General features: G+C 70.1%; 49 protein-coding genes. 32 read left to right on the top strand and 17 right to left on the bottom strand.

Annotated features, from left to right (window positions below; all coding sequences use genetic code 11):
• The first annotated feature begins 1,288 nt into the window (after positions 1-1,288).
• A complete protein-coding gene (locus ACWCP2_RS07130; protein ID WP_450907569.1) occupies positions 1,289-3,301 on the top strand; it encodes an ATP-binding protein in 2,013 nt (670 codons plus the stop codon).
• 194 nt (positions 3,302-3,495) lie between these two features.
• Here the strand turns inward: ACWCP2_RS07130 and ACWCP2_RS07125 are convergent, their stop codons facing one another.
• Together ACWCP2_RS07125 and ACWCP2_RS07120 are read right to left on the bottom strand one after the other, a co-directional pair.
• Positions 3,496-3,936 (bottom strand): SRPBCC family protein, encoded by a 441-nt coding sequence (locus ACWCP2_RS07125; protein ID WP_450907568.1) that lies wholly within the window; start codon positions 3,934-3,936, stop codon positions 3,496-3,498.
• 1,484 nt (positions 3,937-5,420) lie between these two features.
• The gene (locus ACWCP2_RS07120) at positions 5,421-6,314 is read right to left on the bottom strand and encodes a DUF4437 domain-containing protein (protein ID WP_450907567.1); all 894 of its coding nucleotides are present in this window, start codon (positions 6,312-6,314) and stop codon (positions 5,421-5,423) included.
• 79 nt (positions 6,315-6,393) lie between these two features.
• On the opposite strand from ACWCP2_RS07120, the gene ACWCP2_RS07115 reads away from it, so the two are divergent.
• The gene (locus ACWCP2_RS07115) at positions 6,394-6,954 is read left to right on the top strand and encodes a TetR/AcrR family transcriptional regulator (protein ID WP_450907566.1); all 561 of its coding nucleotides are present in this window, start codon (positions 6,394-6,396) and stop codon (positions 6,952-6,954) included.
• 134 nt (positions 6,955-7,088) lie between these two features.
• On the opposite strand, the gene ACWCP2_RS07110 is transcribed toward ACWCP2_RS07115, so the two are convergent.
• The 3 genes from ACWCP2_RS07110 to ACWCP2_RS07100 form a co-directional block, all read right to left on the bottom strand.
• Positions 7,089-8,009, bottom strand: a complete 921-nt coding sequence (locus tag ACWCP2_RS07110) for an alpha/beta hydrolase (protein WP_450907565.1) — start codon at positions 8,007-8,009, stop codon at positions 7,089-7,091.
• 325 nt (positions 8,010-8,334) lie between these two features.
• Positions 8,335-9,006: a TetR/AcrR family transcriptional regulator gene (locus tag ACWCP2_RS07105; RefSeq protein WP_450907564.1), complete on the bottom strand. Its 672-nt coding sequence runs from the start codon at positions 9,004-9,006 to the stop codon at positions 8,335-8,337.
• A gap of 101 nt (positions 9,007-9,107) precedes the next feature.
• On the bottom strand, positions 9,108-10,553 hold the full coding sequence (locus ACWCP2_RS07100; protein WP_450907563.1) for a dihydroorotase: 1,446 nt from the start codon (positions 10,551-10,553) through the stop codon (positions 9,108-9,110).
• Positions 10,554-10,714: 161 nt separating this feature from the next.
• On the opposite strand from ACWCP2_RS07100, the gene ACWCP2_RS07095 reads away from it, so the two are divergent.
• The 3 genes from ACWCP2_RS07095 to ACWCP2_RS07085 are packed head-to-tail and all read left to right on the top strand — an operon-like array spanning position 10,715 to position 14,274.
• A complete protein-coding gene (locus ACWCP2_RS07095; protein ID WP_450907562.1) occupies positions 10,715-11,944 on the top strand; it encodes a CaiB/BaiF CoA transferase family protein in 1,230 nt (409 codons plus the stop codon).
• A gap of 24 nt (positions 11,945-11,968) precedes the next feature.
• Positions 11,969-12,814 (top strand): cyclase family protein, encoded by an 846-nt coding sequence (locus ACWCP2_RS07090; RefSeq protein ID WP_450907561.1) that lies wholly within the window; start codon positions 11,969-11,971, stop codon positions 12,812-12,814.
• Positions 12,811-14,274 (top strand): MmgE/PrpD family protein, encoded by a 1,464-nt coding sequence (locus ACWCP2_RS07085; protein ID WP_450907560.1) that lies wholly within the window; start codon positions 12,811-12,813, stop codon positions 14,272-14,274. The genes ACWCP2_RS07090 and ACWCP2_RS07085 overlap by 4 nt, the downstream gene beginning before the upstream one ends.
• Positions 14,275-14,289: 15 nt before the next feature.
• On the opposite strand, the gene ACWCP2_RS07080 is transcribed toward ACWCP2_RS07085, so the two are convergent.
• The gene (locus ACWCP2_RS07080) at positions 14,290-15,219 is read right to left on the bottom strand and encodes an HpcH/HpaI aldolase/citrate lyase family protein (RefSeq protein ID WP_450907559.1); all 930 of its coding nucleotides are present in this window, start codon (positions 15,217-15,219) and stop codon (positions 14,290-14,292) included.
• Positions 15,220-15,514: 295 nt separating this feature from the next.
• On the opposite strand from ACWCP2_RS07080, the gene ACWCP2_RS07075 reads away from it, so the two are divergent.
• From ACWCP2_RS07075 to ACWCP2_RS07045, 7 genes are all read left to right on the top strand, one after another.
• Entirely contained in the window at positions 15,515-17,125 is a 1,611-nt protein-coding gene (locus ACWCP2_RS07075; protein WP_450907558.1) for a hypothetical protein, read from the top strand.
• A gap of 307 nt (positions 17,126-17,432) precedes the next feature.
• Positions 17,433-18,254 carry a WxL protein peptidoglycan domain-containing protein gene (locus ACWCP2_RS07070; protein ID WP_450907557.1) on the top strand — a complete coding sequence of 274 codons (822 nt, stop codon included), beginning with the start codon at positions 17,433-17,435 and terminating at the stop codon, positions 18,252-18,254.
• Positions 18,251-19,336 carry a hypothetical protein gene (locus tag ACWCP2_RS07065; protein ID WP_450907556.1) on the top strand — a complete coding sequence of 362 codons (1,086 nt, stop codon included), beginning with the start codon at positions 18,251-18,253 and terminating at the stop codon, positions 19,334-19,336. Before ACWCP2_RS07070 ends, ACWCP2_RS07065 begins: the two co-directional genes overlap by 4 nt.
• Positions 19,333-21,144 carry a hypothetical protein gene (locus ACWCP2_RS07060; RefSeq protein ID WP_450907555.1) on the top strand — a complete coding sequence of 604 codons (1,812 nt, stop codon included), beginning with the start codon at positions 19,333-19,335 and terminating at the stop codon, positions 21,142-21,144. The genes ACWCP2_RS07065 and ACWCP2_RS07060 overlap by 4 nt, the downstream gene beginning before the upstream one ends.
• Positions 21,141-21,836: a neocarzinostatin apoprotein domain-containing protein gene (locus ACWCP2_RS07055; RefSeq protein ID WP_450907554.1), complete on the top strand. Its 696-nt coding sequence runs from the start codon at positions 21,141-21,143 to the stop codon at positions 21,834-21,836. Before ACWCP2_RS07060 ends, ACWCP2_RS07055 begins: the two co-directional genes overlap by 4 nt.
• Entirely contained in the window at positions 21,833-22,492 is a 660-nt protein-coding gene (locus tag ACWCP2_RS07050; RefSeq protein ID WP_450907553.1) for a neocarzinostatin apoprotein domain-containing protein, read from the top strand. Before ACWCP2_RS07055 ends, ACWCP2_RS07050 begins: the two co-directional genes overlap by 4 nt.
• Positions 22,493-22,633: 141 nt before the next feature.
• Entirely contained in the window at positions 22,634-22,891 is a 258-nt protein-coding gene (locus ACWCP2_RS07045) for a tryptophan-rich sensory protein (RefSeq protein WP_450907552.1), read from the top strand.
• Positions 22,892-22,941: 50 nt separating this feature from the next.
• Here ACWCP2_RS07045 and ACWCP2_RS07040 read toward each other — a convergent pair whose 3' ends face one another.
• Together ACWCP2_RS07040 and ACWCP2_RS07035 are read right to left on the bottom strand one after the other, a co-directional pair.
• Positions 22,942-23,589, bottom strand: coding sequence for an isochorismatase family protein (locus ACWCP2_RS07040; protein WP_450907551.1), 648 nt, complete (start codon positions 23,587-23,589; stop codon positions 22,942-22,944).
• 1 nt (position 23,590) lies between these two features.
• Positions 23,591-24,784, bottom strand: coding sequence for a CaiB/BaiF CoA transferase family protein (locus ACWCP2_RS07035; RefSeq protein WP_450907550.1), 1,194 nt, complete (start codon positions 24,782-24,784; stop codon positions 23,591-23,593).
• 64 nt (positions 24,785-24,848) lie between these two features.
• Here ACWCP2_RS07035 and ACWCP2_RS07030 point away from each other — a divergent pair, with 64 nt between their 5' ends.
• Both ACWCP2_RS07030 and ACWCP2_RS07025 read left to right on the top strand, forming a co-directional pair.
• Entirely contained in the window at positions 24,849-25,799 is a 951-nt protein-coding gene (locus ACWCP2_RS07030; protein WP_450907549.1) for a hydroxymethylglutaryl-CoA lyase, read from the top strand.
• A 2-nt stretch (positions 25,800-25,801) separates the two neighbouring features.
• Positions 25,802-26,497 (top strand): hypothetical protein, encoded by a 696-nt coding sequence (locus ACWCP2_RS07025; RefSeq protein ID WP_450907548.1) that lies wholly within the window; start codon positions 25,802-25,804, stop codon positions 26,495-26,497.
• Between the two features lie 6 nt (positions 26,498-26,503).
• Here ACWCP2_RS07025 and ACWCP2_RS07020 read toward each other — a convergent pair whose 3' ends face one another.
• Complete coding sequence (locus tag ACWCP2_RS07020; protein WP_450907547.1) at positions 26,504-27,292, bottom strand: IclR family transcriptional regulator; 789 nt, start codon at positions 27,290-27,292, stop codon at positions 26,504-26,506.
• Between the two features lie 196 nt (positions 27,293-27,488).
• On the opposite strand from ACWCP2_RS07020, the gene ACWCP2_RS07015 reads away from it, so the two are divergent.
• The 5 genes from ACWCP2_RS07015 to ACWCP2_RS06995 are packed head-to-tail and all read left to right on the top strand — an operon-like array spanning position 27,489 to position 34,281.
• The gene (locus ACWCP2_RS07015; protein ID WP_450907546.1) at positions 27,489-28,796 is read left to right on the top strand and encodes a flavin reductase; all 1,308 of its coding nucleotides are present in this window, start codon (positions 27,489-27,491) and stop codon (positions 28,794-28,796) included.
• Positions 28,797-28,809: 13 nt separating this feature from the next.
• A complete protein-coding gene (locus tag ACWCP2_RS07010; protein WP_450907545.1) occupies positions 28,810-30,093 on the top strand; it encodes an acyl-CoA dehydrogenase family protein in 1,284 nt (427 codons plus the stop codon).
• Complete coding sequence (locus ACWCP2_RS07005; protein WP_450907544.1) at positions 30,090-31,601, top strand: aldehyde dehydrogenase family protein; 1,512 nt, start codon at positions 30,090-30,092, stop codon at positions 31,599-31,601. The genes ACWCP2_RS07010 and ACWCP2_RS07005 overlap by 4 nt, the downstream gene beginning before the upstream one ends.
• Entirely contained in the window at positions 31,598-32,800 is a 1,203-nt protein-coding gene (locus tag ACWCP2_RS07000; protein WP_450907543.1) for an FAD-dependent oxidoreductase, read from the top strand. Before ACWCP2_RS07005 ends, ACWCP2_RS07000 begins: the two co-directional genes overlap by 4 nt.
• Positions 32,788-34,281: an aldehyde dehydrogenase family protein gene (locus ACWCP2_RS06995; protein ID WP_450907542.1), complete on the top strand. Its 1,494-nt coding sequence runs from the start codon at positions 32,788-32,790 to the stop codon at positions 34,279-34,281. The genes ACWCP2_RS07000 and ACWCP2_RS06995 overlap by 13 nt, the downstream gene beginning before the upstream one ends.
• Before the next feature lie 4 nt (positions 34,282-34,285).
• Here ACWCP2_RS06995 and ACWCP2_RS06990 read toward each other — a convergent pair whose 3' ends face one another.
• Positions 34,286-34,678, bottom strand: a complete 393-nt coding sequence (locus ACWCP2_RS06990; protein WP_450907541.1) for a Dabb family protein — start codon at positions 34,676-34,678, stop codon at positions 34,286-34,288.
• Between ACWCP2_RS06990 and ACWCP2_RS06985 the strand changes: the two genes are divergently transcribed.
• The 13 genes from ACWCP2_RS06985 (at position 34,677) to ACWCP2_RS06925 (ending at position 48,005) form a co-directional block, all read left to right on the top strand.
• Positions 34,677-36,434, top strand: a complete 1,758-nt coding sequence (locus tag ACWCP2_RS06985) for a nitrilase-related carbon-nitrogen hydrolase (RefSeq protein WP_450907540.1) — start codon at positions 34,677-34,679, stop codon at positions 36,432-36,434. The two genes, ACWCP2_RS06990 and ACWCP2_RS06985, sit on opposite strands and share 2 nt — an antisense overlap.
• A gap of 9 nt (positions 36,435-36,443) precedes the next feature.
• Positions 36,444-37,247 carry a hypothetical protein gene (locus tag ACWCP2_RS06980; RefSeq protein ID WP_450907539.1) on the top strand — a complete coding sequence of 268 codons (804 nt, stop codon included), beginning with the start codon at positions 36,444-36,446 and terminating at the stop codon, positions 37,245-37,247.
• Positions 37,244-38,227: an alpha/beta hydrolase family protein gene (locus tag ACWCP2_RS06975; RefSeq protein ID WP_450907538.1), complete on the top strand. Its 984-nt coding sequence runs from the start codon at positions 37,244-37,246 to the stop codon at positions 38,225-38,227. The genes ACWCP2_RS06980 and ACWCP2_RS06975 overlap by 4 nt, the downstream gene beginning before the upstream one ends.
• A 49-nt stretch (positions 38,228-38,276) precedes the next feature.
• A complete protein-coding gene (locus ACWCP2_RS06970; protein WP_450907537.1) occupies positions 38,277-39,467 on the top strand; it encodes an aromatic ring-hydroxylating dioxygenase subunit alpha in 1,191 nt (396 codons plus the stop codon).
• Between the two features lie 4 nt (positions 39,468-39,471).
• The gene (locus ACWCP2_RS06965; RefSeq protein ID WP_450907536.1) at positions 39,472-40,275 is read left to right on the top strand and encodes a hypothetical protein; all 804 of its coding nucleotides are present in this window, start codon (positions 39,472-39,474) and stop codon (positions 40,273-40,275) included.
• Positions 40,272-41,246 (top strand): hypothetical protein, encoded by a 975-nt coding sequence (locus ACWCP2_RS06960; RefSeq protein ID WP_450907535.1) that lies wholly within the window; start codon positions 40,272-40,274, stop codon positions 41,244-41,246. Before ACWCP2_RS06965 ends, ACWCP2_RS06960 begins: the two co-directional genes overlap by 4 nt.
• Entirely contained in the window at positions 41,243-42,079 is an 837-nt protein-coding gene (locus tag ACWCP2_RS06955) for an SDR family oxidoreductase (RefSeq protein ID WP_450907534.1), read from the top strand. The genes ACWCP2_RS06960 and ACWCP2_RS06955 overlap by 4 nt, the downstream gene beginning before the upstream one ends.
• Entirely contained in the window at positions 42,076-42,780 is a 705-nt protein-coding gene (locus ACWCP2_RS06950) for a hypothetical protein (protein WP_450907533.1), read from the top strand. Before ACWCP2_RS06955 ends, ACWCP2_RS06950 begins: the two co-directional genes overlap by 4 nt.
• Positions 42,781-42,793: 13 nt before the next feature.
• A complete protein-coding gene (locus tag ACWCP2_RS06945; RefSeq protein WP_450907532.1) occupies positions 42,794-43,540 on the top strand; it encodes a maleate cis-trans isomerase family protein in 747 nt (248 codons plus the stop codon).
• Between the two features lie 154 nt (positions 43,541-43,694).
• On the top strand, positions 43,695-45,044 hold the full coding sequence (locus tag ACWCP2_RS06940; protein ID WP_450907531.1) for an FG-GAP-like repeat-containing protein: 1,350 nt from the start codon (positions 43,695-43,697) through the stop codon (positions 45,042-45,044).
• Between the two features lie 39 nt (positions 45,045-45,083).
• A complete protein-coding gene (locus ACWCP2_RS06935) occupies positions 45,084-46,484 on the top strand; it encodes an aldehyde dehydrogenase family protein (protein ID WP_450907530.1) in 1,401 nt (466 codons plus the stop codon).
• A 272-nt stretch (positions 46,485-46,756) separates the two neighbouring features.
• Positions 46,757-47,287, top strand: coding sequence for a winged helix-turn-helix transcriptional regulator (locus ACWCP2_RS06930; protein WP_450907529.1), 531 nt, complete (start codon positions 46,757-46,759; stop codon positions 47,285-47,287).
• A gap of 547 nt (positions 47,288-47,834) precedes the next feature.
• Entirely contained in the window at positions 47,835-48,005 is a 171-nt protein-coding gene (locus tag ACWCP2_RS06925; RefSeq protein ID WP_450907528.1) for a hypothetical protein, read from the top strand.
• Positions 48,006-48,137: 132 nt separating this feature from the next.
• On the opposite strand, the gene ACWCP2_RS06920 is transcribed toward ACWCP2_RS06925, so the two are convergent.
• The 7 genes from ACWCP2_RS06920 to ACWCP2_RS06890 form a co-directional block, all read right to left on the bottom strand.
• On the bottom strand, positions 48,138-49,160 hold the full coding sequence (locus ACWCP2_RS06920; RefSeq protein WP_450907527.1) for a poly(ethylene terephthalate) hydrolase family protein: 1,023 nt from the start codon (positions 49,158-49,160) through the stop codon (positions 48,138-48,140).
• 67 nt (positions 49,161-49,227) lie between these two features.
• Positions 49,228-50,622 carry an MFS transporter gene (locus ACWCP2_RS06915; protein ID WP_450907526.1) on the bottom strand — a complete coding sequence of 465 codons (1,395 nt, stop codon included), beginning with the start codon at positions 50,620-50,622 and terminating at the stop codon, positions 49,228-49,230.
• A 40-nt stretch (positions 50,623-50,662) separates the two neighbouring features.
• Positions 50,663-51,601, bottom strand: coding sequence for an alpha/beta hydrolase family protein (locus ACWCP2_RS06910; RefSeq protein WP_450907525.1), 939 nt, complete (start codon positions 51,599-51,601; stop codon positions 50,663-50,665).
• Between the two features lie 126 nt (positions 51,602-51,727).
• Positions 51,728-52,354: a hypothetical protein gene (locus ACWCP2_RS06905; protein ID WP_450907524.1), complete on the bottom strand. Its 627-nt coding sequence runs from the start codon at positions 52,352-52,354 to the stop codon at positions 51,728-51,730.
• Complete coding sequence (locus ACWCP2_RS06900) at positions 52,351-54,147, bottom strand: AMP-dependent synthetase/ligase (protein WP_450907523.1); 1,797 nt, start codon at positions 54,145-54,147, stop codon at positions 52,351-52,353. The genes ACWCP2_RS06905 and ACWCP2_RS06900 overlap by 4 nt, the downstream gene beginning before the upstream one ends.
• Positions 54,148-54,194: 47 nt before the next feature.
• Complete coding sequence (locus ACWCP2_RS06895; RefSeq protein ID WP_450907522.1) at positions 54,195-54,836, bottom strand: acetoacetate decarboxylase family protein; 642 nt, start codon at positions 54,834-54,836, stop codon at positions 54,195-54,197.
• A complete protein-coding gene (locus ACWCP2_RS06890) occupies positions 54,817-56,613 on the bottom strand; it encodes a GMC oxidoreductase (RefSeq protein WP_450907521.1) in 1,797 nt (598 codons plus the stop codon). The genes ACWCP2_RS06895 and ACWCP2_RS06890 overlap by 20 nt, the downstream gene beginning before the upstream one ends.
• Positions 56,614-56,816: the final 203 nt, after the last annotated feature.

Raw genomic sequence — 56,816 nt, 5'->3', positions numbered from 1 at the left:
ACAGGCGGACACGGATGCCGAACCACTGCCACCACGGGGCCTTCCTGCTTCCGAACGGCAGGCCCCCCAACTCAGCTGTCGGCACAGATCAGGACGATACGCGACCCGCAACAACGACTCCGCTCAACCACAGAGCTAGCGAGCCCACTTGCCCGGCGCACCGTTCCCGCATCGCTGGCAGGAATGGCAACAGCAACACGACCGCCACGCCCTACACGCACGACGACCAACCCGCACCGGAAAACGACAGCGACCTTCACCAACCGAACGACACCCCAGCAACACGGTGCCCATCAGGCGCAGGCCTGGGTGGTTGGGGCGGGCGGGTGTGAACAGGCACGTTCATGGCAGCCAGCCGTCCTCGCGATAGGCGCCTAACGGCAGCAGCTTGGTCACCTCATGGCAGCCATGAGCACTATCGCTGGGTTCCATGAGCAGGGATCGCCCACCCGGCCGCGATGACGCCCATCCGGTGCCACCGCCGCACCCATTCACACAGGTCAGACGGCTAGCAGACCCCCGCCACCGCGCATATCCCGTGAGCCAACCCACCACAAAACCCGTGCATCCAGACTGCGCAACCCAAGGTCAGAGCGAGATCGAGGCCGAGCCCGAGGTCAAGACCCAGCCCGAAGTCGAAGTCGAACCCGGGCCGGCCGGACGCTATGGGGCGTTGTGCCGCAAGACCTGCGGGGCAGCCGGCAGGTCCTCCGGACGCACGGCAAGACCCGTCAGGGGCAGAGCATGGCCGCGGATGCAGGACCCGGGCTTCTGGTGGTCGATCTCCCACTCCCGCAACGACGAATCCGTCGCCGTACTCGTCGCGTACAAGGGCTGCCGGCACGAGCGGCACCAGTAGAACCACCGCTCCCGCTCCCTCACCACCCCTCCCCAACCCCGGAAAGGAACCGACCAGGTGCACCGGTGCGATCGTGTTTCTGTGGATGGCCGGGGCGGTCATCTTGGGTGGCCTGTGGATGGTGACCAACTCGCGTGCGAAGGCTCGAGGAATCCGCGACCAGGGACGCGTCTAGCACCCTCTTCGACACCGGATGCCTCTCCGCGGCGGAGCCCCTGGGACCGGGGCATGGCGACGGTTCCGGCCCGCCGTGGCGAGCCGGCCGGCGTTGTCGGCGGCGCGCATGATCAGAACCGAGCCGGCGCCGGGTGCACGATGCGCCGGCGAAGGACGCACGGCAGCGTGGATCGGCCCACGCGCACCCTCGTATTACGGCCCTGTCTGCTCATTTCCGTGCACGGGCCGTGGGGCGCGGCCGAGAATGCTGTGATGATCTCCGAGCTTCCTGAAGCGGCATCGAATTTCATAGGCCGTGCGCCCGAGAGCGCGGCGCTGGTGACCGCGCTCACCCAGCGGCGGCTGACGACCGTGGCCGGCGTCGGCGGTGTGGGAAAGTCGCGTCTCACCCTGGACGTGATCGGCCGCGGTGTGGGCGAGGACGTTCTGATCGCCTGGGCCCACCTGTGGCCGTTGCAGGACAAGAGGCGGCTGGTTGCAGTCATCGCGGATGCGGTGGGATTCTCCGACCACCAGCACCGCGAGCCGCTGGCAGGGCTCTGTGAGTGGATGGCCGAGCGCCGGATACTGCTGGTACTGGACTCGTGTGAGCACCTGACAGGCCCCGTGCGCAGTGTGGTCGGGGACCTTCTGACCGCCTGTTCGGGGCTGCAGGTTGTGGTCACCAGCCGTGAGCCCCTCGGCATCCCGGGTGAGCACGTTCTTCACCTTGAGCCCCTGCCCCAGGCGGAGGCCGTGCAGCTGCTGCGCGAGCGGGCGGTGGCCGTGGGCTCATTCTGGGACGGTGAAGAGGAGCAGGCCGCGGCGGCGGAGATCTGCCGGCTCCTGGACGGTCTGCCGCTGGCCTTGGAGCTCGCCGCCGCCCAACTGGCCCACACGTCCCCTCAGGCTCTCGCCGGTCGGCTGCGGGCCCGGGCTGGTGCAGCCCTGCTGCGCACGCGGGAGCCCGTGCAGCCTGCGCGTCATCGGAGTCTGTGGACGGCCATGGGGTGGAGTCATGAGTTGTGCAGTCCGAAGGAGCGGCTGTTGTGGGCGCGCCTGACCGTGTTTCGTCAGCCCTTCGCCCCAGACTCTGCCCAGGCGGTCTGTGCGGATGGCGTACTCCCGGTCGATGAGGTGGCCGGGCTCCTGGAGGGCCTGGCCCACAAGTCGGTGCTGACGCGGGTCGGGGAGCGGTGGCGGCTGCTGGAGCCACTGCGTGAGTACGGCCTGATGTGGCTCACGGAACTGGGTGAGGGCAACGAGCTCGCGGACCGGCACGCCGCCCATTTCGCCGCGGTGACCGCCCAAGCTGAGGAGGACTGGCTGGGGCCGGGTCAAGTCGACGCCTACGCCAGCGTGGAGGCCGCCCACCTTGAGCTGTGCGCAGCCCTGGACCACCTCCTGGCCTCCTCCCCGGACCGGGCTCTGGGGCTGGCGGGACGGCTGGGGTTCTTCTGGGCGTGCACCGGGCACCTGCAGGAAGCCCGCGACTACCTGGAGCGCTGCCTGGACCGGACACCGCAGCCGGTCGGAGCGGCCCATGCCCAGGCCCTGTGGGCCTTGGGCGTGACCCTGCTGCTCCAGGGCGACCACCACGGTGCACTCGCCCTGGCCGACACGTGCAGTGCGGCGGCCGACCCCGTCCTCGACTCCGAGGGGGCGTTGCGGGCGGCCTATCTGGGTGGGCTGGTTCACCTGATGGACGGTAACCCCCAGCTCGCGCACGACACCGTCCGAAGAGCCCTGGACGCGGCTCCCCATGACCCGTTCTACTCCCAGGGCCGCCTGTTCTGCCGACTGGTGGCAGTCTTCGCGCTCACCGGCAGCGGCGACCTGGGCACAGCCGAAACGAAGGCCGCCTCGCTCCGCGAGAAGTGCGCCCTGATCGGCGAGTACTGGACCCGCTCATACACCGAGTACCAGCTCGCCCTGATCGCACTCCTCCAAGAGCGGGCGGACGTGGCCGCTGAGCGGGCCCAGACGATGCTCCGCTCGAAGCGGAAGATCGGCGACAGCTTCGGCGTCGCCCTCGGCTTGGACCTCCTCGCCGCCGCGACCGCCCGACAAGGGGAAGAGAAGAAGGCGGCGTACGCCTACGCGGCAGGGCTGGTGCACTGGCGCGCTGTCGGCCATCCCCAGCGCGGCACCCCCGAACTCGCCCCCGTCCGCCGGCAGTGCGAGGAGACACTCCGCTCCCGCCTCGGACCGGACGGCCTGGCCGGGATCCTCCAAGAGATCGAAAGGCAGGACCCAGGCGCACTCCTGGCCCGGCTACTCCCGTGACCTTCAGGTAGGAAAGCGACCTTGAGCTGCCTGGGAAGCAGAACCCGAAGTCCGTGCGTTTCCCTCCGACGGCCTGCCCCGATTGGGACGCCAACGACGATGAGGTGCTCGACCGCCGAGCCGAGCAGCTTGGAGCCGTAGCCCGCCAGCACGGCGGAGATGCGGACATCCTGCGTCGTCGCCATCTCGGCCCGTCACCCGTTTCGGGCCTCGGCTTCGGTGGGCAGTCGCTCCGCGACCTTGTCGGCGAGCGTCTCGAACTCCGACCGCAGGAAGGGTTCGGCGAGTCTTGCGAGGCCCTTGAACTTCAGGGAAGCGGTGTAGGTCAGCTGGGTGACGGCAGCCGAGCGCGGCTCGAACCGCATGACATCCCTGGCCTCCACGGTCTTGTTGGCGCCGGCGAAGACGAGCCGGTGTGGCTCCATGGACTCCAGGCGGTACACCAGGTTCGTGGTGCGTCCGCGAAAGCGCGAGGTGTTGTGCCACGTGGCACCGGGCCGAACCGGTCCGTCGTCGATCCGGGCACACCGGACCGTGCCCGGGTCCCAATCCTGGGCATGCCCGAAGTCCGCCAGGTAGGCCACGAGCTCGTCGAGCGGCATGCCGACGAGAATCTTCCGTTCCACCTTGATCATGTTCTTCGCTCCTTCTACCACCGTCTGGACCGTCGAAACTCAGAGCGCTTCAACGCTTCTTCGCTCTCGGGCTCCGTGTCGGATGCGGCCGCCGAGATCACTGTGTGACCGCCTCCCGGCCTTCATTCACGCAGGAGCGTGAAGCTCCGCGTAGACGGAGGCGAAGGCAGAGGCCGCGGCGTCGATCGAGTAGATCGCGCGAACGGTGGCCCGGCACGGTGTGCCATGGTGTTGACCACCGCGGGTTCGAGAGACAACAGCTGCTCCAGCCCCATGGCCAGGGCTTCGGACGACGAGGTGTCCAGGAGGATCCCGTTGACCGACGTAGCAGGCCCTGCCGGTGCTTGCCGAACAGGCCAGCGCCTTCTCCAGGCGCCGCAGTGCTTCCGTGTCCCGTCACGGCGGTGGCCGCACGTCCGGCACGCTGGTCGCTGACGCGCCGGTGCGGGTAGGGAGTCGCGGTGAAGACCAGGCGGGCACTCAGTGTGCGAGCGGCTTCGGCGACCCGCCAGGGATCCGTCGACAGCGTACCTGACGTGGACGAGGTCGGGGCGTCGTCCCAGTCCCTCCAGGATCCTGCGGGCCCACCAGGCGAGTGCGCGGCCGTCGAGCGCGGCTCCCGTACCCGGGGTGGCCATGGTGTGCGGGTCGGTCGGCAGGGTAAGAGTCCGGTTTCCCGGGCCGCGACCGCGTACGACAGACGTGCCTGCCAGAAGTCCGCGCGCGAGGGTGTCGCCCAGGCCGGCGAAGAAGATCCCGAGGCCACCGCCGCTCCCCCCTCCCGGGGTGTCCATCTCACCGAGCGGCATCGACGGGACCACGAGCAGGCCGCCTCCGCGCGGCAGCACGCGCGGCTCGTACAGTTGCCCGCCCCTGGCGGCCGTGAGGAGCCAGCGTTCGTAGGCGTCGAGGGTCGCGTCGGATCGTGGGAGGAGATGGCGATGCGCGGGCTGGTCCGCGAGGTGACGCCACAGGGCGAGCCTGGCCGGCCTCTTGTTCAGGGGTTCCCGTCGGACGAGGGAGGCCCACTGGGTCGGTTCCAGGACACGGAGCCGTCCTGCGCTGGCGAGGTCCATCAGGTGGTCCGACGGATGGCTGTCGTCGGTCACAACTTCGGATGGGGGAATGAGCATTCCGGCACCCCCGCTGCGTTCGGATGCGGGACTTTTGCCGACGCGACCGGGACAGGCAGTCCTCTGACGGAAGTGAGGTCCTCGTGCCGCGGGTCACTGTGATCACTCCAGCGTCCACTCGCACGCCGCCCCGCGGTCCGTGCTGCTGGGAGAGCTCCGGGCGGCGGGAGCGGAGGTGACGTTCGCCTGCGCCGAGGCGTTCCCGACTGTGACTGGGGCCGCTGGGGTGGACTTCACCCCTCTGCCGGTCAGGCGCAACGCGCATACGGGTATCGCGCGGCGCGCGGTGCAAGGTCGGGACGAGGCGGGGCGCTTGGCGGAGTTCCTCGATGCCCCGCACGCGGGGGCCGTTTACTGGTAGGTGGGGTTGTCCCAGGGGCCGATGCTGCGGGAGCGGACCGGTTCGACGAAGCGCGGCGGGACGCTGTGCGGGTGGTCGGGACCCCAGTTGGTGGCTTCGCCCTCCATGACCACACGGGCGTCGGATGTGTACCAGTCCACGAGATCGCTGTCGGAGCGCACGATCCAGGTGCAGCCCTTCTCCGCGTCGGCGGTGAAGTCGCCGTGTCGGATGAGGGCGGGGCGCCAGAAGTAGGTTCCGGGCCACATTTTGCCGTAGTTGTAGTCGAAGGCGCCGTCGAGGCAGTAGGCCTCTTCCGTGCATGGATGGTGGGCGAGGGGTTCCTCGCGCCAGCCCGGCTTGGCCTTGATCAGCCGGCTGTAGAAGCCGGTCTTCTCGTCGCGAGCCAGCATCTTGATGTAGAGGCCCGGGACGGGTGTGCCGCCGAGGTCGAAGCGCATCGGGCTGCCATCACGCACATCGATCCAGGGCATGTCCGAGGTCTGCAGGACAACCAGTTTCTGGTCCGGACGCAGGCCTTCTCGGTCGGTGGTGGCGAGATCGAAGTGCCAGTCGCCGTACTCGCGGAAGAGCAGGATCTCGGTGCCGGCTTCGGCCGTGATGCGGGGAGTGTGGACTCCGGCCGGGGCCATCCAGAAGCCCTCGGGGCCGAGCACGGTGTCCCCGACGGTCACCCTGCCGGTGAGGACGTACCACTCGGTGGCCGCATGGTGGACGCCGGCCGGCCGTGACCAGTCGGTGGTAAAGCAGACCTTCAGCGAGGCCGATCCGTCCTCCTCGTCGTAGCTGAGGTTGCGCTGGCGGGCACTTCCCTCCGCGTGTTCGAACTCCCCGGTGTGCCAGATGAGATCACGCTCGTCCACCAGTTCCACGTGCGGCCGCATGGCGGCTCCCTTCGAGTCGATTTTCCGATACAGAAAGTAGCGGTAACCTATTTGCGGCACAAGATGTATCGTTAATCCGGTGACCCAACCTGGCCGCCCCGCGGGACCGACTTCCGAGACCGAGACCGTCGTGCTGACCGCCGCCCTGGACCTGCTGCTCACCGAGGGCGCGGCGGCGCTGTCGGCGCAGCGGCTGCACGCCGCCACGGGAGTCTCGCGGTCGACGGTCTACCGACACTGGCCCACTCCCCATGCGGTTCTAGCAGCCCTGGTCGAGGTCGCTCCGCGACACGAGGCCACCCCGACCGGGGATGTCCGGATCGATCTGCACACCCAAGTCGACGTCTTGTGCGACCGGCTGCGCGACAAGCCGGTCGGCGGCTTCCTGCAGGCCATCGTCGCGGCGGCTGCCTGGGATTCGGCGATGGCAGGCCTTCGCCGGAGATACGTCGAGGACCTCTTGGAGCCGTTCCGAGCCGCCCTGGCACCCGCCGGTCTGACCGCGGCCGAACGGGACGAGGCGGTCTCGGCGATCGTTTCGCCCCTGCTGCTGGACTCGCTGCTGCTGGACAGGCCGGCAGCTCGTGGACGCGCCCACCGGACGGTCGACGAGATCGCGGACGATGCCGGGACTCCCTAGGCTCGACGCCGACCGGCTGCTCGACGGTCAGGCTCCGCTCACAGCCGGGCGCGCACGGGTCCGGGCAGCGCCTCTTCCATGCCACGGCGCCCGCCCCCGTCGGCGTTGGGGGGCGGGCGCCGTGTCGGAAGGGATCAGGATCCGCTGAGCGTCTGGATGGTGCCCGCCGTCCGCAGGGCCTCGTATCGACTGCCGCCGGGACGGTGGGTGGCCGTGACCGTGCCGCTCACGTCATCGGCGGCCCACGTAGTGGCGAACTCCTGGAGGACGGCGACGTTGGCGGCCTGGGGAGTGCCGTTGAGCACGGTGCAGAGCGAGTCGGTGCTGGCGCCCTCAGCGTCGCAGTGCGACCCGGTGGTGAGCCTGACGCCGAGGAAGGCCCGGTGGACGTCGGTGGTCAGTTCGACGGTGCCGGAGGCCTGGCTGTTGGCACTGTAGGGCGGCGAAGAGATGGCGTGGATCGGGAGGTTGGTGTTGTTCAGGCCGTTGAGGGCGTTTGCCATGTTGAGCCCGGTGAATGAGTTGACGGGGTCCAGGAGCACGAGTCCGGAGAGACGGGCGAAGGCATCCGGGTAGTTCGTGCGAAGCCGGTTCGCGACGTAGCTGACGGCCTCTCCCCCGGCGGAGTGACCGGAGAAGACAAGCGTGGAGGGCAGCTGGAGGTCCGGCCGGCCGGCCTTGGCCGCGGCGTCGGCAAAGCTGCGCCCGAGCTTGTCGTTCGGGTCGGCTGACTTCCCGAAGAGATCGGCAACGTTGTTGAGGAATGCCGTGTTGTTCCCGAGGTTGGAGACCGTGCAGCCGAAGGTGTCGGAGGAAGGCAGCGTCGGGGCGAAGACGACGAAGCCGGCGGCGGCGTAACGGCGGGCGGCATCTTCGAGGTGGTCGTTGGCGCGGCTGAAGCCGTGCTGCAGCCAGACGGTCCCCTTGGGTGTGCCGGCGGGGAAGTACCAGTCCCCCGCTCGCTTGTAGACGAGGAAGGCGCAGCGGACCTCGACGGTGTTGGAGACCTTGACTACGCCTGCGGAATCCTGCTCGGCAGCGGGGGCGGGCGACACGGCCGTCAAGGTCGCGACAGTGGCCAGGGCCGCGGCGAAAAGGGCGCGGGGGAGGAAAGTTCGTCTGTGCGAGGTGTCTGTCATGGGGACTCCCAAGGAGGGGGGCCGCGTGGCGTCGCGGCGGCGCCAGCCGATCCGGACCGGATCGGCGTGTTTCCTCTGTTGGAACTTTGTTTCTCCAGCGGTCCCATTGGGCCCCAGCGGGGACGGCACGTCAAGCAGTGCGACGCGGATTCTTTCGCGCCGTTCCCGCCTTCTCGGAACATGCCTGAAGCCCCGTCACGCAAGGGCGTGGTGACGGGGCTGGAGTACTTGTGCCTGCTGGTCAGCCGCCCGCGGGCGAGCCGCGGAATCCAGTGAGAACGGGTTGCACGAGCCGTTCGATCGCCTTGCGGCGGGCTACCTCGTCTCCCCGGCATGGTGCGACGGGGCCGGCGACGGCCGGGAAGAACGGTGCGAGGGCGATGTGCGGAAGCAGCAGGAGCAAGAGGGAGAGAAGCGCATCGACGTCGGCGTCGGGGCTCAGGTCCCCGGCCGCGACGGCTTCTTGGACGAGGGGACGCAGGCCGGCGAGGTAGAGGTGCTGGACGGGTTCGAGTACCGCCTGGCGCACGACGGGGTCGATCTCCATGTTGGTGGCCGCGGTCACCCCGCGTTCCAGGGGGTGGGTCTCGAAGTAGGAGACCCAGGCGTCCATCGCTTCGATGAGGTACGCAGTGAAGTCGAGTGTGCTGCCGCGGCCGTCCGGGCGGTAGCCGTCGAGCCAGGGCCGCATCGCCTCGAAGATGCGCAGGGAGGTCTGCTCGGCAACGTAGGTGAACAGGTCGAGCTTTCCGGCGAAGTACTGGAAGAGGGAGCCCTTTGCGACGCCGGCCTGGCGGGCGATGACGTTGAGGCTGCCGGTCGAGTAGCCGTGGGTGCCGAATTCGTCCATAGCGGCGACCAGGATGCGTTCCCGTCGTTCCGGGGAGAGGTGCGTCCAGGTGGTGGTGGGCATGCGCGCTCCCCGACGGTGACCGGGCGGCCGGGTGACCGCCCGGTCATCGTCGGGTGTGTGCGGACATTGTGTCAACGCGAGAAGTCACCGCGGGCTTTGGTTCAACGGGAGAGGTAGCGCCCGGAGGGGTGGGCTGTGACGGCTCCGTCGCGGTAGGCGATCCGGCCGCCGACGATGGTGATCGTGGGCCATCCGCGCAGTTCCTGCCCTTCGAAGGGGCAGTGGTCCTGTCCCGACAGGAGGAGGTCGGCCGTGACCGTGCGCACGGAGTCCAGGTCGGCGACGACCAGGTCGGCGTCGGAGCCCACCATCAGCGATCCCTTGCCGGTGAGGCCGTAGGCGGCGGCCGGGTTGGCGGAGAGCAGTTCCGCGATGCGGCGCAGTGGTAGTCCGCGCTTGTGGTGGCCCTCGGAGAGCAGGATGGGGTAGAGGAGCGCGGTGCCGCCGAAGCCGGGCAGGGCGGGCCACAGGGCGTCGCCTTTGGATTCCTCCATGCAGCAGGCGTGGTCGGAGGCGATCCAGTCCACGGTTCCGTCGAGGACGCCGTCCCACAGGGCGTCGTTGTCGGCGCGGGTACGGATGGGCGGGTTGACCTTTGCGCCGAGGCCGCGGCCGGCGGCGTCGAGGCTCTCGTGATCGAGGCACAGGTGGTGCAGGGTCACCTCGGTGCGCAGGTCGAGGCCGGGCGAGGCGGCGCGTGCCGCGCGGGCCCCTTCGAGGGCCGCGGCGCTCGAGAGGTGCAGCAGGTTCACCGGACAGCCGGTGGCGCGGGCCAGTGCGGCGGCCTCGCCGATCGCGACTTCCTCGGTAAGCGGCGGGCGGCCCTCGTGGTAGGCGCGCAGGGTTTGGGGGTCGCCGGACCGGCGGACCCGGTCGATGAACAGCCGCATCAGCTCGGACTGTTCGCAATGCAGGGAGAGCGAAACCCGGCCGCGGGGACGGGCGGCGCCGGCTGCGGCGACCGCTTCCATGAGCTGGTAGAGGTGGCCGAGGTCGTACTCCTCGCCCTCGGCGGTCATCCGGAATCCCTTGGCGTCCCTGGAGTCGGCGGAGAGGTTGAAGCCCTTGTAGAACATGTAGTACTTGAAGGAGCTGACGCCGTGTTTCGCGACGAGCTCGGGTATCTCGCGCACTTGGGCGGTGTCCATGGGGGCGAGGTGGAAGCCGTAGTCGGTGTGGCTGCGGCCTTCGACCGCGGCGAGGACTTCCGGGAAGATGTCGTCGTAGGTGCCGGTCCGGTTGAGGTAGTGCTCGCCCGTGCGGAAGTAGGACAGAACGCTCGTTGCGCCACCGACCAGGGAGGAACGCGTCTCCTCCTCGGCGTCCTGCTCCAGGGAGCGGTAGATACCGAGATGGAAGTGGGCGTCGACGGCTCCGGGGAAGACGATCCGGCCTGCGGCGTCGATGACTTCGGTCGCCTCCGAGTCGTCGATGCGCTGTGCCAGGGCGGCCACTTTGCCGTCGCGCACCGCGAGGTCCGCGGTGATCTCGCCGAGGCCGGGCTCCACGAGGGTGCCGTTCTTGATGAGCAGGTCGTAACGGGACATGACAGGCCGGGTAGCCGCAGGCGGCACCACCCGTACCTCCCTTCCGCATCCGTGGATTTTAGGGAAACACCGTTTCCCTTTTGCGTAGTGGACGGTCATGCTAGCTTTCCGAAACAGCGTTCCACAAGGAGAAACAGCGACCCGTGAAGGTGCGTGAGCCGATGGAACCTCCCCTCCCCCACGTCGCGCGTTCCGTCGCTCCGGGGCCTCTGCACGGAGTGACCGTCCTGGACTGCGCCACCCTGTTCGCCGGACCGCTGGCCGCCACGATCCTGGGTGACTACGGTGCGGACGTCATCAAGATCGAGCACCCGGTGCGGCCCGACCCGGCTCGCACCCATGGCCCGTCCAAGGCCGGTGAGGGGCTGTGGTGGAAGATGCTCGGCCGCAACAAGCACGCCGTCACTCTGGATCTGAGCCGTCCCGACGGTGCCGGGCTGATGCTCCGGCTGGTCGCCCAGGCTGATGTCCTGATCGAGAACTTCCGCCCCGGAACCCTGGAAAGGTGGGGACTGGGGCCGACAGACCTGCACCGGGCAAACCCTCGCCTCGTCATCGCCCGCGTGACCGGCTTCGGCCAGTACGGTCCCTACGCCCGCAGGCCCGGATTCGGCACTCTCGCAGAGTCCATGAGCGGCTTCGCGGCCCTGACCGGCCAGCCCGACGGTCCACCCACCCTGCCGCCCTTCGGACTGGCCGACGGAGTGGCAGCGCTGGTCGCCGCTTCGGCCGTACAGACCGCTCTCTACCATCGCGACGTGCACGGCGGCCCTGGGCAAGTGGTCGATCTCGCCATCATCGAGCCGCTGCTCACCCTGCTCGGACCGCAGCCCACCGCGTACGACCAGCTCGGCACCGTTCCCGCGCGCACGGGCAACAGGTCCGTGAACAACGCTCCCCGCAACATCTACCCGACCCGGGACGGCGCCTGGGTGGCCGTCAGCACCTCGGCGCAATCCGTCGCCGAACGGGTCATGAAGCTCGTCGGGCATCCGGAGGTGACCGACGAGCCCTGGTTCGCCGGCGGCGCCGGCCGCGCGGCGCACGCGGATCTCCTCGACGCCCAGGTCGGCGAGTGGATCGCGGCACGGGACCGGGACACCGTGATCGCCGCCTTCGAAGAGGCCGAGGCCGCGATCTCCCCCGTGTACGGCATCGCAGACATCTTCGAGGACCCGCAGTATCAGGCCCTGGACTCACTGACGACGGTGGACGACCCGGTACTGGGCCCGCTGCGCATGCAGAACGTCCTGTTCCGGCTGTCCGCCACACCGGGCGCCATCCGCTGGACGGGCCGCGCCCACGGCAGCGACACCCGGGCCCTCTACGGCACCCGGCTCGGTCTGTCGCCGGACGAACTGGACACGCTCACCGCAGACCGCACGATCTGACCCGACCCTCTCAGGGAGGCAGCATTGAACAGAGTCCACGGGTACCTCGGGAGGCCGGTGTCCCTCACCGGCTCTCCCGTGATCGACCTGGCCCAGCCGATGCGACGGGGCATGCCGCAGTCGCCCAACCATCCGCCGTTCCGCATGCTCCTGGAACGTCGTCACGGCGACTACGTGCGCGAGGACGGAGGCTCCGCAGCGAACGAGCTCATCGTCACCGGTGGCCACGTCGGTACGCACGTCGATGCCCTCGCCCACGTGTCGCAGGCGGGACTGCTGCACGGAGATGTCCCGGCCGCCTCGGTCCAGAGCCACGAAGGGTTCTCCCGGCACGGGATCGAGGAGTTCCCCCCTTACGTGGGCCGTGCTGTCTTCCTGGATGTCGCCGCTGTGCACGGCGTCCCGGTGCTCCCCGCCGGGTACGAAATCACCGTCGCCGACCTGCACAAGGCACAGGACACCGCCGGGGTGGAGATCGAAGCGGGCGGGGCGGTACTGCTGGGCACGGGCTGGTCCCGGCACTGGGACGATGCGCGCGTCTTCACAGGACAGGAGGGCGGAGCACCTGGGCCCGGCCCGGCGGCCGGAGCCTGGATCGCGGACCACGGAGTCCGGGTGGCCGGCGGCGAGACCATCGCCTTCGAACACATTGCAGCGGGGCGCGGTCACGCCGAACTGCCCGTGCACCGGATGCTGCTGGTCGAAGCCGGAATCCACATCGTCGAGACGATGCGCCTCACCGAGCTCGCCTCAGCACAGCGGGCCGACTTCCTCCTGGTGCTCGCTCCACTGCCGCTGGTAGGCGCAACCGGCTCCCCCGTGCGCCCGCTCGCCGTCCTGCCCGACCACGACACGGCGGTCCCGGCATGAGCAGCGAGACGTACGCCGCCCGCCTGGCAGCATTCGCGGCCTCACGCAGGGAAACCGGGCTACCTCCAGAGATTACGGCGGATGCGGCCGCACGGACGCTGGACTGCCTGGGCAACGCTCTGGGGGCGCTCGGTGCACACACCGGCGAGATCTCCGGGCCCTCCCCTCAGGCAGCGGCACTGGCAATGGCCCGCGCGGCTGGCGGAGTCGGCGAGGCGACGGCGGTGGGCAGCGGACTTCGGATGCCGGGCGACCGAGCCGCGCTCGTGAACGGCACGCTCGCGCACGCCCTGGACTTCGACGACACGCACCTTCCGTCCGTCCTGCACCCCACTGCCGCTGTACTGCCCGCTGCGCTGGCGGCAGCCGAGGCCACGGGGGCCACGGGGGCCGCGCTGCTGACCGCGCTCGCCGTGGGCGGTGAGGTATGCGTACGCCTCGGCATGGCCTCCTACGATCCGGCTCTCAGGAACTCGGTGTTCTTCGAGAAGGGTCTGCACGCCACGTCCATCTGCGGCACCGTCGGCGCCGCCGTCGCCGCGGGCCTGATGTACGGGCTGAGCGAGGCCGAGCTGGCGCACGCCATCGGTATCGCCTGTTCCATGGGCGCCGGGGTCATCGAGGCGAACCGGACCGGGGGCAGCGTCAAGCGCCTGCACTGCGGATGGGCCGCCCACTCCGGGGTGTGCGCTGCCCAGTTCGCCGCGGGCGGGGTGACAGGACCGCCGACCGTACTCGAAGGCCGCTTCGGATTCCTGACCGCCTTTTTGGATGATCGGTGGACGCCGGGCCCGCTGGTGGCCGGACTGGAGGAGATGGACGCAGTCACGAACTGGCAGTACGCGCGGACTGTTTTCAAGCCGTACCCTTCCAACCACTTCACTCACCCGGGGATCGACTGCGCGCTGGCCCTGCGCCGGGCCGGGCTCCAGGCCGGGGAAGTCTTGAGGGCCGAGCTCGGGGTGGCCGCCGCCCCTCGTCGCACCATTGGCGAGCCGCACTCCGAGAAGGCGCGTCCCCGCACCCCCTACCACGCGAAGTTCTCGGGGCCGTACACCGTCGCGGCGGCGCTGCTGTCAGACGCGGACGACAATGATCCCGGCCTGGGGCACGCGGACTTCTCTGCCGGTGCGTTCACCGATCCGCGTCGCATCGCGCTGGCGGAACGGGTCCAGGTCGTCGTCGACGAGCAGTGCGATGCGGAGTTCCCGCAGACCTTCAGCGCCGTCCTGCGGGTAACCACGCGTCGTGGCCGGGTCGTTCAGTCGCGGGTCACCAGCTCTCTGGGTGGACCCGGCACGCCGCTGTCCCAGGCTCAACTGGCCGGTAAGTTCAACCTCAATGCGGAGCCGGTGCTCGGAGCGGCCGGCGCGGGCCGAGTCATCCAGGCTGTGAGCGCGCTTCCCGCGGCGCCGCGCGGGGCTGCGACCGCACTGCTGGATCTGACCCGGATCGGTTAGGGATCGGGCTTCGGTTCAGCGGCGGACAGCGAGGACCCGGCGAGCGGCGCGGGCGACAGCCGCGTCCACCATGCGCCCGTCGGGCCCGGTGGTGACGCCGGAGCCGTCCCGCGCCGCCTCCTCGAAACGTTCCAGCAGGGCCCGCGCTGCCGCCACCTCGTCGGCGGTGGGTGTGAAGACGCGGTTCACGGTGCCCAGTTGATTGGGGTGGATGCAGGCTCGGGACCGGTAGCCGAGCCCGCGCAAGGCCCGGGTACTGCGGGCCAGAGCGTCCAGGTCGGTGAAGTCCGTACTGACGGGTCCGACCGGTGGGAGCAGGCCGGTGGCGGCCGAGGCGAGGAGGACGTCGGTGCGGATGGCGACCAAGGCTGCCCCTGCCGCCGCGCCGTCCGGGTCCGTTGCATCAGGCATCGTGATGCCCAGCTCGGCGCACAGGTCGGCCTCGCCGAGTTGCAGGTGACGTACCCGCGGCGCTCTCGCGATCCGGTGTACGTCGAGGATGGCCGAAGCCGTCTCCAGCAGCGGTGCGAGGACGAAGGTCTGCGCGGGGAGCCCCAGGTGCTCCTCGGCTGCGGTCAGGAGGCGGTGCTGGGCCTCGATCTCCTCTGTGCCGGAGCATTTGGCAAGGCTGAAGCCCGTCACCCCGGGCCCGGCGAGGCGTGCGCTCTCCTCTCGCCCCCGCGCGCCCGGGTTCACCCGAATCCAGATCTCCGGGCCGGGCTCGGTGCCGCGCACGTCTGTCTGCGTCCCAGGGGCATGCAGCGCGTCGAGCCAGTCATCCACCAGCTCGAGCGCCCGGTCCTTGCCCGAGGCGGGGACGGCGTCCTCCAGGTCGACGATCAGCGCATCGGCCCCTCGATCCAGCGCTTTGGCAAGCATCTCGGGACGGTCACCCGGAACGTAGAGAAGGGAGCGGGGCACAGCCTTGAGGTGGCTCGCTGTCATCGCAGGACACTCCGATCAACCATGGGCAGCCCAGCAGACGATGGAGGTGGGCGGCTTGTTCACCCTAGGAGCAGGGCCATCGACCGGTCAATGGTCGCGTTTCCCTAGGGGATCCGACGTTTCGAATCCGACGTTTCGAAGTCGGTGAGCGTATCGGAAACACACCTTTTACCGGGGCGCCCGTCCGGACCCTTGACACGCCGAGTGGACGGCGGGCTGTATATGGGAACACAAGCGAAACAAAGTTCCGTACAGGGAAACCCACTGGCTCCCTTCGAGAGGAACCCCTCGGCTCATGCACTCTCAACCCGTAAGATCCGCCCGGACCCGGGGCGGTGCGACACTCGCCGCCCTGGTGGTCGCGGCGTCCGGTTCGCTGGTCCTCGCCGGTTCACCCGCCCACGCGGGCAGCGCGCCCGTGACCTACGACTGCGTCTTCAGTTCCTCCCACTCTCTCTTCACCACCACCGCCACGCTCACGGCCCCGGCCACCGCGGCGGCGGGCGAGAGCGTGGACGTCAAGCTCAGCCTCGCCAACAAGGGGCCGGCGAACGGTCCCGTCGCACTGCCCGCGAACAGCGTCGTCCCCTCGGCCAAGATCCTCGTCTCGGGGCAGGCACCCTTGACGCTCACCGCTCCGGCCTCGAACCCGGCGATCCCCGCCAAGGGCGAGATCCCGATACCCGATCTGACCGGCAAGCTCACCGTCGCACAACCCGGCACGGTGACGCTGACCCCCGACCAGCTGACGCTCGACATACCCAGCTACGGGCTGTCCCTCGCCTGCACCCTGCAAGGCACTGCAACGGCCCTGCACACGCTCACGGTCACGCCGGCCACGGGCAGCACCAGCGCCGCCGTCACGGGCATCTCGGGCCGCCCGGCGTCGGACACCACCGGGGCCCGCCCCGGTGACGTGCTCACGCTCGCAGGCGCGGGCTGGGACCCGGCGGCTCCGATCGGCGCGGTCGAACTGTGCAGCCTGTCCGGCACCGGCTGTTCCGGCGCCGACCTGACCCCGGACCTGCGCGTCGGCTCCGACGGGAAGCTGGCCGGCACGGTGGCGGTCCGGGCCACAGCCGCTCCGGGACCGCACCGCCTGAAGATCACTCAGGGTTCCGTCACCGCTTCCTTCGTCGTCGGCGTGCTGGGTACCCGTACCCTCCAGGTCGCTCCCGGCGGCGGTGGACCGGGTACGAGCGCCACCGTCACCGGAGCCAGTTTCGACCCCGGCGACGAGGTCAGCGTCACGACCGTCGACAAGGACGGCCGCCCGGTCGGCGGAACCGGACTCACCGCCCCCGTCGATGCGCGCGGCAACTTCACGGCCACGCTCGTTCCTGCGGTGGGAGCAGCGAAGATCGTGGTGAAGGAGAAGGACGGCGGTGACACCGCGGAAACCCCGTGGGCCGGGAGTTCCAACGGAGGTGGCTCCGACCAGACCCTGAAGGTGGTCGTCAGCGGAGGCGCCCTGACCATGTCCGCCGCGCCGGGCGAAGTGATCCTCTCTCCCGTGACTGTGGACGGCACCGCGCACGACTCCACCGGCAGCCTGCGCGCCCTGGAGGTCAAGGACTTCCGCGGCACCACTGAGGGCTGGTCCCTGGTCGGGGCGGTCACCGACTTCCGCAACTCCGCCGGAGCCTCGATCTCCGCATCACAGTTGTCCTGGACCCCGCAGTGCGCGGTCCACCCCGGATCCGCGTCGGCCTCCACCCCCGTTGCGGGAAGTGCCGGGCCCCTCAGCTCGACCACGGCGGTTCCTCTGTGCACCCAAGCTGTGAGCTCTGACCCCACCTCGGTCACCGGCGGCCACTTCGACGCGGGCGCGGCCCTGAGCCTGCGTGTCCCGGAGATCGTTCAAAGCGGCGAGTACGCGGCCGTGCTTCGCCTCACGCTCTCCTGAGCTCGTTCCGTACGTCCTGCCCCCTCCTTTGAGCAGTGTGCCGGGTGGCGAGTTCTCGTGCTTACCGCCCGGCACCGGCAAGAGCGGATCCATGACACCACCACGCAGAATTCGACCCGCCGGCTGGGCTGGGAGCGCGCTCGTCCGATCGCTGATGAGGACCATGGTCCGCGCCATGGCGGTCTGCCTGGCCGCGCTGTCGGCCGTAGTGGCAGTGAGCGCTCCGCCCGCGGCCGCCGTGCCAGCACGTTCCGGCGGGTCCTGGGCAGTGCAACCGGCTGGAGCAAGCGGCCGGCCAGCCTTCGTCATGGACTCCACACCCGGCTCCGTTGTGAAAGACGCCGTCCGGGTCAGCAACCTGTCCGACGCCCCGCTGTCCTTCCAGGTCTACGGCGCGGACGCCTACAACACACCCCGCGACGGTGCTCTCGCCTATCGTCAGGCCGGTGAGGCCCAGACCGGCATCGGCGACTGGATCACCCTCGGAACCAACGCACTCGTCATTCCCCCGGGCCGGGCCGCGGACATCCCCTTCACCGTGAACGTCCCCGCTGACGTCACCCCGGGCAGCCACGTCGGCGGGATCGTCGCCCTCAACAATGCCGTCGAACAGGCAGGCGGTACTTCCGGGGTCGACGTCGGCATCCAGCGGGCCATCGCAGTGCGCATCCAGCTGACGGTCGAGGGACCCGTGACCCCAGGACTCGCCGTCCGCTCGGTCCACGTCCGCCACAGGCCCTCTGCAATGCCCTTCGGAGGAGCCCGCGTCACGCTCACCTATACCGTCGTCAACACAGGGAACGCGGCGCTGCGACCCGCCGCCGCACCACAGATGCAGGGACTGTTCGGACTGCGGCACAGCTCCTTCGCGGAGCGCACACTCCCCTTGCTGCTCCCCGGGCAGAGTGCCGAATTCAGCGCCGACTGGCCGGACGCTCCCGGCCTCGACCAGCTGACCGCGACCGTTCGCGTCAGCGCGCCGGGGATGCCCCCGACGTACGCGCAGAGCGGCCGGGTCGCCGTGTCCTGGCCCACGCTCGGTGTCGTCATCACCCTGCTCGCCGTGATCGCACTCGCCCTGGGCTGGATTCGTCGTACGAGACCAGCGCCCGCCGGAGAGACCTCATGATCCGCCGTCTGCCACTGGCCATCCGCCACGCCGTGGCCGGTCTCCTCCTGCTGACCTCAGCGGTGCTGCCTCTTGCCGGCAGTGCCAGGCCGGCCGCTGCCGCCGCCGGGCCGAGCGTGACCGTGGACGCCCCTCAGACCTCTCCCGGCCGGCCAGTGAGAACCGTCGGAGCGGGCTGGCAGCCGGGCACGACTGTTCAGGTCGAGATCTGCGGGGGCGGGGCGTTGCGGGGCAGCGCCGACTGCGACACGCTGCGTGCCGCGGTGGCACTGGTGGCCGCAGATGGAACCTTCCGGCTGACCCTCATCGCGGGCATGCCCCCTAGGGCGTGTCCCTGTCTGGTCCGAGCGACGACAGCCCAGACCGGGACGACGGCCCGGACATCGTTGAAGGTTTCCGGCGCGGCCGAGGCTTCACCGCCGGACGCACCAGAGCCGGCCATCCGGATCGATGTCGTACGAGCGACCCTGGCCGGCAGGCCGCATTGTGCCGAGCTCTTCGGCGCTCCCGCCCACCGGATCTTGACAGTGACCTTACGCAACCCGGGTGACCAGCCTCTGGGGCGGGCCCCGCTGATCGTCGCCTGGGGGCCCGGCGGCATCGCGGACCTGCCCGTGGGCACACCGCTGACCGCAGAACTGCCGGCGCACGCCGAGCAGACGTATCGGATTCCCGTCAGGCTCCCCGCCGCCGCGTTCGGCCGCTACTCCGTTGGCGGCCGGTATGCCTCGGCAGAGTTTTCCGTGAGTACCGACATTTATCCATGGGGCCTGCTGGGCCTTGCCCTGCTCGCACTCCTGCTGACCGCTTTCACCGTTGCCGTGAGTGCCCGCCGCGGGATGCAACGGCTTCGGGCCCGGCGGCCGGCCCAGACGCCTGCGCCCGCACTTCCCGTTTACGTCGAGGCGAACAGCCTCTCCGGTGCCCTCGCGGCTGGCGCCAGCGATGGTGAACACCCCGGGCTGGTCAGTACCCGTGCATTGGTCCGAGAGCTGGCCGGGGAGCCCGCACTCGTCGACTTTCACGCCTTGCGGGCCTTCGCCACCGCGCTTCGCCCGTCACTTGGAGGACAAGAGCGATGATGGCTTTCCTCACCCTCAACCGCCCACGGACGGACCTGTACGTCGGGTTGGCTGCCGGGCTGGCCATCGGCGTGTACTTCGCGTCTGCGCCGCTGCTGGGCGGGCCCGTCGGTATGCCGGGCGAGGCAGTCCGCTCCATGCTCCCGACGGGTGTGCTGCTCGCCGCTATCGTCGGAGCGCTACTCCAGTTGCGAGGCCGGGCACGTCTACGCGCCTCCAGGATCTCCGCCCGGTATGCGGTGGCGGCATGTGCACTGGCCGGCATCGCCCCGCTGACCGGCTCCCCCATGGTCTTCGCTTCCTTGTTGGTCGTAGCCTCTGGCCTCGGTGGCGGCGCTCTGGGCCTTTACCGGCCCGATCACGCATGGCACGCAGCTTTTCTGACCGGAGCCGGAGCGGCTGGAACCGTGACGGCTCTCTTCGTGCAGAGCCCTCACCTGGGCTGCTCCCTGATGTGCACGCTTGCCGCCTTGCTGCTGCTTCCCGCTTGCCGAGGCACCAGGCCAGTTGGGATTGCGGGCTACGCCCCCGTGCTACGCGCCCACGCGATGGCCGTGGGCGTGGCTGTGTTCGGTGCGCTGTTCGCGGCGCCCAGCCTTGTGGTCTTTCGTTGGGAGTTGCTCGGCGCCTCGGGTGTGCGACCGCTCGCCTACGCGGCACTGCTCGCGGCGGGGCTGACGTCCGGCCTCTGGGCGGCGGCCAGGCGTGGTCCCACCGCGAATGCACGGGTCCTTACGCCGCTGTTCGCGGCCGGGCTCACGGCGGCGGTCGCGGCGTGCGCGAGCGCCGCCCGACCCTGGCAGCTCACCCTTGCGCTGGCGACCGCACTCACCTGCGGGGCCGCTGCGGCAGCCTGCACTGGATCGGCCGGCATGCAAACCGGCGAGCACACGCGGGCCACGCTGAATCCCGCTGCCTTGCTGTTCGGCGGGGCTCTCGCGATGACCGCAATCGCCTTCTCCAGCCGGCTCCTGGGCGGCCCGGACGCTTTGACGGCCATGGGCGCCACCCCTGCCGTGGCGGCGCTCGCCCAGCGGGCCCGCCTCCGACGCGGACAGAACATAAGGCCGAACAAGGAACACGGTGCGGGCGCCGACAACCTCCTCCTGACCGCACGCGCCCTCAGTGTGCAGATGTCGGGAGCGCCACCGGTACGACGTTTCGACCTGGCTCTGCCCCCAGCTGAGGTCACGTACCTGACTGACCCTCTGCCCGGCAGGCGGGCAGCCGGCATACTCGAGGTCTTCGCCGGACTGCGCAAAGCCACCAGCGGGAGCTGGCAGCTGCGGGGGCACGACATCTCGCGCATGAGCGTTGAGGCCCGGTGGGACCTTCGGCTCTCCGTCTTCGTCGACCCGGCCGATGCCACCCGATGGGGTGCCCTGCAGCGCGGACACCCAGCGGCCTGCGTGTCGGAGGCGGTGGCGGCTGCCATCGCCCGTACGGGCAGCTCCCAGGAGGCTGAGCTCACAGCGGCCGCACTCGCAGCGTTTCCGTTCCTCGCGGCCAAGGGCTCCGGGACCCGCAGGGACCTCGACATCGGCGAGCGCTGTCTGCTCGGCCTTGCCCAGACTCTCATGGTGCAACCCGCGTTGCTTCTCCTGGACCTGACCGGTCCCGGCTGCGAGCAGCTCGCGGACGATCCCGCGATCACGGCCGTTCTGCGGCACATCACCGGCCGGGGGACGGCCGTCCTGGTGGCCGTCCCGGTCACACACACCATCCCAGTACCGCGCCGCGTCATGCTTCCTGCGCCTGGCGGCTCCAGAACACCCCTCTTGCGGCGGAACAGAAGGTACACGCCATGAACCTCTCGACCAACGGCCGGACCTGTCGCCTCGTCCTCGCGACCGCAGCCGCACTCTCCCTTCACAGCTGGAGCATGGTGCCGGCCGCAGCGGATACGGCCGATGCGGCTCCGGCAACCGTCCGGGTCTCCGCCTCTACCGGCCTGACCGACGGCCAGCAGGTCACCGTCGAGGGCACCGGCTTCCGCGCCGGCCTGACCTCGGTAGCGGTCGGACTGTGCAAGAAGGGATACACCAGCAACAAGGACTGCGATCTGAGCGGTGGGGCGCGCCTGGTCACCATTGGCCCCGACGGATCGCTGCCACACGTCACGCTCACCGCGCACACCCGGGTGGCGGGGGCCGACTGCCGCACGACGCCGTGCGTGGTCGGCGTAGCGCCACTGCCTTCGGGAACCCCGCCCGCGCTGATCGCCGCCAACAGCGTGCAGGTCGCGGTGGGTTTTGAAGGCGGAACGGTCCAGGGCGAGCCCTCCGGCACCGGGCGGTCCGAATCCGAGGCCTCAGCCGCATCATCCGCAGCCCCTCGCATTGATGTCTGGAACGGACCATCGGCCCGCGTCTGGGCCCTGTCCCTCGCAGTGGCCGTCGCGGCCCTCGCGCTCGGAGCGCTCTCCCTCGCCCGGGGCCGCCGGGGGGCGGCCCCGGAAAGGCCCCAAACATCCCCGTCTCACAATGGAGGAAGCCAATGACATCTCTAAGAAGAAGCCGATGCGCGGGCGCGCTCGCCGCGGCCACGGCGCTGGTCGCCATCTCGGCGGGGCCCAGCTCGGCCACCGGAACGCTGACGGTCAGCAAATCAACCGGTCTCGCCGTGGGGGAGAAGGTCACGGTGTCGGCGACAGGGCTGAGCCCGAACCAGGGCTTCGTACCGATCGGCCTGTGCAAGCCGAAGCCAACGGGCCCGGCGGACTGCGAGACATCACCGGACTCGTCGGTCATCGGGAAGACTGATGCGTCCGGGGTGTGGCACAGCGCGGCGAACGGCGCAGCCACGGCACAGATCACGATCAAGGCAACAGCCGGCGGGGCGAACTGCGTGGCCAAGCCGGGGAACTGCGTCATCGCGGTGTCCATCTCCGCGACGAAGCAACTGGTGGAGGTGAAGTTGACGGTCGGGGCGAGCGGCGGCCCCAGTCCGAGCAGTCCGCCGCCCACGCCATCGGCATCGGCATCGGCATCGGCATCGAGCGGAGGGGGCTCCACGGGATCTGGCGGTGGCCCAGCAGGATCGCTGCCCCGAACCGGATCCACCGACGGCATGCCGGTGGCCGCACTGGCGGGTAGCACCCTGTTCCTGTTCGGCGGGTGCACGCTGGTGCTGCTGCGCCGCGGAAGACGAGGGTGAACGGGCTCTTCCCCCACCTTCTGCTACCGGGGCAGGCACGACAAGGCGGCCACCTCGCTTCCCCGCCAGGAAGTGCACGAACGGTGCGAGGCGCTCCAACCCGCCACAGGCGCCGGATGGCCGGCACGGTGCGACTAGCTGGTGGGCCTGTGCGGCTTTCCTGCTCGCCAGCTACGGCGTCGCGGCCATCGGTGCCTCGCCTGGACTCCGGTGTTCCTCTCGGCTGGCCAGTACGGACTTGCTCTGCTCGACATCGTGCTGCTCCTGGCCGTGATCGTCACGACGGTGCTGCACTTCAGGCGGTTGAGCGTCCCAGCGGCACTTCTGCTCGTCCCCTGCGCGGCATGGGTGGCTTTCGCCACCGCCCTCAACGCCTCTATCTGGTCGCTGAACACATGAGGAGGGGCAGGCTGCCGCCTGGGCTGCTCGCGCCGGCGTCTCGATGGGCGTCAGGGTGGGGGGACCGGGTCTCCCAGGCGGCGGCATGCGGCCACGACATCGACGACGTCGGCGTACTTGGAGTCGAGGTCGAAGAGGTTGGCTTCGTGGGGGCCTGGGTCCCTGTCCGCCACCGCGTCGCGCACGACGATGGGGCGCAGTCCGTGTTGCAGTGCGTCCAGGGTGGTGGCCCGTACACAGCCACTGGTGGAGAAGCCTCCGATGACGACGGTGTCCACGCCCAGGACGCTCAGGACGTCGTGTAGGCGGGTTCCGAAGAAGGCACTTGGGTAGTGCTTGTGGATCACTACCTCGCCCGGCTCGGGTGAACAGTGCGGCGTGAAGGCCGCATGCGGGTTGTTCGCACGGAAGGCGTCGATGCTCGGGGCCTTCCGGGCGAAGTGCGGTGCGTACGCGCTCGGTTCGGAGTCGTAGTGGACAGCTGTGAAAATCACGGGGAACTGTGATCTGCGGGCTGCCCGCGCGAGGTGTGCCATGGCCTGCAGGGCCCGCCTGGCCGTGTCGAGGTAGAGGCGGCTGTCGGGCTCGACGTAGGCCTGGACGGGGTCGACGAGGAGAACGGCGGGGTGTTCGCCCCAGCCGATGCGGCAGCCGAAGCCGGCGGCCTCGTAGTCGGCGGCGAGGCGTTTGCGAACCATGTCAGATCACTCCGTCCGCGGTGAGCTTGTCCCGTTCGGCGTGGGTCAGGCCGAGGAGGTCGCCGTAGATGTCGTCGTTGTGGGCTCCGAGTTCCGGGCCCGCCCAGCGAACGCTGCCCGGGGTGGAGGAGAGCTTGGGCACGACGTTCTGCATGGGGATCTCGCCGAAGTCGGGGTGGGGAAGGCGGACGATGGCGTTGCGTGCGGCGAAGTGCGGGTCGGTGAGCATGTCGGAGGCGGTAAAGGTCTTGCCGGCCGGGACTCCGGCGGCGTGGAGGGCGCTCAGCAGGACGTTCGCTTCGAGGCCTGCGGTCCAGGCGGTGATGAGGTCGTCGAGTTCGCTCTGGTGGGAGCCTCGCGCGGTGTGCGTGGCGTATTTGGGGTCGTCGGCGAGGTCGGTGCGGTCCATGACCTCGGTGAGGCGGCGGAAGACGGTGTCCTGGTTGGCGGCGATGAGGACGGCGGCTCCGTCGGCAGTCGGGTAGACGTTGCTGGGGGCGACGTTGGGCAGGACGGGGCCGGTGCGCTCGCGCTGGTAGCCGCCGATCTCCCATTCGGGGAGAAGGGATTCCATGTAGGCGAGGACGGCTTCGTAGAGCGCGGAGTCGACGATCTGTCCGGTTCCGGTGCGGGCCCGGGCGTGCAGAGCCATGACTGCGCCGTAGGCGGCCATGGTGCCGGCGAGCGCGTCTCCGAGGGAGATGCCGGCGCGGGACGGGGGGCGGTCCGGTTCGCCGGTGATGTGGCGGATGCCTCCCATGGCTTCGCCGATGGAGCCGAAGCCGGCGCGGGGTGCGTAGGGGCCGTTCTGGCCGTATCCGGTGACGCGGACCATGACGAGGCCCGGGTTGATGGCACTGAGCTCGTCGTATCCCAGGCCCCAGCGCTCAAGGGTCCCGGGACGGAAGTTTTCGACGAGGACGTCGGCGTGGGCGACCAGGCGGCAGACGAGGTCTTGGCCTTCCTCGCGGCGCAGGTTGCAGGTGACGGACTTCTTGTTGCGGGCGACGACGGGCCACCAGAGGGATTTTCCGTAGGGCCGCTCGCGCCCCCACTGGCGCATGGGGTCGCCGTGTCCGGGGTCTTCGAGCTTGATGACTTCGGCGCCGTGGTCGCCGAGGAGCTGGCCGCAGAAGGGACCGGCAAGCAGGGTGCCGGTCTCGATGACACGGATGTCGGAGAGGGGTCCACTCATGCCGCGAGTGTAAGTTTGGGAAACACTGTTTCGCTAGAGGAATCGACGCGGCAGAATGCGGCCCATGGATGATTCCTTGGCGGCAGTGCCGCTCGCCGGACCCGGCGTGGTGGAAGTGGCCCCCCGTGACGGGCTGCAGAACGAAGCGCGCGCCTTGTCCCCGGCGCAGCGCGTGGCCCTGATCGAGCGGGCCGTGGCCAGTGGCGCGCGACGGGTGGAAGCAGTGGCCTTCGTGCATCCGGGCCGGGTGCCGCAGATGGCGGGCGCGGAGGAGGTGATGAGTCTGCTGAAGCGCCCGGACGGTGTGCGCTACAGCGGGCTGGTACTCAACGCCCGCGGCATGGAACGGGCCTGCGCGAGCGGTGTGGACGAGATCAACTACGTGGTGGTGGCGAGCGATTCCTTCTCTCGCCGGAATCAGGGCGTAGGGACGTACGAGGCGCTGTCCGCGTGGGAGGGAATCGCCTCCCGTGCGCACGCGGAGGGAATCGGCCGCTCGCTGACCATCGCGGCGGCGTTCGGCTGCCCGTTCGAGGGGGAAACACCGGAGGCGGCCGTGGCTGAACTGGCCCGGAGGGGCGCGGAGTGCGGCGCCGAGGAGATCGTCCTCGCGGACACCATCGGAGTGGGTGCGCCCGACGCCGTCACACGGCTGCTCACAGCGATACGAGAGCAGGCGCCCGGGGTGGTCCTGCGCTGCCACTTCCACAACACGCGCAACACCGGATACGCGAATGCGGTCGCGGCCGCCGCGGCCGGCGCTGCCTGGCTCGACTCTTCCCTCGGCGGAATCGGGGGCTGCCCGTTCGCCCCCGCCGCCACCGGCAACATCGCGACCGAGGACCTCGTCTACCTGCTGCGCCGGATGGGGTTCGATCCGGGCATCGAGCTGGAGGCGGCCGCGGCTACGGGAACCTGGCTGGGGTCCGTCCTCGGCATCGAGGTGCCCGCCTTGCTCGGCCGGGCGGGGCCCTTTCCCGGACGAGGCCGTACCGGTGCACGGGGCGAGGAGTAGTCATGGGAGCGCATCCGCACGGATGGTGGATTCTGCTGCACATCGTGCTGTTCGTTTTCTGGCTGGGCGGCGACCTGGGCGTCTACGTGTCCAGCCGGTACGTCCTCAAACCCAACCTGCCGTTTGCCGCGCGCTCCACGGCGCTCTCGATCATGAGCGTGCTGGATCTCGGACCGAAGATCTGCCTGGTACTGATCCTGCCGAGCGGCATCACACTCATGGCGTTGGAACCTCACGGTGCCGAGGGTCTGCTCAACGGCTGGTCCGCCACGGCGACCTGGGCGTTCGCGGGGCTCTGGCTGTGGCTGACCGTACGCGACCACCACCGTCCGGGTAGTCACCCTTGGATACGCCGGGCGGATTGGTCGATACGCGTGCTGCTCACCGCAGCACTGTGGGGCGTCGGGCTCTACACCCTGCTGGCGAACCAGCCGTTCGGGGTGGCCACCGATCCGCGCTGGCTTGGCGGCAAGGTGTTGCTGTACGCGACCGCGATCGCCTGCGGACTGGGCATTCGCCTGACGCTGCGTCCATTTGGCGCAGCTTTCTCGGCCTTGGCGAACGGGAAGGGTACGCCAGGGGCTGAGGGGGCAGTGCGCCGCGTGGTCAACGGTTGTGTGCCGTACGTGGCGGGGATCTGGACCTGTGTCCTGGCCGCTGCGGCGCTGGGGGTCTTCAAGCCCGGAGCCAACCTCTGAGCGGGGTCAGCTGATTCCGGGACGGTAGCCGAACTCGGCCGAGAGGCGCTCTACGCTGGCCAGCAGGAGCGGAGCGCACTCGGTCAGGCGGGGCTTGAAGCGGGACTGGGGGCCGGCGAGGCTGACCACAGCGATGACATGTCCGTCGTGGCCGAAGACGGGAGCGGCGAGCGAAGCGGAACCGCTCTGCCGCTCCCCCACGGACATGGCATAGCCGCGGCGCTTGATCGCGGACAGCTCCTTGCGCATGCGCTCGGGGTCGGTGATGGTCCGGTCGGTGACGGCGTCCAGGGGGTGGCGTTCGAGGTAGGTGTCGATCTCGGTGTCGGGCAGGAAGGCGAGGAAGGCCTTGGAGGAGCTGCCCGCGTGCAGGGGCAGCGGGATGCCGAGGGCGACCTCCATGCGCAGTTCGTGTTCCGGGACGACTTGGTCGACGTAGAGCCTGGTGTCACCGCGGCGGATGGAGAGGGTGGCGGTCTCTCCGCACTGGGCGGCGAGCCGGCGCAGTTCCGGAGCCGCGAGGACTCGCAGGTCCGTGCGTGCCAGGTAGGCCCGCCCGAGCGAGATAGCCGCGGGGCCGAGGGCGTAGCGGCGTGTGACCGGATCCGTGATGATCAGATCGCGGTTGCGCAGGGCCGTGAGGATGCGGTGCACGGCGGCTTTGGTGATGCCGAGCTCCTGGGCGATCTCGGTGATGCCGAGGTCGGGGCGGCCGCTGCGGCCGAACATCAGCAGCACGTCCATGGCCCGCTCGACGGCGGCGATGGATCTGCTGCTGCTCGTCTCCTCAGTCACCGTAGGTGCCCTTCGTCGCGATGGGTTCGGGGCGTGGGCGATGGCCGCTCCCCGACGTGCCGAAAGCATAACGCCGATTTCCCCATGGGAAACAGGGTGTTCCCCGGTGCCGCTCTCGTTGACACCTCAAAGAAGGCGTCGTTACGCTGACGGAGACAGTGTTCCACTAGAGGAAACAATGACATACGGGGGTGTGATGACCACCGTCATCGACGAGACGACCTTCCGTCAGGTGCTGTCCCGATGGCCCAGCGGTGTCGGGATCGTCACTACGGCCGGGGAGGACGGCTGGCACGGCATGACGGCGAGCTCGTTCAGCAGCGTCAGTCTCACACCGCCCCTCGTCCTGATCTGCCTGGACCAGCGGATTCGCTCCCACGACCTCCTCATACGCAACGGCGTGTTCGCCGTCAACGTCCTGGGGCGCGACCATCTCGCCCTGGGACGCAGGTTCGCGGGTATGGAAGCCGGCGTCACCGACCGCTTCGCGGCGGGTGACTGGCTCCCCGGTGCCACCGGCAGCCCCGTCCTGACGGACGCAGCCGCCTGGGTCGACTGCCGTGTACTGCACCGCTACCCGGGCGGTGACCACACCATCTTCCTCGGCGAAGTGGTGGCGGCGGGAGTACCACGCATCACCTCTCCACTGCTCTTCCACTCGCGGTCCTGGGGGCAGCTCGCCGATCCGCTCCCCGACCGGGTGGACCTGGCCGACACCGGCCTCACCTCTTCGCTGCCCGCCCCGCGTGCTGCTCGCCTGGCTGAGGCCCTGAGGCGAGCCGGCATCAGGGTGCGCCTCCCGGCACTCGATGCCCAGGACCTGGAGCGAGCTGCGATCGAGGCCGACGGACTGAGGAGCACCTCGGTCCACGTTGCCGACGCTCCGGGCGCCGTCGCAGCGGCGGATGCCGGCTCACCCGCCGTCGAGTTGACCATCACGGCGGACGGCCACGGTCAGGCGGCGATCGACGCCGTCCGGGCCGTACGCGCAGCCGGCCACTCCGACACCCTTGTGATCGTCCGCGTACGCGACGGGCTCGAGCCGGGGCTGGCCCGGGCCTCGCTGCTGACGGTGCAACGGCTGGCCGCCTCCGGCTGCGGTGAGATCGTCCTGGAGGAGCCGGCCCACGACCCCGACGACACGGACGGCGCCTCGCCGCTGGCTCTGCGCCGGCTCCTCCAGGACGCGGTTCCCGAGGCAGGACCCGTGCCCCTGCGCCTCGCCTTGCGCGACCACCACGGCCTCGGCCTCGTGAATGCCTTGACCGGGATGAAGAGCGGGGTCCGGTGCTTCGACACCCACCTCGGCGGCAACGGGAACCTGCTGGCCACCGAACGGCTTGTCCTGCTCTGCTCCCGCTTGGGCATCGCCGCTCCCATCGACTCCACGGCCCTGCGTGCCCTGCGTGCCGAACTGGCCCTGCTCCGCCGGCAGCCGCGCCCCCCATCCGTGTCCCAGTCCCCCATCCGGGCGGTCCCTTCTCCCGCCCCGGAATCCCAGTAAGGAGTCACCGCCGATGTCCACGCACCAGCTCACGGGCGCACGCCTCATCGACCGCATGACACCCGCCGAGCAGGCCCGCGCCGAGCGCGTCGAGTCTGTCCTGCCCGCCCTTCGCGAGGCGGCCGCCGAGGCCGACGCCAAAGCCGCCTTCCCCAAGGGGCACACCGCACTCCTGCGGGATGCGGGCCTGCTCGGCCTCGTCGTGCCCGCGGAGTTCGGCGGGCTCGGCGGAGGTCTGCGTGACCTCGCAGCGGCCACCTACGCCATGGGCACGGCCTGCCCCTCCACAGCACTCGCCTTCTTCTTCCACAACACCAGCGCCTCGCGAGGCCTGCTGCCCCTGGAAGCCATCCGCGCCGGCCTGTTCACCGACGAGGAGACCCCCGTTGTCAGCGCCTTCGCCGAACGGGTGCTGACCACCATGGCAGCAGGCTCCTGGCTCGCGAACTTCGCCAGCGAGTCCGCCAAGAGCTCGGCCGCGAACATCTCCATCGCCACCACCGCCTCGCGTACCGATGACGGCTGGATCCTGTCCGGTGAGAAGTCCTTCGGCTGCGCGACCGGAGTCGCCGACATCTATCTGGTCACCGCCAGGCTGGAGAAGACGGAGACCGCCGACGGCCTGGCCATGTTCCTCGTGCCGCGCGATGCGGCCGGAGTCTCCTCCCGCCCGCCGTGGAACGGGCTCGGCATGCGAGGCAGCGCCAACCACGGCATTCGGCTCGAGGAGGTCTTCGTGGCCGCCCCGGACGCGCTGACCGTCCCCGGAGCTTTCACCCGCATGCTGCAGGTCAGTCGCGGAAGCTTCGTCGGCAACCAACTCGCCATCGCCGCCGTCTACACCGGCGCCGCACAGGCCGCGTATGACCACACGCTCGGCCTGCTGACACGGAAGACCTTTGCCGACACCGGACGGCCGATCGCCTCTTCACCGATGCACCAGGTCCTCATCGGAGAGATGACGCAGAACCTGGAGACCGCCTACCAGTGGCTCCGGCGCCAGCTCGAGCTGGAGACGTCCGAGCCGCCCATCAGGCCCAAGTCCGAGGTGTTCAGCCAGTGGAGGCTGGGCAAAGGGGCTGTCACCGAGGCCTGCTTCGCCGTCGCTCTCGGCGCCCTCAAGGCTTCCGGCACCTCCGAGGCCCGCCTGGACGGGGTCATCGGACGGACCCTGCGTGATCTCGCGATGGGGCTGGTGATGACCTTCCCCGCCGAACGCGGTCGCCTGGAAGCCGCAAAGATCGCCACCGAGGCCCAGGAGAACGCGCTGTTCGCGACGTTGGGAGAGTCTCAGTGAACTCACCGGTCCATCTGCCCGATGCCCTGCCGGTCACCAGCGACTTCGTCGACGGAGTGTGGCAGCCCTGCGCGGTGCGCCTCGGCTTCGACCTGGAAAACCCCCATACCGGCGAGCGACTCCGCCCGGCATTCGCCAGCGCTCCCGATCGGGTCGAAGACGCGCTGAGGGCGGCCTCCGTGCTGCACGGTTCGGGTGCCTGGTGCGGCCTGCCGGATGAAGAGCGCGCCGGCGCCCTGGAGAGCGCGGCCACGGCGGTAGACGGCGCATCTGAACGCATCGTGACGGCGGAGGCCTTCGCCACCGGCGTCCCGCTCGCCCAGACCGCCGGTTTGGGCGTCATTCTCTCGGGGGCTTTTCGTCTCGCGGCCTCCCAGTTGCGCAGCGGACTGCTGGCCCGCACGGTCGCCGGAGCGGCCGGCCGGCCGGTGAGGGTGCGTCGCGCCGCGCTCGGGCCGGCCCTGTGCATCCTGCCGTTCAACGCCCCGGCGCCGATGGCCGCCCACAAGGCGGCCAGTGCACTCGCAGCGGGCTGCCCGGTCATCGTCAAGGCACCGGAACTCGTCCCCTACGGAACCCAGCTGCTGGTCGAGGCGGCAGCCCAAGGGCTGGCTGCCGCGGGCGCCCCCAGAGCCGTGCTCCAGCTGCTGCACGGCGACGCCGCGACCGGGTCCCTCCTGGTGTCCGACGAGCGCATCCGCGTCGTCTCCTTCACTGGCGGCACCGACGCCGGCCGCAAGATCGGCGCCGCCTGCGGTCTGGCCCTCAAGCCCGCCCAACTCGAACTGGGCGGGAACAACCCGCTGCTCGTCCTGCGCGGCGCCGACCCCGAGGCCGCCGGGAGGATGGCCGCCGAACTCCTGACGACGCTGAACGGACAATGGTGTCGGGCGCTAGGCCGCCTCATCCTGCCCGCCGAGCTGGCATCGGACGTACTCGATGCCACCGGCCGCGAGCTCGCCGCGCTGCGCGCGGGAGCCCCGCTGGTCGCCGGAACCGGATACGGTCCGCTCGCACACTCCCGCCACCACACGGCTCTGCAGGCCGGCGTGAACGCCCTCACCTCGGCCGGCGCCAAGGTGCACGCGTGGACCGAGGTGCCGGATCACGGCAGCTACTTCGCCCCCCTGCTGATCACCAGGGCCCCAGAGGAGTCCACCCGCCGGGAGCTCTTCGGACCGGTGGCGGCCGTGCACACCTACCAGCAGGAAGAGGAAGCCCTCTACCTGGCCAACTCCACCGGCTACGGGCTGGAAGGGTACGTGTGCGCCGCCGACCCCGACGACGGACTGCGCGTGGCCGCCGGCATCGCCGCCGGGGAGGTGAAGGTGAACGGCTCCTCGGTGCTGAGCCTGCACATGGACACGCCCCGTCCGGCCTGGGGCCTGTCCGGTCTGGTCGACGAAGGCAGCGCGGAAACCCTGCTGCACTTCACCGGTACGCGGGTGACAGGAGTGGAAGCGGGCTTCGCCCTGCACACCACGCACGGCCACAGGGAGGAGCGGTGACTGTTTCCACGGACACAGCCGCCGTCGACCGGGTCGTGGTGGTGGGGGCGGGTCCCGTTGGGCTGACGGCTGCGCTGGTACTGGCCCGCCGGGGCGTGCCCGTGACCGTACTGGAGGCGGGAGCGGAGCTGGCGGCGGAGTCCCGGGCCTCCACCTTCCATCCGCCCACGCTGGAGATGCTCGCCTCCCTGGGTGTCGTCGACGCCCTCCTCGCGCGCGGGCTGGTCGCGGAGTCCTTCCAGTTCCGCGACCGGGACACGGGGCCCGTAGCGACGCTCGACCTGTCGCTTCTGGCCGGTGACACCGGCTTCCCGTACCGGCTGCAATGCGAGCAGAACAAGCTGACGCCGCTGCTCCTGGAGGCCCTGGGCCGCCATTCCGGCGCCGAGGTGCGCTTCGGGACGCGCGTGGCCGGCGTGGAGCGGACCTCCCGTGGAATCCACGCGGTCCTAGGCGACGGAAGCAGGGTGCGGGGGGCCTGGCTGGTGGGCGCCGACGGGGCGCACTCCGCCGTACGCCATTCGGTCGGGGCCGAGTTCCACGGCATGACCTACCCGGAGCGGTTCTTGGTCGCCTCGCTGGACGAGGATCCCGGGGCCGTTCTGGACGATCTGGCGCCCATCGCCTACGTGCTGGATCCCGACGAGTGGATGGTGCTGCTGCGGACCCCCGACCACTGGCGGGTCCTGCTGCCCACCCCGGACGGCACGTCCGACGAGGCGGAGCTGCTCCGCCTGCCCCGCAGACTGCTGGACATCACCAGGGACGTACGGGGTCCGGCCATCGCCCACGCCAGTCTCTACCGCGTCCACCAGCGGGTGGCCGGAACCTTCCGCAGCGGACGCGTGCTGCTGTGCGGTGACGCCGCGCACGTCAACAATCCTCTCGGCGGCATGGGCATGAACAGCGGCATCCACGATGCCGTACTGATGGGCCGCGCCCTGGCGGACCTCCTGACGGGAGAAGGGTCCGAGGAGGATCTCACCGACTGCGCCGAGGAACGCCGTGCCTGCGCGCTGGGGTACGTAGGGGCCGAGACTCACGCGAACTGGGAGCGGCTGCGCACCCGTGACCCGGCGGAGCGGGCCACACTGCTGGCGGAGTTGCGGTCCACGGCGGCGGATCCTGTTGCGGCCCGGCGGTCCCTGCTGCGCAGTTCGATGATCGATTCGCTGCGCGGTGGCCGGTGGTCGCGTTGACGGATCAGCTGGCGGGTGGAAGCGGGGTGGAAATCTCCGTGGAGAATCCCGCGTGTACGGCCCGGCCCGTGGGGAGCATACGGTCGCACACGCCGGCAGAGGTGGACGTCGCGGTGGCGGCGGCCGCAGCTGCGGCGCCGGGCTGGTCCGGCACGTCCGTGGTGCACCGGGCTGAGGCCTTGCACCGGATAGCCGACGGCCTGGAGGCTGCGGCGGGAGACCTCGCGGTGCTGCTCGCACTGGAGTCGGGCAAGCCGCTCGCCGACTGCCGCGGAGAGGTGGGGTACGCCAGTGCCGTGCTGCGCTGGTACGCCGCCGAGTCCCCGCGGCTTCTGTCCCGGCACGTGATCGACGACGCTCGGGGCCGGCTTGAGCGACGTTACCGGCCGTTCGGCGTCGTCGCCGCGCTGACCCCGTGGAACGCCCCGGTGATCCTGACCGCGGTCAAGCTCGCCCCCGCGCTCGCCGCGGGCAATGCCCTCGTGGTCAAGCCGTCTCCGCTGGCTCCTTTGGCCGTATCGGCCTTTCTGCAAGGCGCGGCCAGTGAGGTCCCCGCCGACGTGATTCAGGTGTGCCACGGGCACGCCGACATCGCGCTGCGGCTGGCGGGCCACCAGGAGGTGGGCAAGTTGTCTTTCACTGGCGGGGCGGTTGCGGGTCGGGCGGTAGGCGCGGCCGCCGCGGCGGCCCTGACGCCGACCACCATGGAGCTGGGCGGCAACGACGCCGCGGTGCTGTTGGACGACGCCGCGCTGACGGAAGCCGACATGGACCGTCTCGTCATGGCGAGCTTCGCGACGGCAGGCCAGGTGTGCATGGCGGCGAAGCGGATCTACGTACCGCGAACCCGGCTCTCCCTCTTCGCGGAGCAGTACGTGGCGGCGGCTGCCCGCGTCCTAAGTCTCGGAGATCCCCTCTCCCCCGGTACGACCGTGGGGCCGGTGATCTCCGCGCAGGCCGCGGACCGCGTACGCAGCCTGGTCTCTGATGCTGTACGGCGAGGGGGGACCGCCATCGAGGTGGGGACGATGCTGGCCGGCGTGGACCCGCACGGCGGGCACTTCGTACGGCCGACCGTGGTGCTGGGCCTCGCGGAGGACGCCCCGCTGGTGTGCGAGGAACAGTTCGGCCCAGCTCTTCCCGTGCTGGCGTACGAGGACGAGGACGACCTCGTGGACCGCGTCAACAACGGCTCCTACGGCCTGGCCGCATCGGTGTGGAGCGCCGACGAGGCACGGGCCTTCGACCTGGCGGCACGGCTGGATGCCGGCTTCCGCTTCGTCAACACTCACAACCGGACAGGGATGGCACTGCGGGCCGCGTTCGGCGGGGTCAAGCGCAGTGGGTTCGGCCGCGAGTACGGGGCCGAGGGCCTGATGGAGTACGTGCAGCCGGTGCTCACGCACGCGCCGGCCGCCTTCCGGGCGGGGGGCGCGGGCATGGCTCCGGGCGCCTACCCGGGCGCGGAACCGGGGACGTGAGGGGTCAAGGCTCCAGATGGTCGACCACCGCACGATCGGTGAGCAGCGGCCCCAACCACGTGGCCAGTTGCTGGTGATCGGGGTGCCGCTGGTAGGCCGTGAGTTCGGCGGAGTCCGCGTGGCGTGTGGTGAGGACCAGGTCGTAGGACAGGTCCGAGCCGGTGACGTCGAGACCGATGCTCAGGGAGCGGATGTGCGGGACGGTGCCGACGAGTTGCCGCAGTCGCTCGGCAGCCTCGGGGGCCTGGACGGGATCGATGAACCGCATCAGAACGACGTGTACGAGCAGGGCACTTGCCCTTTCGGGTCGCTGGTTTCTCCCCCTGTCGCAGGAGGCCGCGCCGAGTGTATGTTTGGGAAACACTGTTCCGCTAGAGGAACCAATGGAGTTCGCCATGGACGAAGCGCGCACGTTCCGTGTAGCGGCTGCCCAGTTCGAAGTGGGCCAGGACCGCAAAACCAATCTGGCAGCCTGCCTCAGGGCGGTCGACGCTGCAGCGGAGCAGGGCGCGGCTCTCGTGGTCCTGCCGGAGTTCTGCAACCACCTGTCCTGGTACGACGACCGCGAGCAGGCCCTGGCAGCCGCCTGCCGGGCGGAGGACGACTTCCTGACCCCTCTCGCGCAGCGCGCCGCACATCACCGCATCTACGTGAAACTTCACGTCACCCTGGCCTCCGGGGCCCCTGGATCCGAGCGCATCACCGCCGCGAGCCTGCTCTACGGGCCGGACGGTCTCCTGGCCGGGGCCGCGGACAAACAAGTCCTGATGGGCAGCGAGAACGACCACCTCGACCCCGCCACGGAGGCGGGCCCGATCGTGGACACCGCGCTTGGACCGGTCGGCCTGTACTCCTGTATGGAGGGGGTCATCCACGAAGTGTGCCGTGGACTCGCTCTGCGCGGTGCCCACTTGCTGCTCAACAGCCTCAACTCTTTCGCCCTGGACGAAGCCTCGCTGCACATCCCGGTGCGCGCCGCGGAGAACCGGGTGTGGGTGGTCGCGGCCAATAAGGTGGGCCCGCTGCTCCCCGCGGACCGCATCGGTGGGATCAGCGCCGCCATGGGGGTGCCGCCCGAAGCTCTCGACGGCGCGGGCGAAAGCCAGATCGTCGCCCCTGACGGCAGCGTCGTCGCCAAAGGGCCTCGTCGCGGGGAGGCCGTGGTGGTGGCCGACATCCGGCCGGCCGCCGCAGCCGACAAGCGCCGCAAGGACGGCACCGACGGATTCGCGGTGCGCAGGCCTGGCCTCTACGCGCCGATCGCCTCGCCGCCCGCCCCGGCACCCGTCTTCGCCGGATCCCGTGCCGAGCAGGTGGAGGCCGCCGTCGTGCGGCCTTCCGGCAGTGGCCGTGCGGCCGTCGGGGACGCCGCGCGGCTGGTCCGTGTCGCCGCGGACAAGGGGGCGGGCCTGATCGTGCTGCCCGAACTCTTCTGGCACGCCGGCGGCGTCCTGTCCGATCCGCGGCGCCCGGACACCGAGGACGCCCAGGACATCCTGCTCATCCTGCGCGCCGCGCTGGCGGACAGCCGGGCCCATCTTGCCCTCACCCTCCCCCTGCCTTCCGGCCACGCCGGCGTGCTGCTCGACCGCGACGGCCCGGTGCTGACCCAGCACCAACTCCACGCCGGCGCGCGGCATCACGGCTGGGCCCAGGCCGGCACGACCGAGGCGCTCGTGACGCACGACACCCCGTGGGGCCGCGTCGCCGTTGTCCTGGGTGACGACGCCGTCCAGCCGGAAACACTGCGCCTGGCCGCGCTGCGCGGAGTCGACACCGCTGCCGTCTGTCTCGGCGCGACCGAGCCCTGGGAACTGGCACTCGGCCTGCCTGAGCGGTCGGCGGAGAACCGGATGAATCTCGTCGCCGCCGGCCACGACGGAGGCGCCCTCCACGCGCTGCGCGTGGAGTTCGGTCTGTGGCGCTCACGCGACACGCCCTTCGACGGCACCATCAGTACGCCCGCCACCACCGTGGCGGGCCCCGGCCTCACGCTCGCCACGATCCGTCCCCGCCAGGCCGAGAACCGTCTGGTCTCGCGGGGGACGGACTTGGTCGACGGGCGCCCCTGGAGGCTCGCCGAGGCCCTGGTCGCACCCCGGTCCATCCCCCAGAGCCCCGGTCCCCTCCCCCACCCCCACCCCGGTCAGTGAAGGAGCGACGTGTCAGAGACACTCAAGGCGGTACAGGACATGGCCGACGAGGCTCCGGTCACCGATGTGACCGAGACCTTCGTGCAATGGCAGGACCTGCTGGCCGAGCTCAAGGAGAAGATCTCCGCCCGTTTCGAGCTGCTCCCCGACCCTTCCACCAAGGAGCTGGAGTCCTTCGGTGAGGGCGGCGGCCCGCGGGGCTCCCTCACCGGCTTCAGCGGGCCCGAGATCGACTGGATGATCCACTCCTGGGTGGGGGATCCGGAGCACGGCTTCGTCAACCTCCACCTCACCGTCTGGCTGGGACCGCACATCCGCGTGCCGCACCTGGGCCTCGCCCTGCTGTGCTGGCCCGGCGGCTGGTTCTACCTGGACTCCGTACCCCGCACCAGTCTGGTGGCCGACGGCGAATACTACGACCGCTACTACGCGCCCGCCGAGGAGCGGTGGCTGGCGGTGCGCGAGGAGTACGAGGACCTGTCCTGGTTCACCAGCCGCACCGGATTCATCCGCGGCAGCCTCTCCCCCACCGCCTATTGCTACTCCATGCCCCGCGACGAACGACACATCGCTCTGGTGCGACAGCTGATGCACGAGCAGGTCGACCGCTGGCTGACCTGGGTGGACGCGGCGGAACCGGTACCGGTCGGGGAACAGGAGGCACTGGCGGCCACCGACCTGGCGATCCGCCGCAACATCGTGGAGCGCGATCCGGCGAACGTCATGGCCGTCCGGTACTTCGGCGAACAGGTCACCGATCGGCTGGTGCGCGCCCTGTGGGGCGGCGACCGCGCCCTGCCGAGGCCTTCGTGAACCAGGTCCGCTCCCTGTGGTGGGCCTGCCGGGTACCCGGTCTCAAGGAGCCCTTCGACACCGCGCACCTGAGGGTCTTCTACCCCGCCCGGGCCACCGGCTCCGACGCCGAACGGCTCACCGGCGTCGTGGCGGCCGACGCCGAGCGCGCCCCGTTCCCCATCGTGGTCCTCCTGCCCGGCATCAACGTGCCGGCCGACTCGTACCGCTGGCTGGCCATTCTGCTGGCGGCGCAGGGAATCGTCGCGGTGACGCCCGAACTGGTCGGAGAGCTGTTCGCCGGGAGTCACGGGGTTACCCCGGGCATCGATCTGGACGCGTGCGGACCGGCCTCGTACGGCACGCGCGCGACGACACCGCTCATCGGCACGGTGCTGCGCGCCTTGGCCGAGCTCCCCCCGACCTCTCTGCTGGCGGGGCTACTCGACACTCAGCGGGTGGTCGTGGGCGGCCACTCCGCCGGCGGCACGGTGGCCTTGCAGTCCTCCGGCCATGTCCCGGGCCTGCGGGGTGTGTTCACCTATGGCGCCCACACCCTGGTGGCGACGGCTCTCGGGCATCCACCGGGCACCGTTCTGCCGATCGGAGGTGACGTGCCTGTCCTGCTGATATCCGGGGAGCACGACGGCGTGATCTCCGCGAGTGCGGACCGCTACGGGCCCGCGGCGCAGCCCGGCCATGATCCTGTCGCCCGCACGTTCCACGAGGCCCTTGCCGACGCGGATGGCGCGCACACGTGGGTGAAGGTCGCCGACGCGGGTCATTTCACCGTCTGCGAGCCCGTGGACGCGACGAGCGCCCGAGGCTTCCTGGACACGCCGGGAAGGTCCGAAGGCGATGCTCGCGCTCTCATCGGCCTCCTGGTGACGGCGTTCTGCGCCGCAGCGCTCCCGGAGCGCCCTTCCTCGGCGCTCACCGCGGCGTTCGGCACGCTGCTGGCGCCTCCGCATCCCGGGCTGGTTTCCGTCCTGCGTCGCTGATCCCCTTCTCGTCGTCTCGAAACGTTAGGAACCGCGAGGTGTCCAACCGATGCTGAAGAACTTCTGGTACGCGGTCGAGTTTTCCGACCGCGTGGACCGCAAACCGCTCAAGGCTGTCTGTCTCGGTCAGTCCCTCGTCCTGTACCGCACGGGAGCCGGCATGCTGGTCGCGCTCTCGGACCTGTGCGCGCACCGCGGGGCCGCGCTGTCCGCCGGCACGGTCAAGGACGACTGCGTGGTGTGTCCGTACCACGGCTGGCGCTTCGATCCCGAGGGCGCGTGCACCACGATTCCCGCTAACCAGCCCGGCCGTGGCATTCCCAAGAAGGCGCGGGTGGATTCCTATCCCGTCCAGGAGCGGTACGGCTTCGTCTGGGTGTTCCTGGGCGATCTCCCGGAGGAGGACCGGCCGCCGATTCCGCACTGGCCTGAGTTTGAGGACCTGGTTCAGGACGGCGGCCGGTTCAAGACGGTGACCGGCGAATACCTGTGGCACTCCAACTACGAGCGGATCCTGGAGAACGGCTGCGACATCGCGCACACCCCCTTCGTGCACGGGGGCGCCTTCGGCAACCCCGACCGCCCCGAGGTCGAGGAGTACACGGTCGAGCAGCCCGACGAGTGGTCCGCCTTCGCGACCGTGGCCTTGAACCCGCCCGCCGCGAAGGGGCTCTGGTCCAGGCTCTACACGGATCGCAAGGCTCAGGGCAAGGACCGGCCGCCGGTGGTGACCACCGCGGGCTGGATGCTGCCCAACCTGATCAAACTGCACGTGCGCCTGCCACTCGGCAACATGATCATCTATGACACCAACATCCCTGTCGACGAGACCACCACCCTGGTGAAGTGGGTCGCGCTGCGTGACTTCTTCACGGGTGACTGGGCGGACAACAACGCCCGCAAGCGGGTCCTGGGCATCTTCGATCAGGACGCGCCCGTCGTGGACGGGACCCGTCCCGAACTGCTGCCGGCCGATCTCGGCGCCGAGCTGCACCTGCGCTCCGACATGATCTCCGTCGCCTACCGCAGACGGCGCCAGGAACTCGCGGCGAAGGGATGGGCGGTGAGCGACGCCGACCGCATCATCGGCGACATTCCGGCGCGTAACGCCACCGTGATCGCCTCCCCCGGACGACGGGCGGTCCCCGAGCTCGCCCGCGCATGGGAGCAGAAGGCCCAGGGATTCCATCCGACGGTCGAGGGTGCCCAGTCCCCGGCGCCGACCACTGAGAAGGAGTAGCTTCGTGACCTCCCCCACACCCTCCCCCATACCCTCCCCCGACGGCCCGGAGGACGGTGCGACCCCTGCGGCCAGGCTCTCCCGGACCGTGCTGGACGCCCTGCTGGCCGGGACGGCCCTCGAGGAGCGGCCCACGCCCTGGGCCGTGCTGACCGCTCCGGCATCCCCCGATCCGGTGGGGTCGGTACGGTACTTCCGCGGCGACGGGCGAGGCGGTGTCGATGCGGCCGTCACGATCTCTCTGGTGGTGCCCGCGTTCAGGCTGGACAGCCACATGGTGTTCGCCTTCGGCGCCGCAAGCTCCCCGCTGCCGCACTTCACCCTTGACTCCGTTCAAGCAGGCGGCGGATACGCGTTCCACCTGGACCTGGTCCAGCGCGTCGACCTCGCTGTCAGCCCGCACTACGCGGACCTCGTGTACGCGCCGCTGAACGCGCCGTTCGCCCGGGCCTCGGAGGTACCGGGCCTCAGCCCCGCTGCGATCAGCCCTCGCCAGCGTTCCCTCATGTCGCCGTGGATGCTCGTGCACCGAGCCGACGAAGAAGCTCTGCAAGCAATCACTCCCCTCGCCGAGGAGTACGTGCGGCACTGGCTCGAGCTGGCCTGGGCCTTCCCTGCCGACGCCGCTGCCGACGCCAAGCAGGGTGATACGGCCGCCCGGGACCGGCGGCTGCGCCAGGCCCTGTTCAGCCGGGAGATCGACCCCGTGTGGGCGCAGGTCGACCGGCTGCTGGGCCCTGCCACCACTGACGGTCTGCGCGGCCTGCTGACCACCGGCAGACTGCCCGGCGAGGAGGCCGGAGCATGAGCGCACCTTCCGACCCGGGCCCGAGCGAATGGCAGCAGCGCATCGCCGGAGAGTGGCACGGCCGCCCCTCCCTCTTCGATGCTCAGGGGACCTGGTGCGGGTACGAGGACATCCGCCGCTCCTCGGAGTTCACCGACGGCCACACGCTCTACCGGATGGACGGCGGCCTGCGCCACGGCGGTCCGCTCGCCGGCCGGTTCCAGCTCGCGGCTCCGTTCGCCTTCCAGGTGCGTGACGCGGATGACAACCGCCTCTACACCGGTCCGGACTTCCACGGCAGTGGCCAGCCCTACGGATCGTTCGTCGACGCCCATTACTACGGGCCGGGCTGGCAGGTTGCCCTCAACACCTGGAACCACGTCCTGCCCGACGGCCTGACCCAGGTCTACTCTTCCGTGCTGCACCAGGGCTGGACCGTCATCGGCTGCTTCAACGGCGTCTACGTACGCACCACCGACCCGGACCTGAGTGAAACCTCCCGCGAATACGTCGCCCGCCACCTGGCGGCCGAGACGGACGCCGGGCCGGTTCCGTGGATCCTGCCCACCAAACAGCCGGGCTCCTTCACCGGCACGTGCGAGGTGTGGAGTGCGGAGCAAAAGCACCTCGGTGATGTGGACGTGGAGATCGCGGTGCGCCCGGTGGACCTGCTGCGTGCCCGGCACCACGTCACCTGGCGGGGCGCGGGCCTGGACCGGTCCTTCACGGTGGAGCGCCGCCGCGACGGTGCCCGCGAGTTCTGGGAGGGGCCCGACGCGTGGGGCAACGCGCAGGCCTTCGGCCGGGCCAACTTCCCGCTGTGGCATTTCACGGGCGGGGACGTCCACCGCGTGCGCGGGCGGGAGTTCGTCCTGGACGCGCGCCCCGGGATGACGGCAGGCGGCCGGCTTGCCGTCGCCTACGAGCTGTTCGGCGGAAACGTGCTGGCGGCCGTCCTGCACGGCGTACTGGACTGGGAGGCTGCGTCATGACGTCGACCGTGGTGATCACGGGCGGCACCCGCGGCATCGGGCACGGGCTTGCCCGCGCCTTCCTCGACCGAGGCTGCCGGATCGCAGTCTGCGGGCGGGACACGGCGGGTGTGGAGGCTGCCCTCAAGAGCTTGGGGGGCGGGGCGAACGCGATCGGCCGCACGGCGGACGTGACCGACCGCGAGCAGGTCGCCGGGCTGTGGACGGCTGCCGAAGAGGCTTTCGGAACGGTCGACATCTGGATCAACAACGCCGGCGCGACCACGGCCCGCAAGCCGCTGTGGGAGCTTTCCACGCGCCAGACCGATGCCGTGACGGCGGTCAATATGCAAGGCGTCGTCAACGGCAGCGCGATCGCCTCGGAACGGTTCCTGCGCCAGGGCCGCGGCCGGATCTGGAACATGGAGGGCTTCGGCTCCGACGGACGCACCATGCCCGGGCTCAGTGTGTACGGAGCGAGCAAACGGGCTGTCACATATCTCACCGGCGCGTTGGCGGCCGACCTGAAACGAGAGCAGGAAACCCGCGCGCACGATGTCCGGGCGCTGCTGCTGTCACCCGGGATCGTGGTCACCGACTTGCTGCTGCACGACTACACGCCGCAGGAGTACGCGAAGGCCAGGCCGGTCCTGAACATCCTGGCCGACCGGGTCGAGACTGTCACCCCGTGGCTCGCCGACCGGGTGCTGGCCGACCGCACGGCTAACGGCGGTCGGGTGGCCTGGCTGACGGGACGCAAAGCGGCCGGGCGGTTCGCGACGGCCGCAGTGCGCAAGCGTGCGGTGCTGCCGCGGGAACTCCCCGCGGCGCCGGATCGGGAGGGAGCATCGTGAGTGGATCCCTGGACTACCCTCTCTCCCTCGCACTCGAGGACTTCGTCCCCGTCATCCTGACGGGCGCAGCGGCCACACTGCTGATCGGTCCGTTGCGCGCCCACAGCGCGAGCGCCGGGCGCACCGCCACGGCGGGAGCCTTTCTGGTCTTCCTCGGCGGGCTCTCGAAGGCCGCCTGGAAGCTTCTGGTGGCCTTGGACGGCCCGGACATCCACGTACTGAACAAGGCACTGTTCCCCTGTCTGTCAGCGGGATTCCTCCTTCTGGCACACGCGCTCCTGACGCTGCCCGCCGGGGGCGAGCGCGAGCCGCAGCCGGTTCGCAGGACTCCGCCGCTGTGGGGGTTTGGGGCGGCCTGGGCGGCCACCGGCGCCGCCGGCCTGCTCCTCACCTCGACGGCGCCGCACATGGTGCTGACGATCGTCGCCGTCACCGTGTGCGCGGTGCGGCTGATTCTGCTGGCCCGCTCACACGGGGACAGTCCGGCCGCGGCTGCGGGCGGGTTGTGGATCACCGGCATGTACGTGCTGGGGCCGCTGGCTTCGCGCCCCGACCAGAGCGTGGCGCTCCAGTGGCTGGAGCAGTCCGCGAACACCCTCACACAGGGAGCGCTCGTCCTGCTCGCATGGCGGCTGGCCAAACACCGGCGCACCGCTCCCTCCACGGGTCTCTCTTCATCTCCCTCTTCTTTCTCCGGCTGATCGGCGGCGTTGCATGACGGACAGTCTCGGCTGGCGGCGCAAGTTCGGCGTCATCGCCCCCAGCACCAACACCATCGTCGAACCCGACTTCTCCCGCATGTCCGTACCTGGTGTCACCTCGCACTTCTCACGCATCCACATCCGCGACCAGAACATGGACCAGGACTCCGGCATGGAAAGGCTCCTGGAGCAGATCCGCGACGAGATCGGCTCGGCCTGCGAGCGGGTTTTGACCTGCGAGCCTGACTACATGGTCATGGGCATGAGCGCGGAGACCTTCTGGGGCGGTGTCGAGGGCAACCGCGCTTTCATCCAGCAGATCCATGACATCACCGGGCTGCGGGTGGCAACCGGCGCCGAGGCCTGCGAACGGGCCCTGCGGCTGTTCGGGGCACGGCGTATCGCCGTGGTGACCCCGTACCAGCCCATCGGCGATGCCAACGTCGACCGGTTCTTCACTGAGCTCGGATTCGACGTGGCCGGCATCAAAGGCCTGCGATGTCCCACAGCAGTTTCCATCGCGCACGTTCCGGAGGCCGAACTCCGCAGCGCTCTCATCGAGCTGGCAGCCCTTCCGGGTGTCGAGGCGATCGTGCAGTGCGGGACGAACCTGTCGATGGTGTCCCTCGCGGACGAAGCCGAGCGCTGGCTCGGGCTGCCGGTGATCGCCATCAACGCCGCCACCTATTGGATGGCTCTGCGCGACAACGGCATACAGGAACAGCTCCACGGGCACGGCACCCTGCTGCGCGAGCACTGACCCTGCCCGCGGGACAGGCGACGCCCTGGCCCTACGGAAGTGGCACCTGGCCGCACTGGTACGCGGCGGCCCCGGCCAAACCTGAGACCCCGCTGCCATCCAGTGCCCTCGCGCCCGCATCCACATCCCCACCCACATCACATGGGGGTACTCCATGCCTGCACTGATCCGCCCGGCGATGGCCGTGCTCATCGCGGTGTCCGCCCTTTCTGTGGCCTCCCCCACCAGCGCCCAGGTCACCGCTCCCGGCGCCGCGGCTTTCTCCCCGCACACGGTCGACCTGGACCTGCCGGGTGCCGCCTTCGCCGTCACGGGCAACCTCTCGGGTGACCTCCGCCAGGAAATCGTCGCCACGGGATTCGGACGGTTCACGGCCGCCCCGGGGGGCCCGCCCATACCGCCGGCGGCCGGCCAGCTCGCCGTTTACGGGCAAAGCGGGCGGGGTCTCGACACCTGGTCGAAGCGGCTGGTGTTCGACACCGACGCCGCCATTCCCTTCCCCAACGAGCCGGCTGTCTCCGACATCGACCGCGACGGGGACCGCGACATCGTCGTACCCGGCGGTTTCTTCCGCTGCACGACCGCGTGCGGCTCCCTCACCTGGTGGGAACAGCGTGCCGACGGTGCCTGGAAACGTCACGACCTCGTCGCACCGGGCAGCACGCCCTTGTTCTACCACCGTGCCATCGTGGTCGACTTCGACTGCGACGGCCGGCGTGACCTGGTCACGGTCGGCGAGTCCTTGCAGCCCGTCACAAGGATCGAGGGGCAACCCCCGGCCCATGCCTGGCTCCAGGTCTTCAAGGGGACGGACGGCCCGGAACGCTTCAACCGCGAACCCATCGACATTGCCTCCGGCGGAGGCGCTCTGCCCGTCGTGGAAGACGTCGACTCCGACGGAGACCTGGATATCGCATCCCCGCAGTACTTCGAGCCCGGAGCCGGATACGTCTGGCTGGAGCGCAACGGAGCACCGCGCCCAGGCCACCCGATGGGCAGCTTCACGCGACACGTCATCGACACGACCCAGGGCAAAGCCATCGCTCTGCGACCGGTACGCAACCTGCACGGCGACGGCCGCACCACGTGGGTCGGCTCGAACCACACCAACACCGCGTTCCCGCCCGGTTCAACGGAACCGGCGTCGCAGGTGGCCACCTTCTCCGTGCCTGCGGACCCCCGCTCCGTATGGACGCCGACCAGCGTCTCCCATGGCATCGCCTCGCGCGGACGCCCGGGCCAGGCAGCTCCCGGAGTGTTCGGCAGTGGAGACATGGACGGGGACCGGGACATCGACCTCCTGGTATCCGGCGACGGTGACGACCGGCTGTTCTGGCTTGAGCAGAAGCCAGACCACACCTTCGCCACCCATGTGCTGGCTAGCGGGGCGGGTCAGGCAGGAGGAGCCGTGGTGACCGATCTCGACTACGGCTGGCCCGCGCGCAACGAGGCGGTCTTCACCGTCTTCGAGTCGAACAGCGTCAGAGTCTGGACCCGCGACTGACCGCCATGCCCGCCACTGACTTGGAAGGCTGTACTCGACGTGCCCACATCGGACCTCGACCGCATACTGCCCCGCTCCCGCACGGCCGCGGCGCGCTGGGGCATGCTCTCATTCGGCGAGCGGGAACGGCAGCTGCGTCGCTGGGCCAACGAACTGGCCCGCTCCCGGGCGGCGGTGATCGCCACGGTCCACGAGGAGACGGGCAAGCCGCAGGCCGACGCGGATCTCGAACTTCTGGTCGGTCTCGAGCACGTGACGTGGTCCGCCCGGCACGCCGGCCGGACCTTGCGTCCACGCCGCGTATGGCCAGGGCTTCTGGGCGCCGAGCACCAGGCGCGGGTCGAACGCCGGCCCCTCGGGGTGGTCGGCGTGATCGGCCCGTGGAACTACCCGGTGCTTACTCCGCTGGGCGTACTGGCCGGCGCGCTCGCAGCGGGGAATGCGGCGGTGTTCAAACCGAGCGAGTACACGACGGAGACGGGGCGGGCGCTGGTCGAGGCCTTCGACCGCGCGAACCCTGAGTCGGCGGATGTCCTGCGCCTCCTGCCCGGTGGAGCCGAGGCCGGAGAGGCGCTGTGCCGGGCCGGCGTGGACAAGGTGGCTTTCACCGGTTCCACGCGGACCGGCCGAGCTGTGATGGCCGCGTGCGCGGACACCCTCACCCCGGTGGTACTGGAATGCGGCGGTAACGACGCGCTGATCGTGGCCGCGGACGCGGATGTGAAGGCTGCCGCACGAGCGGCCGCCTGGGGCGCCTTCTCCAATGCCGGACAGACCTGCGCCGGCGTGGAGCGGATCTACGTGGTCCAGTCGGTCGGCGAGCAGTTTCTCGCGGCGCTCACGGCGGAGCTGGCGCCGGTGCGCGCGGGTCACCACTATGGCCGCCTCACCACGCCGCAGCAGGAGAAGGTGGTGCGCGCCCACGTTGAGGACGCGGCGGCCAACGGCGGCCGCTTCCTCGTCGGCGGACCGGAGTCGTTCCGGGGGGCCGGCCTCTTGGATCCCGTCGTGCTGGCCGATGTGCCAGAGGACCGGCCGGCCGTGCAGGAGGAGACCTTCGGGCCGGTTGTGGTGGTCCGGCTCGTACGAGACCTGGACGAGGGCGTCGCGCGCGCCAATGCCGTCCCCCAGGCGCTGGGTGCCGCGGTCTTCTCGCGATCGGCGGACCCGTCGGTCGCCAGGAGGCTGCGGGCGGGCATGGTGTCCGTAAACGGCATCCTCACCTTCGCCGGCGTTCCGGGCCTGCCTTTCGGCGGGAACGGCGCGAGCGGCTTCGGGCGAGTGCACGGGCGAGAGGGTCTGATGGAGTTCACCTCCGCACAAGCCGTCACCGTACGCCGCGCGTACCTGACCGGCTCCGGCCTGACCCGGCTGCGCTCGCCGTGGTGGAAACGCCGAGTGCTGCAGACTCTGATCCGATTGCGGCACGTACGCGACTGACACGCGTGTGAGGGTGTTCCCTACCGTCGGGCAGCCGGTCGACGCGACCACGCACCAGCCCAGGGGCATCACACAAAGGTCCGGATCCGTATTGCGGGCAGTTACTGTCCGCAAGTTGGTGGATCTTGCGGTTGCCCTGGCTCTGCCCGACGTCGAATGGAAGCGGGCGCTGCCGGCCGATTGGCCTTGCGCCAGGTCTCGGTTCGCCCTCAGACCGCTGCGCCCACAGTCAAGCGAGACCTCTGTTCCCGTGCCCACGGAGCGCCTGAGCAGTGAGGAGTTCCTCCCGCGGGGAGTCCGAGGCCTGCGGCATCATGTGCGCCGCCGCGGTTGTCGGAGACCGGTGGTCTCTGCTGATCCTGAAGCAGATCATCGGTGGGAACACTCGGTTCGAGGGGCTCGTTCACGCACTCGGCGCGTCGTGCAAGGTGCTCTCCGGACGCCTGCGGAACCTGACGGAACACCGGATACTGGTGCGCCGTCAGTATGACGAGCCTCCGCCCCGCTTCGCCTACGTGCTGACCGGACAAGGCCAGGGACTGGCACCCGTCCTGACCGCCCTCCAGGGCTGGGCCGACCGCTGGCTGCCAGCCGAAGAGGATGCGCCGTCCATCGCCACCTTGAGCGGAGCGACTGAAGGTCCCGCTCGAGGCGGAGCCGTCGGCAGCCGTGGAGCCGAGACACGGTCCCTTCGCTTTGTCCCGACGTGCGATGCGGTGGCGGATCCTTTGCTTGCCGAGCAACAGGCCGCCGACGAATCTGTCGCCCCGTGCTCAGGCGTCTCGCTGTCCGGGGCCGCCTGAGCCCGACGATGCCGCAGCCGGGGCGTCGGACAGGCCGGTACTCACGAAGTGGCCCTGTGGCTGCAGCCGTACTGCCGGCCGCACCGCCTCGATGAACGCGTCCATGGACACCAGGAGGCTGCCTGCTGGGTGCGGGCCGACCTGCCGGCGAGGGTCTACCACTCCCCTGCCGTCCGTCCACTGCACCCGTAGGTGCACGACGCCCCCGGGCCAAGCTCGGTGATCGATGGCTATCCAGAAACGTGCGGTCGGCCGCAGGTCCTTCCACACCTGAGGAGACCTTCGTCCGCGGCTGGCGGCACGGCGCGGCAAACAGTCCGCGACACATCGCGCTTCAGTGGTCACAATCCTCTGGCCTGTCCGGCGGCCGCTCTTGGCGACTCACTCGAGCAGGCAAGGCCCCGCCGCCCGTTGCGGACCCGCCAGCGGCGCACGGGAATCATGCCGACAGCGGCGCATCGTGGCCCTGATCCACGACCACTTCGGCCCGGGCGTCGTAAGGCACAATCCGGTTGCCCAGGACGGCGCGTAGGCATTCATCTCCTTCGTGACATGGATGCACGGCGGATACCCGGGGCTGAAGCTCGACATCAGCGGCATCACTTCCGAGGGCGACCTGGTCGTGACCCACACCCACCTGAACCTGGAGCTGCGCAACCCGGACAATGCCGGTCGCACGCTGGCGGACTACGTCTGCCCCCAGGGACGGCAAGGGTGATGTCATTCAGGACGGTCCCCACTCCGCCGCGAACTTCAACGGCGTGTTCTGACGCCACTCCTGTCGCAGCCCCGCGCAGCGGCGCCGGCCCTGGCTGTGTGCCAGGACCGGCGCCGCGCGCGCGGGGCTGGCTCAGTAGGCCTGCTGCACGGTGACCGCGGAGTCGGCTCCGTCACCCCAGTAGCGAACGTAGGAGCGGGCGATGCTGTCGCCCAGGGCGGCCTTGAGGAAGAGCGCCGACCAGCGGGCCGACGTACGGATGCCCTCGACCTGGTCAGTCGTCTGAGCCGAGGGGTCGGGGGCGGCGCCGGGCGGGTTCTGAACGCCCGTGATGCCGTAGTGGTTGACACCCGCGACCGTGACGAGCGCCTTCGGTGTGCCCTTGAGGGCTTCGTAGGTGGCCTGCGCGGCGGCGGGAGCGGCGACGCCATCGGCTGATCCCTGGATCAGGGCGACCGGCACGGTGTTGTTCACCGGGGCGACCGGGCCTCCCCCGGGCGGGGCGTTGTTGGTGCCGAAGAAGGCCGCCGCTTTGAGTTCGGCGGGCTTGACGGCCCCCGGCGGCAGGCCGAAGCAGAAGGGCGGGGCGCACTGGCCCTGGACTGTGGCGACCCCTGCGGCGCCACCGAAGGAGTGGCCCAGGAGGGCGAACGAGGCAGGGTCCAGCCGGCCGGCGAGGGGGCTGTCGGCGCGGGTGTTCTCCGTCTTCGACCAGGCGACCGTGGTCAGGCTCTGGTCAGCGGAGGCCCACAGGCCAGGGATGCCGAAGACGGAGCGCTGGTGGTTGGGAACGACTACGACGAATCCGAATGCGGCGACGGTGCGGGCATAGCCCTCGTAGTGGCTCTTGTCGACGTTCGCTCCCTGTTGGAGCAGGACCACGGGGAGCCGGCTTCCGGATTCCGGGTAGTAGATGTCGGCAGCGTCGGCTCCGACGGAGGAGGAGAAGGCGAGGGTGGGGACGGGGGTGGGGCTCTGCGGGGTTTCGGCGGAGGCCGGGGCCGCGACGCCGACCGTGGTCAGCAGGGCGAACCCGATGAAGCCAGCCGCGATGCCGCGGCCAATGCTGCGTCGTACTGGGGAGTGCGTGGTGTGTGCCATGAAGGATCCGATCTTCTTCTCTGTTGTCGGCGTGAGATGGTGCGTGGTGAGCATGAAGAAGCTGCAATTTCCTTTCTGTTGGACACATCGTGTGTACACACGTCGAGTGGGTATGCCGCGGTCAGGCTGATCGTCGGGCCGCCGCTGCGGCGTCGGCTTCGTAGTGGCGGCGACCTCGCAGGACCACCACGGACCCCACGAGCAGGGGCACCAGCACAGTGGCGAAGGCCCAGCGGAGCGACCCGGTCGCATCGGAGGCCAACCCGATGAGCCATGGGCCGAGTGATCCGCCGAGGGTGACCAGAAGCTGGAGTACGGCGAAGCCGAGGCCGCGTCGTTCGGCCGCGACGACGTCGGCGTTGGCTGCGGTGAGGTTGGCCAGGGCGGCAGCGAAGCCGAAGTTGGCGAGGCCGAAGCACATGACCTGTGGCACGAGAGCTGGCACCGCGATGGCGCCGGCCAGGGCAATGGTTCCCAGCAGGAGGCCTGAGCCTCCGATGGCGATACGCCGGCCGGGGCGGGGGCTGCGGTCGCGGTCGCCGAGCCAGCTGCCGGTGATGATGCCGGCGGCGATGCCGACCAGTCCGGCGCCGCCGGCTACGGCGGCGGCCTCGGCCTCGCCGAGTCCGAAGAAGCGGCCGTAGTAGGAGGGCATCCAGTAGAAGAGGCCGCCAAGTCCGAAGAAGAGAATACTGAGGCCGGTGACCACGGTGCGCAGGGTCGGGATCCGCAGAAGCTCGCGCCCCTGGGTGCGCAGCGGTTGCGGGGAGACATCTTCGGAACTCGATGAGGAGGTCGGCTTCTCTGCGGGTGGGGCGCCGGCATCGCGTCGATACCACAGGGTGAGGCGATCTCCGGTGCCGCGGGCCGGTTCACGCAGGGTCAGAACGAGAAGGGCGACGAGCAGGCCGGGCACCGCGACGAGGAAGAAGCCAGTGCGCCAGCCGACGCTCTGTGCAAGAGCGCCTCCGGCGATGACCCCGATGGGCAGGCCGCCGAAGTAGGCCATGCGTTCGTAGCCGAAGGCTCGGGTGCGTCCGGGGCCCGGGTAGTAGTCGGCGAGGAGGCTGGATGCGGGTGGGTTGTAGAGCTGGCCGGCGGCTCCGAGGAACATCCGGACGGTGAAGAGGGTGAGGTAGCTGCCGGCGAGCCCGGTGCCGACGGTCAGCAGCGACCATACGGCGACGACGGCGGCGACGGTCCAGGTGCGTCGGGCGGTGTCGGCGAGCCGGCCCGCAGGGAGCAGCAGGAGCACTGCGGCAAGTGCTCCGGCGGTGGCGATGGCTCCGCCGGCCGCGTCGCCGAATCCGAACTCCTCCTGGATGGTGGGCAGGGCGCCGGCGAGGAGGTTGTACTCGATGCGGTCGATGGCTGCGACGAGGGCGATGCAGATGGCGGGCCACCATCCGAACGGGGCGGGTGCGCCTCGCCGGACCGTGACCGGGGGCCGCCCGGGGAAGACGGTGAAAGCGGCCCGCTCCCCGGCGGGTTCTAGGCGGGGGGCGGGTGCGCTCATGGTCGTCCTCCGGGCGGGGCGGGCAGCGGCGGGGGTGAGGTCAGGGCTTGGCGGTGTACACGACGCCGGGCAGGGTCTGCGCGGCGGTGCCCCAGACCTGGCCCTGGAGGGAGGCGTCGAGGCCCAGCGTGTAGAGCAGGTACGTGGTGGTCACCGAGCGGGTGAGTCGCTGCTGTTCGGCTCGGGTGACGGTGCCGCTGTCGCAGCCGAAGCCGTTGCTGTCGACGAATCCGCAGTGGAATCCGCCGGTGATGACGCGCAGCTGGGTCGGGGCTTTCTTGGCGTCGTACATCTTCTGCTGGTTGTCGGCGACTCCGGCGATGGTGTCCTTGCTTCCGCCGAGGTACTGGGCCGGGGCAGTGATGGCTCCGGACGCGGTGATCGCGGAGGGGTTGGTCTCGGCGGCCGCGAGGGTGGAGACGGTCTTGACGGCGGGGTTGCGGGCTGCGGCGAGGAGGGCTGCGCCGCCGCCCATGGAGTGGCCGGACACCGCGTAGCGGCTGGTGTCGACGGTGCCGGCGAAGCGTGAGCCGGTGGTGGTGTTCTGGGCGGTCAGCCAGGTGAGGCCGGCGTTGAGGTCGTCTGCGAATCCGGTGTGGCTGGGTGAGAGGCCGCCCTGCGACTTGGGCGTGACGGTGATGAAGCCCCACGAGGCGTAGTGGCGCAGGAGCGTTTCGTACTTGGAGATGTCCTGGAAGAAGCCGTGTCCGAACGCGAGGCCGGGGTGGAGGCCTTGGGCGACGGGGGCGTTGGCGCCGGCAGTGGTGCCGGGGTACCAGACGCGGGCGCTGTAGGAGCGGCCGGAGGCGGAGACGGTCAGGTCGGTGTAGGCGACGGGGTAGGCGCCCGGGGCGGCGGGATCGGCCGCGGTGGTGGATGCGGGGGTGGGGGTGGGGGCCGCCAGCGCGGTGGGGGCGGTCAGGGCGGCGGCGACGGCGAGGATGATGGCCGCGACGGCGCGCATGAGTGTGCGTAGCACGAGGGGTGCCCTCCTGTGGGGGTATCGCGGAGAGAAACGATGTATCCATTGCAGCACATTGACGCGAACACGCCAATACCGCGTTCGTTTCTCTGAGCGGAACAGTGTTGCCTTATGTGCGACTTCTCAGGGTTCGATCGCTGCTGCCCGTGCCGACCGACCGCCGCGCAGCTCTGCGACGAGTCCGGCGAGCATCAATCCCTCGCCCACGTTTCCCAGCGGCGGCGCAGCGAAAGCGGCGGCGGAGCAGGCAAGGACGGCGAGGGCCCCCAGGGCAATCCAAGGCGTCCTGAGCCGGATCCAGGCGGCAACCCCGATCGCCAGCAATATGGCGATCGCGAGGACGGCTGCGACCGGGAATGCGCCCGGCTCGGCGTCTGCGTAGCGCAGGGTGCCCGCCCAGGTTCGGGACCGGAGGTGGAGGCCCGACAGCGTGGTCGCGCAGCCGAGTCCGATCAGTGAAGCAACGATGATCCAGCCTCCTGCGAGGGAGGCGCGTCCGCCGCGCAGAGCGAGGATCGCGCACGGCACCACGAGGGGCGTTCCCACGGCGTGGACGACGAAGCGGCCGACGCTCAGGGTCTGCAGTCCCAGACCTTCACCGAGTAAAACTCCGGCCGATACGACGGCCGAGTCGTATGCCAGGGCGCATCCGAGGAGCGCGGTGAGCCAGCCGGCCGGGCCGGTTCGCCATGCGATTGCGGCCAGTACGAGTTGGAGGACGGCGAGGAGTGCCAGTGCCGCCGATATCACCGGCCGGTCCCGGCGCGCTGGTACAGGGCCTCCACCATGTCGGCATACTGGATGGTGACGGCGGACCGGCGGACTTTGAGGGTCACGGTCAGTTCGGGTCCGCTCGGGGTCCATTGCTCAGTGAGTACCTCGTGGGCCCGGATCCGTTCGGGTCGCGAGAGGCGGGTGTTGGCATCGGCGACGGACTCGGTGAGGGCGGCCGCGAGCTCGGCAGCGTGAGTGTGCCAGGGTGCGTTCGAGGTGATGCCGATCTTCCGGGCCCAGGCGGTGACGGCCTCGCGGTCGGGGACGAGGAGTGCGACGTTGAAGGGGCGGGCGTCGCCGACAACGACGGCGTGTGCGATCAGGGGCGAGGCCTCCTTGAGGACGCCCTCGATGCGGGCGGGGGCCATGTTCTTGCCGCCCGTACTGATGATGAGGTCTTTCTTGCGGTCGACGATGCGCACGTCGCCGGCAGCGTCGATGGTGGCGAGGTCGCCGGTGTGCAGCCAGCCTTCCGTGTCGATGGTCTGCGCGGTGAGTTCGGGCTCGCCTCGGTAGCCGCGCATCAGGAAGGGCGCGCGTACGAGGAGTTCTCCGTCGTCGGCGATGCTGATGTCGGCCCCCGGGACAGGGCGGCCCACGGTTCCGGGCCGCGGACTGTCTGGTGGGGCGATGAGTGCGATGCCGCTGAGTTCGGACATGCCCCAGGCGTCGGTGAGGGGCAGGCCGAGGGCGTGGAAGAAATCCTGGAGTCCCTCGGGTGCCGGTGCGGCCCCGGTGATGCAGATGCGGGCGCGGTCGAGCCCGATGCGGCGGCGGAGTTCGCCGAGGATCGGTTCAGCCGCGTCGAGTTCGGCTCGCTCGGCCTCGGTGAGGGGATCGGTCGCCCAGCGGCGCGGAGCGAGGCGGCGGCCGGTGGCCAGGGCGTCCTCGACCAGGGTGCGAAGCCCAGGGTCGGCGTCGGTGATCGCGTTCTCCAGGCCGGTGCGCAGGCGTTGCCAGAGGGCGGGTACGGCTCCGAACAGCGTGGGGCGCACTGTGGTGAGGGTTTCGGCAAGGCGGTACAGGTCATCCAGGCAGGTCAGCTGGGTTCCGCAGAGGAGGTGGGTGTAGTGCGAGCCCCACCGGTCGGCGATGTGTGCGGCGGGGAGGAAGGATATGTGGCTGTCGTCCGAGGTGACGTTCAGGACCTTTTGGGTGCCTTCGAGTTGGGCCATCATCGCGCGGTGAGTGATCTCGACGGCTTTGGAGCGGCCTGTGGTACCGGAGGTGTGGATCAAGGTGATCAGGTCGTCGGGGCCTACCTCGCGAACGGCGGCGGCGAGATCGAGGGGGGTGGGGGCCGTCGACTCGGCCTCGGCGAGGGAGAGGACATCGTCCTCGGCCGGACTGTGAAGAGCATCGACGGCTACCAGCTGCCCGACGCAGGTGCCGACGCGCGCGGCGCGCAGCACGGGAAGGAAACGGTGTTCGGTGACGACGAGACGGGTTGCCGTGCTGGCCAGCAGGTCGTGAATCTGGTCGGCGGGAAGGCTGTTGTAGAGGGAGTAGGGAACGGCGCCCAGGTGCAGGGCGGCGCAGTCGGCGATGTGGAACTCGGGCCGGTTGGTGAGCATGAGGGCCACTGGCTCGCCTCGGCGGACCCCGAGGTGCTTGAAGGCGGCTCCGACGGATGCGACACGGTCGGCGTATTGGGCCCAGGTCAGTGCGGGGCCCTCGGGGGTGAGGAGCGCGGGTTCATGGGGCCGGGCGGCCACGGTCTGCTGGAAGGCCTCGCAAAGGGTGGAGGGCAGATTGGTTGCGGGCGTCATGAGCGCTCCTCGGAAGGGAAGGCCCGCCGGGGGCCCTCGTCGGGTTCTCAGACCTTGGTGGTCGGCGTGCTCGGAGAGGCGCTGCCGAAGGTGAGGCTGAAGTCGCGCAAGGTCAGGCTGAGCAGGGGCGGACCGTCGACCGGGAGCCTGAGCGTGCTGCCCGGCGGGATCCGCCAGGTCGCTCGCGCCAGTGCGACCTGGCTGCGGCTGCGCACGCGGCTTGTCTTCAGGTGTCCGTCGAGTTGCTGGGCGAGGCGGTACGAGATCGGCCAGCGTCCCGGCAGCGGAGTTCGGTGCTGGAAGGACGCGGAGCACAGCGTGGTGTCCTCGGTCCGGGCGGCCGCTTCCATGCCCTTGCCCCTGACGATGTCAAAGGCGGCCGGCTCCTTCGGTATCCCCCACAGTTCGCGGCCCCCGGCCAGCGACGGAGGGCTGTCCACCCATATGTCGGTGATGCTGACGCGGGGCCTGAAGCCGTCGCGGACCAGCACGGCGGAGAGGACCTCGTTGTAGTGCAGGACGCTGTCGTTCTCGTAGATGACCCAGGCGGCGCCCATGATGGCGCGGCCTGCGAGGGTGAACGGCCGTACGCCGTTCGGCAGGGGTGGCACTGCCTTGCGCGGGACGAGCCACAGGGAGAGGTTCATCTGCCCGGCGAGGTGCCAGGGCTCAGGCGGGTACGTCGGCATCGGGGTCCTGTTCTTCGGGCGGTCGGGGGCTGAACCGCAGCGCGGCGGGGGCGTGTGCGGGGACGGCTGGGCGTCGTGGTGTGACGGGATCCAGCCGGCGGTAGGGCGTGTCTGCCCGGGGGCGGGGGTCGGTGTCGCCGATGTTGGGCCACAGGGCGGTGGCGCGTTCGGCGAGGGCGGTGATGGTCAGGGAGGGGTTGACTCCGAGGTTGGCGGAGATGGTGGAACCGTCGATGACGTGCAGCCCGGGGTGCCCGTGAACGCGGTGGTAGGGGTCGACGACTCCGTGGGCGGCATCGGTGGCAATGGTGCACCCGCCGATCAGGTGTCCGGTGGACGGAATGTCGAACAGGTCTCCCCATGTGCCGCAGGCCATCGCGTCGTTCTGTTCGGCGGCGATGCGTGCCAGGCGATGGCCGGCCGGTATCCAGGTGGGGTTGGAGGCGCCCTCGCCAGGCAGGCTGGTCAGGCGCTGTCCGAGCAGACCGCGGCGCAGTCTGGTGGTGAGGGAGTTGTCAGCCGACTGCATGACCAGCAGGACCACCGATTGCCTCGCCCAGCGGCGCGGGCGGTGCAGGGCAGGCAGGCTCCGGGCGTTCGCGGCCATCGCGATGAAGCCGGACAGGAGCCGGGAGCGTCCGGGGGCTGGGTCGGTGAGGGTCGCTCCGAGCAGGGCGAGGAGGTTGCTGCCGGGCCCGTATCGGACCGGTTCGACGTGAGTGGTGTCGTCGAGGTGCACGGAGGAGGTGATGGCGACGCCTTGGGTGAAGTCTGCGCCCGGATCCTTGGAGCGTACGGCGAGGATCGCCTCGGAGTTCGTCCGCGTAAGGTGGCCCAGGCGCGGGGAGATGTGGGGCAGGGAGCCGTCGGCTCGAAGGCGGTGGAGCAGGCGCTGCGTGCCGAGGGCTCCGGCGGCGAAGACGACGTGCCGTGCGGTGGTGGTGCGCGGTTCGGTGCGGATGGTGCGTCCGGTGCGGACGGACGTGACGGTCCAGCCGGCGCCGGTGGTGGTGTTCGGGCGGACGTCGGTGACGGTGCGTTCGGCGCAGACCGTCGCCCCGGCGGCTTCGGCCAGGCCGAGGTAGTTCTTGGGAAGGGTGTTCTTGGCGTTGTGCCGGCATCCCGTCATGCATGCCCCGCAGTGCAGGCAGGCCGCGCGGGCGGGGCCGGCGCCGCCGAAGTAGGGGTCGGGGACGGTCGTGCCGGGCGCGGTGCCGGGTTTCCCGAAGTGCACGCCCACGGGGGTGGCACGGAAGGTGCCTTCGCATCCCAGTTCCCGGGCGGCTTCCTTCAGTACCCGGTCAGAGGGCGTGAGCCGGGGGTTGAGTGTGACGCCGAGCATGCGTCGGGCCTGCTCGTAGTAGGGGGCGAGCTCGCTGCGCCAATCGGTGATGGCGGCCCAGCGGGTGCCCTCGTAGAAGGGTGGGGGCGGATCGTAGAGGGTGTTGGCGTAGCCGAGGGATCCGCCTCCGACGCCCGCACCGGTCAATACCAGAACGCGGCCCAGCAGGGTCATGCGGAGAATGCCGCGGCAGCCGAGGCGCGGGGCGAAGAGGTAATCGCGCACCCGCCAGGAGGTCCGGGGGAACTCGTCGTCCGCGAAGCGCCGGCCGGCCTCGAGAACGGCGACGCGGTATCCCTTCTCGGTGAGGCGCAGGGCGGTGACGCTGCCCCCGAAGCCGGATCCGATGACGAGCACGTCAACGTCGTCGGGGGGTGGCTGCCGCGCGGCAGTGGTGGGTGGCGGAGCGTCTTGGGGTGGTGAAGAGGTGGACATCACGGCTCCCGCAGGACGACAGATCCGCCGGCGACCCCGCGGTGGAGTGATCGACCCGCGGCGTGACCGGGCGGTCATGTGACCGCCCGGTCATAGTGGGCGGCGCCTGGGGCCCTGTCAATGAATCCGGCAGCAGCGCAGAGGCTTCCCGAGTTGCACAACTGCCGCCTTTTGCATGCTGGTTGACAATTATGCAGGCGCGC

Source organism: Streptomyces sp. NPDC002104, from assembly GCF_053593795.1.
This window is presented reverse-complemented; position numbering and strand designations above follow the sequence as displayed.

Excerpts from the sequence above, each read along its gene's own strand:
- ACWCP2_RS07130 (WP_450907569.1), top strand. The coding sequence starts at position 1,289 with ATGATCTCCGAGCTTCCTGAAGCGGCATCGAATTTCATAGGCCGTGCG.
- ACWCP2_RS07125 (WP_450907568.1), bottom strand. The coding sequence starts at position 3,936 with ATGATCAAGGTGGAACGGAAGATTCTCGTCGGCATGCCGCTCGACGAG.
- ACWCP2_RS07120 (WP_450907567.1), bottom strand. The coding sequence starts at position 6,314 with ATGCGGCCGCACGTGGAACTGGTGGACGAGCGTGATCTCATCTGGCAC.
- ACWCP2_RS07105 (WP_450907564.1), bottom strand. The coding sequence starts at position 9,006 with ATGCCCACCACCACCTGGACGCACCTCTCCCCGGAACGACGGGAACGC.
- ACWCP2_RS07100 (WP_450907563.1), bottom strand. The coding sequence starts at position 10,553 with ATGTCCCGTTACGACCTGCTCATCAAGAACGGCACCCTCGTGGAGCCC.
- ACWCP2_RS07095 (WP_450907562.1), top strand. The coding sequence starts at position 10,715 with ATGGAACCTCCCCTCCCCCACGTCGCGCGTTCCGTCGCTCCGGGGCCT.
- ACWCP2_RS07085 (WP_450907560.1), top strand. The coding sequence starts at position 12,811 with ATGAGCAGCGAGACGTACGCCGCCCGCCTGGCAGCATTCGCGGCCTCA.
- ACWCP2_RS07080 (WP_450907559.1), bottom strand. The coding sequence starts at position 15,219 with ATGACAGCGAGCCACCTCAAGGCTGTGCCCCGCTCCCTTCTCTACGTT.
- ACWCP2_RS07075 (WP_450907558.1), top strand. The coding sequence starts at position 15,515 with ATGCACTCTCAACCCGTAAGATCCGCCCGGACCCGGGGCGGTGCGACA.
- ACWCP2_RS07070 (WP_450907557.1), top strand. The coding sequence starts at position 17,433 with ATGGACTCCACACCCGGCTCCGTTGTGAAAGACGCCGTCCGGGTCAGC.
- ACWCP2_RS07065 (WP_450907556.1), top strand. The coding sequence starts at position 18,251 with ATGATCCGCCGTCTGCCACTGGCCATCCGCCACGCCGTGGCCGGTCTC.
- ACWCP2_RS07060 (WP_450907555.1), top strand. The coding sequence starts at position 19,333 with ATGATGGCTTTCCTCACCCTCAACCGCCCACGGACGGACCTGTACGTC.
- ACWCP2_RS07055 (WP_450907554.1), top strand. The coding sequence starts at position 21,141 with ATGAACCTCTCGACCAACGGCCGGACCTGTCGCCTCGTCCTCGCGACC.
- ACWCP2_RS07050 (WP_450907553.1), top strand. The coding sequence starts at position 21,833 with ATGACATCTCTAAGAAGAAGCCGATGCGCGGGCGCGCTCGCCGCGGCC.
- ACWCP2_RS07040 (WP_450907551.1), bottom strand. The coding sequence starts at position 23,589 with ATGGTTCGCAAACGCCTCGCCGCCGACTACGAGGCCGCCGGCTTCGGC.
- ACWCP2_RS07035 (WP_450907550.1), bottom strand. The coding sequence starts at position 24,784 with ATGAGTGGACCCCTCTCCGACATCCGTGTCATCGAGACCGGCACCCTG.
- ACWCP2_RS07030 (WP_450907549.1), top strand. The coding sequence starts at position 24,849 with ATGGATGATTCCTTGGCGGCAGTGCCGCTCGCCGGACCCGGCGTGGTG.
- ACWCP2_RS07025 (WP_450907548.1), top strand. The coding sequence starts at position 25,802 with ATGGGAGCGCATCCGCACGGATGGTGGATTCTGCTGCACATCGTGCTG.
- ACWCP2_RS07015 (WP_450907546.1), top strand. The coding sequence starts at position 27,489 with ATGACCACCGTCATCGACGAGACGACCTTCCGTCAGGTGCTGTCCCGA.
- ACWCP2_RS07010 (WP_450907545.1), top strand. The coding sequence starts at position 28,810 with ATGTCCACGCACCAGCTCACGGGCGCACGCCTCATCGACCGCATGACA.
- ACWCP2_RS06985 (WP_450907540.1), top strand. The coding sequence starts at position 34,677 with ATGGACGAAGCGCGCACGTTCCGTGTAGCGGCTGCCCAGTTCGAAGTG.
- ACWCP2_RS06990 (WP_450907541.1), bottom strand. The coding sequence starts at position 34,678 with ATGGCGAACTCCATTGGTTCCTCTAGCGGAACAGTGTTTCCCAAACAT.
- ACWCP2_RS06970 (WP_450907537.1), top strand. The coding sequence starts at position 38,277 with ATGCTGAAGAACTTCTGGTACGCGGTCGAGTTTTCCGACCGCGTGGAC.
- ACWCP2_RS06960 (WP_450907535.1), top strand. The coding sequence starts at position 40,272 with ATGAGCGCACCTTCCGACCCGGGCCCGAGCGAATGGCAGCAGCGCATC.
- ACWCP2_RS06955 (WP_450907534.1), top strand. The coding sequence starts at position 41,243 with ATGACGTCGACCGTGGTGATCACGGGCGGCACCCGCGGCATCGGGCAC.
- ACWCP2_RS06945 (WP_450907532.1), top strand. The coding sequence starts at position 42,794 with ATGACGGACAGTCTCGGCTGGCGGCGCAAGTTCGGCGTCATCGCCCCC.
- ACWCP2_RS06940 (WP_450907531.1), top strand. The coding sequence starts at position 43,695 with ATGCCTGCACTGATCCGCCCGGCGATGGCCGTGCTCATCGCGGTGTCC.
- ACWCP2_RS06920 (WP_450907527.1), bottom strand. The coding sequence starts at position 49,160 with ATGCTCACCACGCACCATCTCACGCCGACAACAGAGAAGAAGATCGGA.
- ACWCP2_RS06915 (WP_450907526.1), bottom strand. The coding sequence starts at position 50,622 with ATGAGCGCACCCGCCCCCCGCCTAGAACCCGCCGGGGAGCGGGCCGCT.
- ACWCP2_RS06900 (WP_450907523.1), bottom strand. The coding sequence starts at position 54,147 with ATGACGCCCGCAACCAATCTGCCCTCCACCCTTTGCGAGGCCTTCCAG.
- ACWCP2_RS06895 (WP_450907522.1), bottom strand. The coding sequence starts at position 54,836 with ATGCCGACGTACCCGCCTGAGCCCTGGCACCTCGCCGGGCAGATGAAC.
- ACWCP2_RS06890 (WP_450907521.1), bottom strand. The coding sequence starts at position 56,613 with ATGTCCACCTCTTCACCACCCCAAGACGCTCCGCCACCCACCACTGCC.